The organism is Undibacterium sp. GW821-FHT11B02, assembly GCF_058808955.1.
This window is the reverse complement of the sequence record NZ_JBXASD010000014.1, coordinates 115,344-173,014: the sequence shown is the minus strand read 5'-3', so window position 1 is coordinate 173,014 and position 57,671 is coordinate 115,344. Positions and strand designations below refer to the sequence as shown.

Sequence of the window (57,671 nt, the reverse complement as noted above, 5' to 3'; positions counted from 1 at the left end):
CAGCTTTTGCTATGCCGGGACTCAAAGCGTTAGCACGCCACATGCTGACCTGACACAAAAAGTAGATGCATGCACTCAACATCAGCAAAGCGATGGCTGAGTGCCATGGCAACATAGCATTGTAGTAATGCGGTGCATTAAACATGCTAAAAACCGGATGTTCTGCAATCAACATCGCGTCCTGATTTTGTGTGAGGGAAATGAGCAATGTCATGCCTGCAGCGCCAATAGGCAATCCCCATTAAGGGTAATTGACAGCGCCCGATAGGGAGTCACGGTATCTGGCCGATCGGTTTCCTGGGTCAGGCAATACCACTTTTGACAAACGATGTTATATTGCAGTTTTTTACAATTACCGTGAGAACAAGGATTTCCCGCTAGTGGAACACCCTGTCCCCAGGTCCATTTTGCAAACACGAATCATGGAACATTGCGAATCGACCGCAGCAGCTATCAGCATCTTGTCTGTGGATGATCATCCGCTATTTCGCCAGGGTATAGCCAGCGTCATAGAAAGTCAGCCAGATATGCGGCTGGTGGGTGAAGCGACTAACGGTAGCGAGGCTCTGGCTAATTACCGCGCGTTGCGCCCCGATGTCACTCTCATGGATATTCAGATGCCGGACATGAATGGCATTGATGCGACCATTGCGATACGACAAGAATTTCCAAAAGCCAGAATTATCGTGCTGACCACCTATGAAGGTGATGTACGTGCATTGCGTGCCGTCAAAGCGGGGGCATCCGGTTACTTACTCAAGAGCATGTTGCGCAAGGACTTGCTGGACTCTATACGTCAGGTTCACAGTGGCCGCCGATGCATCCCGCCGGATATCGCCATGGAATTAATATCGCCAGCAGCGGGTGATGCCTTAAGCAAACGCGAAATTGAAGTTTTGAAGCTTCTTTCTGATGGAAAAACAAATAAGCGCATCGCCCTTTGTCTGGCAATTTCTGAGGATACGGTCAAAGCGCATGTCAAGAACATACTCGCAAAACTAATGGCTAATGACCGCACCCACGCTGCTGTTTTAGCTCTGCAACGTGGCATTATTGATTTAAACAGTCCAACTTCGGTTTAAATTGTTGTAGCTCAATCGGGACATACAGAATAGCCGTTTCAAGTAAGCTGTCAACGGCAGCAGTACGATTGGAAAACCTTGACGGCGCAGTAACTTACCGGGGGAAATTCAAGTAAAAAACGGTAGATTCACCTTGCAGTAAATCTGCCGCTGAAAAAATCCCCGAGGGAACGGGAAATCAATTCTTTCTTACTCAGGCTTTACGGCCATCCAGACTCCAGCCACCGCTGCCATGTATCAAGACATACAATAGTCCACCGGCCATGGAGATATTTTTCATGAAATGGATCATCTGGTTTTGCGCTGCATCAGCTGGTACACCCCAGAAATTATGGAAGATAAAGGCCGCAGCCAGCGTGAACAGGATCATTGCCGCCGCTGCCCAACGTGCACGCCAACCCAGGATGACCATGACGCCGCCGCCTAGCTCTACAACGATAGCAGCTATCGCACCCAAGGCAGGCAAAGGCAAACCCTTGCTGGCGATATAGCCTACGGTTTGCTCAAAACCGGATATCTTGCCGGCACCGGATGCCACGAAGATCAGGGCGATCAATACACGGGCGATGAACGAGCCGAAGACGGGGCCTATGGTTTCTGTTTGTTTCATTTTGTTTTCCTTAAATGTAGATTTTGATTTTTTTCGTTGTTAATTGAAAACTTGCTTTGTAGGTTGGGCTACGGTTTACCAGCCCAACACTCGGCCTCGAAGTAACGTATAGGTTTATAAAACGCCCAGTTTCGTAGGTTGGGCTACGGGGTATCAGCCCAACACTCGCCCTCAAAATAACGTATACGTTTATAAAACGCCCAGTGTTGGGCTGGTAAACCGTAGCCCAACCTACAACGACAAGTTCCTTCGTCCGTGAAAATGATGCTTAACTCTAATATCAAGCAACATCCGCCAACTTACCCTCACGAAAATCGCTTATCGCTTTAAATATCTCAGCCTGACTATTCATCACAAACGGTCCATACTGAACGATGGGTTCACCGAGCGGCTGGCCAGCAATCAGCAACAAGCGGCTATCCACTTTGGCATCAATCACCACGCCATCTGCATCCGGCGATTTTTTCAATATTGCCATGCGTTGCATCGGCACATCGCGCTCAGCTATCTGCACTTCACCTTCATACACATACACAAAGGCATTAAAACTGGCAGGCAAGCCATGTGTAAAACTGCTACCAGCTGGCATATGTATATCCAGATACAGCGGCTGGGTTACTTCACGCTGCACGGCACCTGCTACTCCGTGACTACTACCTGCGATGACGCGCACGTTCACACCCGCTGCTGTCAGCAATTCAGGAATGGCTTCACTCTGGATATCGCGATACCAGGGAGCGATCATCTTGTCCTTGGCAGGCAGATTCAGCCATAACTGGAAACCTGTCATGTGGCCTTCTTCCTGTTCCGGCATTTCTGAATGAATCACGCCACGCCCGGCTGTCATCCATTGCACGCCACCGTTTTGCAGCAAGCCTTCATTACCGGCACTGTCGCGATGGCGCATACGACCAGCCAGCATATAGGTGACGGTTTCAAAACCACGGTGCGGATGGCTGGGGAAACCGGCGATGTAGTCACCTGCCTCGTCACTGCCGAATGCATCCAGCATGAGGAAGGGATCGAGCCGGTATTGCAGTGGCTGCGTCAATACCCGTGTCAGCTTGACACCGGCACCGTCCGAAGTAGGCTGCCCTGCGACCAACTGTTCCACCACGCGTGAATTCGTTACGTTTTCCACTTGTTGAACTGTTGTATTGCTTGCGACTACATCTGTCGTTTCCATGATCCATCGTCCTTATAGTTTGCCCGTCAATTTATCAGGCAGGCAGTAATTCATTAATTTGTTGGTGTGCTGACGCCAGCGATGCTTTTTCTGCATCCGGGCCCATGGCCAGACCTTCTGCATAGACAAACTCTACATCGGTCATGCCCAGAAAGCCAAAGAAGGTTTTCAGATAAGGCATTTGGGTATCGTTTGGTGTATTGCGATACAGGCCGCCACGTGTCAGTACGACATATACTTTCTTGCCAGTCAGCAAACCTTCGGGGCCGTTGGCGGTATAGCGGAAAGTGACCTGGGCGCGGGACACGGCATCGATCCAGTTTTTCAATTGGGCAGAAATACCAAAGTTATACATGGGTGCGCCAAGCACGACCACATCTGCGGCCTGGATTTCTGCAATCAAGGCATCATCCAGGGCAACGCGGGCTTGTTGTTCTGCCGAACGCTGGTCTGCCGGAGTGAACAGGGCTTGCAATGCTGTTTCATCAAGTATGGGGTGAGGATTGCGGCCAAGGTCACGCACATTCACAGTGGCACCGGAAGATGTTTCCAATAAAGCCTCAACCAGGCTATTCGCCAATTGAGTGGAATGAGAAGCCTGGGCACGGGCGCTGGAGTTGATTTGCAGGATGTTCATTTTGTGTTCCTTTCAAAAAAAGAGTTGATGGACGCACTTTAATCGTTCCAAAAACATTCCGGAAGGCGTTAAAATGGATATCATTGTTCCAAAAATAGGAAAATAGTATGGGAGTGCGATCATGACTCTGGAAGCCAATGACCTTCTGCTATTTGCCCGCGTGGTCGAAGAAGGTAGTTTTAGCAGAGCAGCGGAAAGGCTGGGGGTGCCCAAATCAACGCTGTCACGCCGTATTTCTGCGTTGGAAGCCCAGCTAGGCGAACGCCTGATCTTGCGCACCACGCGCAAGCTGACGGTGACTGACCTGGGGCAGAATGTTTTGCTGCATGCACAACATGTACAAGAGGAAGTCAATGCCACGCTGGCGCTGACCCAGCACAGGCAGGCGGAACCGAATGGTAGATTGAAGATATCAATGCCAGGCGATTTTGCCATTCATCAAATGGGTGAACTGTTGTCAGATTTCATCAGCAAATACCCTTCCGTCAATCTGGAACTGGATCTATCGCCACGTAGAGTGGATTTGATAGGCGAAAATTTTGATGTTGCCATTCGTGTTGGTGATTTGCCCGATGATGCGTCGCTGGCAGCACGTGGACTGGCACGCTTCAGCATAGGCCTGTATGCCTCACCAGCCTATTTGAAATTACATGGTACGCCTGCCGAACCTGAAGCCCTGATGGAACATGATTGCCTGCGTTTGACAGCCCGTAATGGCGAACCATCACTATGGCGCATGGAAAAAGATGGTGCAGTCTGGGAAGGTATACCGCCGGGTCGGGCCAGCGCCAATTCTCCCGAATTGCTGACGCGTCTGGCAGTGCGTGGCCAAGGTATCACCATGCTGGCTGACCATTTTGCTGGCCAGCATGTACACAACGGTCAGTTAGTACCCTTGCTGGAAGACTGGAAACTACCTGACGTCAATGTCTGGGCAGTTTTCCCCGGTCGTCGCCTGATGCCCGCACGCACCCGCGTTTTCCTTGATGCCCTTCAGGCTGAATTCTCAGGCCCACGCTGTTTGAAGATAATTGATGAAGTGAATGCCTGTAAAACAGAACGCAAAAGACTGAAGACGCTTTGACTGCAGCGTCTTCATGACGCATCAAGTCTCGGTACTGACTTTGTCCCAGTCATTTTCTTCTTCATACTGACACAGCCAATTCGCTGCCTGATGCCATTCCCGCACGGCATGCGCATTCAGGTTACCCGGCGCATCGCGCCCGGTAATATGTGCATGGCGAACCGCCCAGTGCAGGCGATACAGCAAATCTGACCAATCCAGAATCTGCCCTTTGCGGCGCGGCTTCAAGGCTGCCAGCAGGCGATCCGGTGCTTCCATCGCATGTGGGAAGATTTTTAAGACTTGCTTCAGATTTGCGGCTTGCGTGGGTACAGCCAGCTTGTCAGTCAAACCTGCTGCCCAGGCCAGGAAATACAAGGCTTCCTGCCTTTGCACAAATTGCGCACGCAATTCTTCAGGCTGTTCAGTTGCAAACAACAATGCCTGCTCCTGATCTGACAAACAAGCCTTCAGACCATGAATTTCCAGATATGTGCGGTAGTGTGCAGCATCGCCCCCAGTAGCTACCGCAGTCACCACCCACAAGGCCAGCATACGCTGCATCAGTGCTTCAGGCGTGCGCAATTCCACTTCTTCATCAGATTCAATCACATGCAATTGCACATTGATGCGGATACCACGTTTATGCAATTCCAGTTCGGAAGCTTCTTTGCGTTGCTCTGGGCTCATTATTTCTTCAATCTCGTTAATCAAATCACTCGCAATCAAGGAGCAGGCGAATTATCCCAGATTTTTCTTGACTAAAGCATGCAAGAACATTGCAACCCTATGCTCAAAGGGCTATTAAAATGTCCACCTATCACCTGCATTCACAAAGCGCACATGCCTGAAACCACACACTTCCCGGTGTTGCACACGCCAAACTATCTACTTCGCCGCATTGTTGCTGCCGATATGCCTGCAGTTTTCCAGGGTTTATCCGATCCGCGTGTCAGTGATTATTATGGTGTCAGCTACGATACCCTGGCATCAACCCAGGCACAGCTGGACTGGTATGAAGAAGTCTGGCAAGCTGGTACCGGAATCTGGTGGGGCATTTGCAGTCAAAGTAAGCCGGAATTATTGATAGGCACTTGCGGCCTGCATGAATGGGAACAGGAACACCATTGCGCAGAAACCGGCTTCTGGCTCTCACCAGACCATTGGGGCAAGGCCGTCATACCTGAATGCCTGAACGTGATGATCGCCCACTGCTTTCAGCATCTGGGCCTGCACCGCCTGCAAGCCATGGTAGAGCCAGAAAATATCGCCAGTTGGCGTTTAATAGAAAAACTGGGTTTTCAACTGGAGGGTGTATTGCGGGAATGTGAATACAAACATGGACGCTATGTTGATCTCAAATGCTACTCCATGCTGGATAGCGAATTTCGTTCAAGGCAGGAGTGACACAAGATGCAAGAACGGCAGGCCAGTCTTTGTATAGGGAGTACGCAGACGGCCTGCCGGTTGCAAAAACTGTGGAATAAAATCACGTAAAGCGGAGGTGTTGCTGTTGCTGTTGATTTTGACTTTAATCCGCTTGGGACGACGTAATTTGTGCTTCACAGAAAATGGATCAAGAAGAGCCGATGTCTGAGCGAAGCGAGTTTCGGATCTTCCCATTTTTTATGATGCACAAATTATGCTGAAGCGCAGCGCAAGCACCCGAAGGGCAAGTCTGCGGTCGCCTTTCTTTGATTCCTTTCTTTGGCGAAGCAAAGAAAGGAATTCGGCCGCCGGGCCGAGACCCGGCCTGGTTGTATGAAGGGCAATCGCTTAAATAAAACTCCAGTATGCAACAAACGCCGCTGGATTCCTGCCTGCGCAGGAACGACGAATTTATCTGCACGGTATTTCAACATGCTGTACTACCAATCAGTCCTTCTTCCCACTACCCCTCAATTTCCCCACTATCCCCACCGGAAAAAAATAAATCGACACCACAAACAATACCCCCAACCACAACATCCACCGATCCGGATGCAAAGCACTCGCCAGCAACGGCACATCTGCCAAAGACGACGATGCCATCCCCATCAGGCTCTTAAGATAATTCTGCGCCAGTATGAACAGCGTGGCACCAACGACTGCTCCATACATCGTCCCCATGCCACCTATCACCACGATCAGCAAAATATCCGTCATGACTTCAAAACTCAACATGGTCTTGGGACCAACATAACGCAACCACAAGGCCATCAATGCACCCGCCATGGCCGCAACCAGCGCCGCTATGCAATTCGCCAGAATGCGGTAGTACACGGTACGATACCCCAGTGCCTCGGCACGAAAATCATTTTCACGTATAGCCTGTAAGACCCGGCCAAAGGGCGAATTCACGACCCGCAGCAAAAACAGGAATAACAAGACGCTGCCAATAAACACGATGTAATAAGTAATCACCTTGCCATCCACAACACGACCAAACAACTCCATTTCGAAAAGACGATATGCAGGCGACAACAGGGAAGGAACACTGAAGGTTTTGCCATCTTCACCACCAGTAAAATCCGACAATTGCGATGCCAGCACGGCAAAGGAAGACGCCACCGCCAGCGTGATCATGGCGTAGAAAATTGCCCGCACACGCAATGCAAACAAGCCAACGATCAGAGCCAGTACCAGCGTCACCAGCAAGGCTGCCAGCAAACCCACAGCAGCCAGTCCCCAGGATGGTGTGCCACTTGCCAGCGCCAAGCCTATACCATATGCACCTATACCAAAAAACATGGTGTGAGCGAAAGAGACGATACCGGTATAACCGAGCAGCAAGTCATACGAAGCAACCAGCACAATGTACACACAGATGGTGGCAGCAGTATTTAAAGGCCGTGCGCCACTGGTGATGAAGGGAGCACAGGCCAGCCCCAAAAATATCGCCACCAGAATCAACGCCAGCCAGCGGTTACGCGGAAAATCATCCGACAGGATTTGTTTCATCACATTCATGTCTTAACGCCTTACCACAGTGTACAAGCCAGTCGGACGCCAGAGCAGCACGGCGATCATCAGTAAAATATTGGAAACCAGTGCCAGCTTGGGTACCAGGAAACCGGCGTAATTGGCCACCAGCGCCATCAGCAAAGCACCGATAAAACAGCCGCCAACCGAACCCAGCCCACCGATGATGATGACAATGAATACCATGACCATGATGTCACCGCCCATGGCTGCAGTCAGACTCTCCTTATACAAGCCCCACATGACACCACCCAGGCCAGCCAGTGCCGAACCGGCAGCAAACACCAGCACAAACAGGCGACGTATGCGGTAACCAAGCGCTTCTACCATCTCGCCATTTTCTACACCAGCACGTATCAGCAAACCCAGTTTGCTGCGATTCAGCACCAGAAACATGGTGATAAATACCAGCAAACCAACTACCACGGCAATCAGGCGATATTTTTCTATGGCAGCATCACCCAGCAATATGCTACCGCGCAGGCTGGTCGGCAACGGTAACGGAATTTGCTCTGCACCCCAGATGACATTGATCATCTGTTCGGCGACTATCATGCCGCCCATGGTGATGAGAATTTGCTTCAGATGTTGTCCATAGACCGGCATGATAATGATACGCTCAAAAGCCCAACCCAGCAGACCGGTAGCCAGCATCGCCAGCAGGATAGCCAGCCCCAGTGCAGTCAGGTTCATGAGCAGCGAATCGGCTTCCATCCAGCCATGCATGGGCAACAAAACTAGCGTGGCGACAAAAGCACCGACGGACACAAAAGCACCGTGACCAAAATTCAATACATCCATCAAACCAAAAATCAGGGTCAGGCCGCTGGCCATGATGAAGATCATCATACCCATGGCCAAACCTGCAACGGTCAGGGTGATCCAGGTCGGGAAGCTACCAACCAGCGGCAGCATCAGCAAGGCCAGGGTCGGTACCAGTACCAGCGGCCAGATATCGCGTGGTGCTGTTGGCAGGCTGGCGACTTCTGGCTTGGCGGTCTTGTCCAGAACAGTATCTGTCATTATTCTTCCTCTTGCTTTATTGATGCGCAGCCAGTGACAAGCCCAGCAAATGCTGTTGCAAGTCATTGTCATCTGCCAGTGCCTGCATGCCGCCGGTATGCACGACACGGCCATCATCCATGACGGCTACGGTATCTCCCAGCTTGCGCACGAAATTGAAATTCTGCTCCACCAGCAAAATCGTCGTGTCACTGGCTTTCAACTCATTGAAGGCGGCCATCAGGCTAAGGATGATGGCAGGTGCGAGACCCTTGGTCGGCTCATCCACCAAAATCAGTTTGCGCGGTTCGACGATGGCGCGGGCAATGGCGACCATTTGCTTTTGACCACCAGATAAATTGCCTGCCGGGTAATTCCAGAATTTTTTCAGTGCCGGGAAAAAGCCACATATCCATTCGACCCGGTTGCTATCCAGCGGGCCATTGCGTGCTGCCAGTACCAGGTTTTCTTTTACCGTCAGGTCAGAAAATATCGCCATGCTTTCTGGCACGTAGGCAATACCTAGCTGGGCAATATCCGGTGTTGCCATGGCGGTGATGTCGCGACCATCGAAATGGATCTTGCCCTGGCTGGCTTTCCACAAACCCATGATGGTACGCAGGGTAGTGGTCTTGCCTGCACCATTGCGGCCCAGTAAGACAGAGAGGCCGCCGCGTGGTACCTGCATGTCTACGCCTTGCAGGATATGGTATTCACCGATATGGGTATGCACACCGGCCAGTGTCAGTAGGGTTTCAGACATGCTGCTCTTCCTTGGCTTCAGGGGTGATACCCAGATAGGCTTCCTGCACGATGGCAGACGCCATGACGCTGGCTGGTTCGCCATCTGCTACCAGCGTACCGTTATGCAGGACGATGATGCGGTCAGCCAGTGAGCGCACCACGTCCATTTTGTGTTCCACCAGCAAGATGGTTTTCTTGCGTTCAGCCTTGACCTGATGGATCAGGTCAAGCACTACTGGCACTTCATCAACACTCATGCCTGCAGTGGGTTCGTCAAACATCATGATGTCTGGCTCCAGTGCCAGCAAGATGGCGACTTCGAGTTTGCGTTTGTCGCCGTGCGACAGCGCAGAGACTTTATCCGACTTGCGGTCTGCCAGTGCAATCTTGTGCAGATAATGTTCTGCCCGCTTCAACAGGTCCGTATGCGCGGACCACAATGAAAAGATATTCAAACCCAGACCAGCTCTGCTTTGTACTGCAAGACGCACATTTTCCATGACTGACAAATTAGGGAAGAGATTGGTGAGTTGAAAAGCCCGGCCTATTCCCTTGCGCGTGCGTTCTGCCGCACCCTTGCTAGTGATGTCCACACCAAATAAATGTACGCTACCCGCACTGGCAGACAGCTGTCCAGACATCAGGTTGAAGTAAGTGGTCTTACCTGCCCCGTTAGGGCCGACAATAACGGTCAGGGTACCGGGATAAAAATCTGCCGTTACCTGATTGACGGCCACATGGCCACCAAACCGTATGCTCAGATCACGTGTTGATAGCGAGGGTGCACCGCTCATCTGTACTCCTGCCATCATCAACGCTTGTTCTTGATCGGGACTGGTAATTCACTGGCTGGTATTTCCCTGACCAGTTCCAGCAAATCCCATTCATTCTTCTGGTCCTTCTTGATGCGGAACTGATACATGGATTGCATGGCCTGGTGATCTTCCTTGCGGAAATTCATCTTGCCTTTAGGTGTGTCAAATTCCATGCCTTCCATGGCAGTGATGAGTTTTTCAGTATCCGTAGACTTGGCCTTGCTGATGGCCGTGTACACAGCACTGGCTGCAGAAAAACCACCGGCAGTAAAGAAATCAGGCGGGGCCTTGAAACGCTTGGTATGCTCAGTCACCAGCCAGTCATTCATCTTGTTTTTGGGGAAGTCGTAGTAATAGTAAATTGTGCCCTGGGTGCCTACATAGGTCTTCCAGTTTTTCATGACAGGCAGGATATTGCCGCCGGGGGCCAGGGTAATACCAAAACGCTCCGGCTTCATGTCAGCCAGCTTATTCATGGGATTGGGTCCAGCCCAGATGATTTGCAACACGCGCGGCTCTGGCTTATCTTTCAGCACATCAAAAATACGCTGGGCAGCTGCGGTAAAGTCCGTTGTATTTTGTGCCGCGTATTCTTCGTGAACGATCTTGGCCTTGGCACCAACTGCTGTCAATGCTTCCTTCGCTGCCTTTACACCGTCACGACCGAAAGCGTAATCCTGCGCCAGGAAGGCAATACTGCCGCCGGACTTGATGGTGCTGGCAGCGGCCAGGCCATCCTGCATGGAATTACGACTGGTGCGGAAGATGTAGCGATTCCATTTTTCGCCGGTAATTGCGTCAGCGACCGCTGGTTCAACGATGAGCACCTTCTTGTATTCTTCTGCCACTGGCAGCATGGCAATGGCAGAGCCGGAAGAGCTGGTACCAACTGCGATGTCGGCCTTGTCGTCACCAAATGCTTCAGCCAGTGCCGTGCGACCGAGGTCAGGCTTGCTTTGGTCATCCTTGACGATGACCTTGATCTTGCGGCCATTGATTTCCATCTTGCCGCCGGTCAGGTATTCCAGCCCCATCATGAAGCCGGTTTCGGTTTCCTTGGCATAGGCTTCCAGTGCACCGGTCTTGCCTGTAATGAGGGCGATTTTCAGGTCCTGTGCCAGACTGCTGGCTGAGATGAAGACACTGCTCAGGGCCAGGCTCATACAGACGAGTTTAAAGCGTTGATTCATATTCATGTTGTCTCCTGCGTATATATTTAGGAATTACGCAAAAACCGCCCCAACTGTGTTGCAGCTCCTCGCCGTACTATTCGTACTGTCTTCGTCGCTGCGCCTTGTTGGGACAATTTTGCGTAAGTCCTAATATTGAAAGTGGCATGCTTTTGTCAGCGGCATTTTCTGCTCTTTTTGACAATGCATATAAGCATACTGCAATTCGTCTAATCTACTGTGTCTAAAAATTCCTTTATCGCTTTTTTTGCCGGCGCTTCCATCAGCATGGGGGCATGACCGACACCATTCACTTCGGCATACTGCATGGCAGGGGCCATGCTTTGCATATAAGCGAGTTGTTCAGGCTCCAGCAAATCCGATAAACCGCCACGTATCAACAGCGTGGGGTGATTTTTAGTGAGACGGCGAAAAGCAAAATTGGCGACCCAGGACCTGGCCTTTAACTGGCCATTTTGCAGTGGCCTTGCGATATTCGGATCATATTGCAAGACCAGTCTGCCCTCGACATTTTCGGCAAAAGCCCGCCTGGCCCACCTGCCCCACTCTTCCATACTGTTGTCGGGAAAAGCGGACAGGTTGACCTGGCGTATGTATTGCGTTGCTTCTTCCCAGTTTTGTACCTGCACACCTTTGCCGGCAAACCCGGCGATCCGCCCCAATCCTTTGGGAGACAATGCCGGGCCAACGTCATTGAGGATAGCGGCTGCGATCAGTTTCAGTTTGCGCAAGGCCAGGGTCATGGTGATGATGCCCCCCATGGAGGTCCCTATGAATACAGCCCTGGCAATGCCCAGGTCGCTGGCAAGCTTGATCACATCATTTGCATACGTGGCAGAGTTGTAGTGTGCAGGATCAGCATCATGCTGAGAACGTCCACGCCCCCTGACATCGACCGCAATCACGCGCCTGCCCTGCGCCGCTATCCATGGTGCCAGGTCTTCAAAATCGCCAGAGTTGCGGGTCAGCCCATGTATGCAGATGACCGCACATTTGGCCTGCCCTCCACGCGACGCATAATCCCGCGCATACAGTTGCAGGCCATCAGTACTGGTAAAGCTGATGTCAGTGAAAGTAGTCACTTAAGAATATCCTCTCGCTGTCGCCAGACTAGAAACGGTATTCAACCGTCGCTGAGACAGTTCTTGGATTGCCATAAAAAGCTGTGGTTGTACCTTCCAGACCCAGTGTAGGGAACAGGTAACCGGCAACCTTGTAATGCGTATTGCTGAGGTTCTTGCCATGCAGACCAGCACGCAAGCGCTTGTCGGTGCTAGTCCAGACCAGACTGGCATCCCACAGTGAATAAGCATCCTGATCCAGCAAGGCATTTGGTGTTTCAAACTGATTGGTGGCAGCGCGATACGAATAGCTGGAGATCAAAGTCAAGGTTCCATTTCTGCCAACCATGTTCATCGGCCAGTCATAGCTGGCAGTCAGGTTTGCTGATTGCTTTGGTGTATTCTGAAATACCTTCTGGCTGGCGACATCTACACCAGCGACGATAAATTGCGTGTACTTGGCGTCGATATAACTGAACATGCCAGACAGGCGAAAGGCATCCGTGATACGGGCCGTGGCTTCCAGCTCGAAGCCCTTGATGCGGGCCTTGCCAGCGTTGGTAGTGACGCCAGCGAAATTGTCATCCTTGCCGTCACCGTCGGTATCCACTGCGACCGAGCCAGGTATTTGCACATTCTTGTAATTACTGAAGAACAATGCGGCATTGGTCATGATGCGACCCTTGTCGAATTGAGACTTCAAGCCCAGTTCCACTGTTTCGATTTCTTCCGGCTCATAGCCTGCTTTTGCCTTGCTCAAACTAATCTTGGTACCGACCACATTCAGGCGCGGATCAAAGCCACCACCTTTAAAACCCTGCGACCAGGATGCATACACATTATTGTCAGCATTAGCTTTCCAGTTCAATGACAGACGCGGTGTGAACTTGGTATCAGTACGGTCCAGATCAGTCTTGCTGAGATTAGTGTCGGTACGGAACAAGACTGCACCAGGGGTTCCCATTTCCGGGGAGCCCTTGGTACCCAGATACAATTGCCGCAAGATCGCTGCCTGGCGCGTGTCCGAAGTATACCTGCCACCGACAGAAACACTGATAGTGTCAGACAAGCTCATGCTGCCATCGGCAAACACGGCCCAGGCCTTGGTATCAACATCGCCCATGGTATAGACAGACAGAGGTAAAGCACCATTCAATAAGGTATCGAACTTGTTGTAGGCATTGGCATCAATATAGTAGACACCGGCCACACCCTGTATGGTCTTGCCGCTATAGCTGAGTTGCAATTCCTGGCTGAACTGGCGGTTTTTGTAAACAGCGGGTGCTTCCAGATCAACCACCGGCAAAGAATCAAAGTCGATCGGTGCATACGATGTATCACGACGGCTGGCAGTAATTGATTTCAGCGTCAATTCATTATTGATCTGCCATTCAACCAAAGCAGACCCACCTGATTGTTTGACTTGTTGTAAGTGACCAAGGGCTGTGGTCAGGTTGGCGCGGGTATCAAATACATTGTCCAGTATCGGTGCTTTACTGGCATTACCTACTGTCAGGCGATAACCGTTTTTGGGACTGGAGTCATCCTGGGTAGTGTCGGCAGAAACACGTATGAACAAATTGGAGTTCGGCGTGAACTCTGCAGTCAGGCGGGCAGCAGCCACGTCTTTGTCGTAATTCTCAGCACCGGTCAGCAAGTTTGTGCCATAACCATTGCGTTTAAATTTTGCCAGAGTGGCACCGACCCTGAGAGTATCAGATACAGGGGTACTGGCAGTCAGTACAGCATCGGTCTGGCCGTAAGTGCCGACCGTAGCTTTCAGACGCACATCGGTTTCGGGTTGCAGTTTGCGTGTCACATATTTGACGGCACCACCTATGGTGTTACGTCCATACAAAGTGCCCTGAGGGCCGCGCAAGACTTCTATGCGTTCAACATCATAGATGTCTGCCACCGCACCTTGCGGGCGAGCGATATACACATCGTCCAGATATATGCCGACACCGGCTTCAAAACCGGCCAGCGGGTCTTGCTGCCCAACGCCACGAATGAAGGCGGTCAGCGTAGAATTGGTGGCGCGTGAAGCTTTCATGGTGGTGTTGGGCAAGACCTGAACCAGACCAACGATGTCGGGTACTGCCGTTTTCGAGAGCTGATCGGCAGAGAAAGCTGTCACTGATACCGGCACATCCTGTAAGGATTCTTCGCGGCGACGAGCCGTTACCACTACTGTGGTTGGCTCGGCTGATGTTGCTGCCTCGTTGCCTGCTGTAGTCGTCTGCGCCTGAGCCAGGCCACTGCCCGACAAGGCAATCAATGCTGCGGCGGACCGGCGTAACAATTTCTGCTTTCTCTTGCTCTGGTTCATCTCTGTCTCCTGTATTTTTTTATGTGCGCTCTATACTTGTTGTATGTCGCATGGCAGGCAGTGTGCACGGAAAGAAAAAACCTAGAAAGCGCATGCGTGCCCACCCTTTGTGCATTAATGCACATCAGAGTGAAGATAGAGCGAATAATACTGCCCAGTTGTTGTGCAAAATCCCTAATTATTTCATTATTGCAAAGAAGAAATGCATTATGGCTTGCTGTCGAATGTGCTTTGTCGCACAATTGGTCGCATGAATAGCATGCCTGAATGGACCGACCTGCGTTATTTTCTGGAGCTTGCCCGTGCTGGCACGCTATCTGGCGCATCGCGTCGTTTGGGTGTCGAACACACCACAGTCGCACGACGTATAGACCGGCTGGAAACCCAGCTGGGCTCCACCTTGTTTGACCGCAGCCGCGAAGGTTATGAGCTGACTGAAATGGGGCATGCCCTGCTACCCCATGCGGAAGCAATGGAAAGCGCCGCCCTGACCGCTACTGATCAACTCGGTGCCGCCAGCGTGTCTGCCCATGGCGTGGTAAGGCTGGGTGTGCCGGAAATGTTTGGCACTCTTGTAATAGCGCCCTTGCTGGCGGGTTTGTTGAAAGATCATCCCGATCTCAGCATCGATTTGCTGGTACAGCCACGCTTTGCCAACCTGGCCAACCGCGAAGCCGACCTCGGCGTGACGCTGGACCCACCGAATACTGGTCGCTATATCTTCACCCGTCTGGCCACTTTTCGCCTGAATCTATATGCGTCGCCCGACTATCTGGCACGCCATGCGCCGATACGCAATGAAGCCGATCTGGCCCAGCATGATTTTGTCGATTATGTACAGGACAGACTGGCCAGTACCGAATTGAATTTTCTCGACAAACTGGGTTTTACACCCAGGCGACGTCTTTGCTGTACCGGCATGATGGCCCAATGTGAGGCTGCCGCTGCTGGTCTGGGCCTGATCATGGCACCGCCTTACGCCATCCCTGCCAGCGGCACACTGGTACCTGTTTTGCAAGACAGTTTCTTTACTGAACGTTCTTACTGGCTGGCAGCGCCGAGTGATTTGTATCGCCTGCAAAGGGTGCGTGTGGTCTGGAATCTGTTACGGGAATTTGCAGAACAGCATCCTTCTCTGTTTGTGCATGCAGAAAGCAACAAGTCTTGATATCGTATTCTGTGTATAAATTGGAAATCGACTAGAATCACGCCAGTTGTGCCCATGTCTGCTTAAAGCACCTCATTAAAACTTATATAACCGACAGCCAAGATTGGATAAGCAATTGCCCACTGCCGCTCTGGATACCAGCCAGTTACAGAATTGGCTAGCCGGCGTCGCCCGTAAAGACGCGCAGGCATTTAAATCTCTGTATGACGCCACTTCAGCGAAACTGTTTGGCTTCGCGCTACGTATATTAGTTAAGCGTGAGTTGGCAGAAGAGGTTTTACAAGAGAGTTTTGTCAACATCTGGAATAACGCAGGCAGTTATCAGGCCGGTCTGGCAGCACCCATGACCTGGATGACAACTATCGTACGCAATCGCGCTTTCGATCTCTTGCGTCGTGTTGACCATGACGTGGAAATTGATGCTGACAATTTTGATATGGGAATCATGCAAGCCATGGAAAGCAATGAACCGACGCCAGCACAGACGCTGGAATTGACACAGGATGCCAAAGCGCTGGCATCCTGCATGTCACGTCTGGAGGGATTGCACAGGCAAGCAATGGCGATGGCATTTTTCCACGACCTGTCACATAGTGAAGTGGCAGAACATATGAAACTGCCCATAGGGACAGTGAAAACCTGGATCAGACGCGGACTCGACAAGTTGCGCACCTGCCTCACTCGTCTGGAGGCATAATGAATTTGCACCAAGTCAAAAATAATCCAGCCCTGCAGGAAAAACTGGCTTCTGAATATGTACTGGGAACCCTGCGCGGCGGTGCCCGTCGCCGCTTTGAAGCATGGATCAAACAGGATGCCGCCCTGCGTCAGGTAGTTGGCCGATGGGAAGCACATCTGCTGCCCATGGCTGAATTTACACAGCCAGTGGCTGCACCGGCCAGTGTCTGGCCCGCATTGGAAAAACGCCTGAATCTGCCGAAAACCGAAGACCGCTGGGCGTACTGGCGCAATCTGCGTGAAGACCTGGCATTCTGGCGTGGACTAGGCATGTTCTCAACCACGGTTGCAGTGGTCTTGATTTCTGTCATGCTCAACAAACAGGTAGACCAACCAGTCGCACCACAAAATAATTATGTAGCAACGCTGTCAGATGAAAAATCACAGGCCATTGCCGTCATTACTGGCGACAGCAAACGTGGTCAGTTGCAGATACGCATGGTGACAGCGCAAAACATCGCTGCTGACAAGAGTTTAGAGTTGTGGGCAGTCGGCAAGGATGGCAAGGTCAAATCCCTGGGTCTGGTCGCCGACAAGGGCATCATCACCCTGCCCATGCCTGCCAACATGACAGCCGACAGCGTACCTTTGCTGGCAGTCACGCTGGAACCGAAAGGTGGTTCAGGTAATCCTGAGAAGCCATCTGGACCGATTATATTCAAGGGTAACTGGGTGCAGATTTAAAAGCGCGGTTTAGCGATATATTTCTATCAGGGATAGTGAAGATTATTTTTTGTCTTTATCTTTGTTATCTTTGAACAGAAAGAGTGAATTATTGAACCCCGAAAAAAGAAAATACCGGTCGGGATGACGTTGCTCTTGACTTTTGCAGTTCCGATGTGTCGACACCGTTTGTGCGATACAGAAAATGGAAATAGAAGAGCCGATGTCTGAGCGAAGCGAGTTTCGGATCTTCCCATTTTTTGTATCGCATAAACGGGAACCCCGCAGGGGTGGCGACGCCTCGGTCGCCTTTTTGGCCCACCTTTTTGGCGAAGCAAAAAGGTGGGTAGCCGCCGGTCTACCACCGGCCAGCAATCTTCAATCAACGAATATTGACTGAAAAAAACAGCTACCAAACCCTTGCTGGCAACAAAGTCCCCACCACTTCACCAAACCCGATACGCGCACATCCCTCTTTCTGCGCCCAGCCACGCATAATGATGCTATCGCCATCTTCCATGAAAATGCGCTGCTCACCATTACTCAAGGTCAGCGCCTTCTTGCCTCCTTCAGTCAACTCCAGCAGAGAGCCAGCTTCTTCTGCCAAAGGACCAGATTGCGTACCCGACCCCAGTAAATCACCAGGATTGAGATTGCAACCGTTGACCGTATGATGCGTGATCAGTTGAGAAATCGTCCAGTACGAATGACGGAAATTTGACAACGACAAACGCTCGGCAGGTGCCGCTGCTGCACGCATTTTTTCTGTCTGCAACAAGACTTCCAGTTGTATATCGAAGGCACCGCTGTCACGTAAATCTGGCGCGTCCAGATAAGCCATGGGTTGCGGATCTTCAGCATCGCGTGTCCATGCATGGCGGTAAGGTGCCAGCGCTTCCAGCGTGACTACCCAGGGTGAGATAGTGGAAGCAAAATTCTTGGCAAGGAAAGGGCCAAGCGGCTGGTATTCCCATGCCTGTACATCGCGGGCCGACCAGTCATTCAACAGGCACAGGCCAAATATATGGGATTCTGCCTGCTCCATATTGATGACATCACCCAACGCATTGCCCGGGCCGACGAAAATGCCGATTTCCATTTCATAATCCATGCGCTTGGCTGGACCAAACACTGGCGTCTCGGATGTTGGTGGTTTGGTCTGGCCTATGGGACGACGGAATTGCTGACCAGATACGCCTATGGAAGAAGCACGTCCGTGATAACCGATAGGCACCCACTTATAGTTGGGTAGCAAAGGATTATCCGGGCGGAATAATTTACCAACTGCCGTCGCATGATGAACGGATGTATAAAAATCGGTGTAATCACCAATCTGCGCCGGCAAGGCAAATTCTGCCGCACTTTGCGCCAGCAGGCAGGCTTGCAATGCCCCTTGCAGACTTGCACCTTCGCGCAAGACACGTGACAGAGCCAGGCGCAATGCCGACCACACTGGTGCACCAAGCGCCATCAGGGCATTCAAGTTATTGGCATTGACGGCATTGGTGAAATGCCCGCCCTGCAAATCTGTATAGCCGGCAAAGGCATGCGCCGCATGGGCGGCAGCCAGATCAAGTATCTGGTCACCAATGGCAATACCGATGCGGTAAGACTGATTGCTGCCTTGACGACGGAACACGCCATATGGCAAATTTTGCAGAGGGAAATCCGTCTCCGCCTGATTGGCTGACGCTACCCAGCTGCGCAAGCTCACATCATGGGTTTCATTGAGTTGTACCGTCATTTATTTTTGCTCCGGATTAAAATTTTTCTTGATGCCTTGCCAGCATTGGTAATAGTCAGCCTGCAATTGTGCGGATTCCATGGCCGCACGCGCAGGTTTGATGATAGTACGCGTTTCTATCATAAAGGCCATGGTGTCATCGACTTTATGTGGCGTACTGGTATCAATGGTTGATGCCTTGTCAAATGTCGGCGCATCTGGGCCATGGCCGCTCATGCAGTTATGCAAGCTGGCACCACCCGGGCGGAAGCCGGTCGATTTCGCATCATACTGACCATGGATCAGTCCCATGAATTCACTGGCAATATTGCGGTGGAACCAGGGTGGGCGGAAAGTGTTTTCTGCCGCCAGCCAGCGTGGAGGGAAGATCACGAAGTCTATGGTATCCACACCCGGCGTATCGCTAACAGCCTGCAAGACCAGGAAGATGGAAGGATCAGGATGATCGTAGCTGATAGAGCCTATTGTATTGAAATGGCGCAAGTCATATTTGTAAGGCGCAAAATTGCCATGCCAGGCCACGACATCCAGCGGTGAGTGAGCTATCTTTGCTGACCACAAATTGCCACTGAACTTGGCCAGCAATTCAAAATCACCTTCTTTATCTTCATACCAGGCAACAGGCGTTTGAAAATCACGCGGATTGGCCAGGCCATTGGAACCGATCACACCCAGATCGGGCAATTTCAACATGGATCCAAAGTTTTCACAGACATAGCCACGTGCTTCACCATCCGGCAAATGCACCTGGAAGCGTATGCCACGTGGTATGACGGCGATTTCTTGCGGCTCTATATCCAGCAAGCCCATTTCGGTACGGATATGCAGGCGGCCTTGCTGGGGGATGATGAGCAATTCAGCATCGGCGTTGTAATAAAACCGCGTGCTCATGTCACGATTGGCGGTGTAGATGTGGATAGCACAACCTGCCTGAGCGTCAGCGGAGCCATTACCGGCCATGGTCATCCAGCCATCGATGAAATCTGTTGCCTCAGCTGGCATGGGCATCGGGTCCCAGCGCAATTGATTTGGGGTGCTTGGCATTGCGCCAAAGTCATTGGTCATACGACCATTGCTGACTTGCTTAAACGGCTGGTGCATGGCGGCAGGCCGTATGCGGTAAAACCAGGAGCGGCGGTTTGCATGGCGTGGCGCGGTGAAGGCTGTACCGGAAATTTGCTCGGCGTACAGACCATAAGCACATTTCTGCGGGGAATTCTGGCTTTTAGGCAAGGCGTCCGGTAATGCCTCAGTCGCAAATTCATTTACAAAACCAGTCTGGTAGTGAAGTTGAGCCTCTCTTGCATCATGCTTGTTCATGTCGATTCCTGCCATATAGATGTACACAGAAACAAACTTTAATGCAAAGCTCGCCGTTTTACGATATAAATACAAAAATGTACCACATTCACCAAATCAATAATACTGGACAACAATACTGAAATATTATGCTGGAACCCAAAGACATAGATCTGAACTTGCTGGTAGTGTTTCAAGAGGTTTATCAGGACCGCCAGATATCTTCCGTCGCGCGCAAGCTGAACCTGTCGCAACCAGCGGTCAGCAATGCTTTGGCCAGACTAAGGCGCTGTTTTGATGATGAACTGTTTGTACGTACGGCAACAGGCATGCAGCCAACAGCGCTGGCCGAGCAACTGGCCGAACCCGTTGCCCTGGCACTTACCCATATCACCCAGGCCCTGAACCGTCAGGAAAATTTCGACCCTGCCAGCAGCAAGCGTCACTTCACCATCGCCATGACCGATGTCGGGGAAGTGTATTTCATGCCCATCCTGGCAGAACATCTGCATACGCTGGCACCGCAAGTTCAACTATCTACGGTACGTGCCAGTGATATCGATTTGAAAACAGAAATGGAATCAGGCCGGGTTGATCTGGCCATAGGTGCCTTTGATCACTTGTCGGATGCCTGGTATCAGCGGCGTCTGTTCCGGCAAAATTATGTCTGTCTGTTCCGGCAAAGCCATCCGCTGGCGGCGGACAAGCTGGATATGAAGGATTTTCTGGCAGCACGTCATTTGATTGTTGCGTCCAAGGAAAACCCTTATGCAAAGGTCAATCAAAGTCTGGAAAAAGCCGGCATCAGCGCGGCCAGTCATTTGCGCGTCCCGCACTTTGTTGCCGTACCGTATATTGTCAGTTGCAATGATTTGCTGGTCACGGTGCCACAAAAACTGGCCGAACGGGCTGCCGCCCCCTTTGGTTTGCGCTATGTCAAATCCCCGTTGCGTTTACCTGCCCTGCAAACCAATATGTTCTGGCACCGCCGCTACAATCAGGATGCAGGCAATCAATGGATGCGTAGTCTGATATCCGATCAATTTCTTGAGTAAATAACCAGTTTTAGGACTTGTGATGAAGAATGATGCTGAAATTCCTTCATCATAAGTCTGAAAGCTTTTCCGCCATGGCTAGTTACTTATCATCTACACTTGCCCTACCCAATATTTTAGCCGGAGTAACCCCATGCCTGTCATTACCTGTGTAGAAGACCTGCGCCTGCTCGCCAAAAAGCGCGTACCCAAAGCATTTTATGATTATGCCGACAGCGGCTCTTACACGGAATCGACATACAAGGCCAATACCAGCGATCTGGCTGCCATTAAATTAAGACAGCGCGTCGCCATCAATGTTGAACACCGTTCCACCCGCACCACCATGATAGGCCAGGACGTCAGTATGCCGGTGGCAATCGCACCAACAGGTTTGACGGGCATGCAATGGGCTAACGGTGAGATGCTGGGTGCCATCGCAGCAGAAAAATTTGGCATCCCATTCACACTGTCAACCATGAGCATATGTTCGATAGAAGATGTCGCCAGCGTCACCACTAAACCTTTCTGGTTTCAGTTGTATGTGATGCGTGACCGTGGCTTTGTGAAAGAGATGATACAGCGCGCCAAAGACGCCAAATGTTCAGCCCTGGTATTGACGCTGGATTTACAGATTCTGGGGCAACGCCATAAAGATCTGAAGAATGGCATGTCGGTACCACCAAGGCTGACATTGGCGAATATTCTGGATCTGGCGACCAAACCAGCCTGGGCCTTGCGTGCCCTGGCTGGTCGAAAAACCTTTGGCAATCTGGTCGGTCATGTTAAAGGCGGTGACGGCATCCTGACACTCAGTCAATGGACTGCCAGCCAGTTTGATCCTACCCTGAGCTGGGACGATGTTGCCTGGATCAAAAAAGAATGGGGTGGCAAGCTGATTTTGAAAGGCATACTCGATGTTGAAGATGCCAAACTGGCCGTAGCCGCAGGTGCCGATGCCATCGTTGTCAGCAACCATGGGGGCCGTCAGCTTGATGGTGCCATGTCATCGATACAGGCCCTGCCAGCGATTGTTGATGCGGTCGGTCATCAGACTGAAGTCTGGTTTGACGGCGGAATACGTACCGGGCAAGACATACTGAAGGCAACTGCCTTGGGGGCTAAAGGCAGTATGGTGGGGCGCGCCTTTTTGTATGGCCTGGGTGCCATGGGTGAAGCTGGGGTCACCAAGATGCTGGAAATCTTGCAGAAGGAACTGGATGTCAGTATGGCATTGACCGGTACCAAGGATATACGTGAAGTGAATACGTCGAACATTATCCGAACTTAGGCCAGGGTCTGAAGCAATAGTGACAGGTATAAAAGCTGAAGCAAGCTTCAGCTTTTATACCGGGGAAATATCACCTCGAACAGTGTTCCTTGCCCCTGGCTACCGGTCAACACCTTGATCTCGGCCTTATGATCTTTTGCAATATCCCTGACTATAGCCAGCCCCAGGCCGCTGCCATTTGACTGGTCACTGACGCGATAAAAACGGTTGAATATCAATTCCTGATCTGACTGCGCAATGCCAGGACCGGAATCGTCCACTTTCAACAGCACTTTATCTTCCAGATTCACGCAACTGACGGTAATGGTTCCCTGAGCGGGCGTATAACGAATTGCATTGTCAATCAGATTATCAATCAGGTCGCGTAACAAAAAGCGATTCCCCTTGATTTCACAGGGCGATAAATCGAAACCCAGATCTATATTTTTCTTGTCTGCTTCTTCAATAAAGTGCTGTATCGCCTCTTCAACCAGCTTGTCCAGCGCCACTTTTTCAAGATAGGCTTCTACAAATTGACTGGGTTCAGCCCTTGCCAATGACAGAAACTGATTAGTCTGGCGTATCAGTCGCTCGCTCGAAGACAGCATCAATTCTATTGAACGACTGGTTTCTTCATCGGCGACGTAGCGTTGCTGCAACCATTCAATCTGCATTTTCAAGCCAGCCAGTGGCGTCCTGAGCTGATGTGCGACATTCGCTACAAAATCACGCTGCGCAGCGGCCCCCACCTGTACTTTGGCAAGCAAATCATTCAGCGCAAGTACCAGGGGTTGCAACTCAAGCGCGTTATGATTAACGTCTATCAGGGACAAGTCATCATAACTGCGGGAATCCAGGTCGGAACGCATTTTCTTCAGCGGCAACAGCCCTTTTGAAACGGCAAACCAGACGATGAGGATGGACATGACTGCCAGCAAACCTTCCATCAACAACAAAGTCGTAAAAATTTCGGAGCGTATATTATTTCTACGTCTCAAGGTTTCAGCTACCCCTATGAATACGGGCTTGCCATCCACCATGGCCTTGAGTGAAATGACACGTATCCCGGCACCACGCATCATGCCGTCATAAGCCAGAGGGTCATTTAAATGTTCGGACGTGCGCAAGGAAGGAAAGTCAGCATCACCGGCAATGGCTTTTCCGGCAGCATTTCTGACGATGAAATAGATGGGGTCAAAATGACCCACGCGCAATACCTGTTCAGCCTGCGGTGGCAAATCAATGGCGACATCGGCACTTGCCAGTTTTAATCTGGGTACCAGAGCCCAGGCAGTATCTGTCAGACCTTCATCAAATGCAGCATTGGCAGGTTCCCAGGCTAAACGATAAATCAGGATCGCTCCAAGAACGTTGGTAATCAACAAAGGGGCGATAAGCCATTTCAACAGCCGGAAGCGTATGCTGGCGTTGATCAACTTGCTTTCTCCAGCATATAACCAAAACCCCTGATTGTTCTGATGGTGACGCCGGCGTCCAGGATTTTGCTGCGTATCCGCGAGACATAGACTTCAACGGCATTGAGCGTGATGTCTTCCCCCCAGGGCAGGATGGCATCAATGATCTGCTGCTTGGAAACTACACGGGCTACCTGCAGCATCAGGTATTCCAGCACGGCCCATTCACGTACTGACAATTCAATGGTCTGACCATTTACACGTGCGCGTTTGGCAGTCTGGTCCAGGGTCAATCCACCTAATTGCAAGGCCACGGATTCTGGGGCACTGCGTCTGACCAGGGCCCTGATACGCGCTACCAGTTCTGGTGTCGCAAAGGGTTTGACCAGATAATCGTCTGCCCCCAGTTCCAGCCCGTGTACACGGTCCTGGATGGAATCTCTTGCTGTCAGCAGCAATACAGGCAAGTTAGCATTGTGACTACGCAAGCGCCTGATCACTTCAAAACCATCAATACCGGGAATACCAATATCAAGCACCATCACGGAAATCTCGGAACGCTGCAATGCTGACAACGCGTCAAGACCATTGTGAACGACGTCAATCACCATACCGTGTGCTTTGAGATTTTTGGAGATGCCATCGGCAATCACAGTGTCATCTTCGACTAACAAGACATGCATAGAGTATCCAGATAAGCATATAAACAACATAGCTATTCTACTCCAGGACTTACGCATAATTGTCCCAGCAAGGCGTCAGGGACGAAGACAGTACTTTAGTACGGCAAGGAGCTGCAACGCAGCTGGGGCACTTTTGCGTAAGTCCTATACTCTTTTGCCTCTATTCAGAGCCCAACTCCTGCTATTTTTCCTTGTCAGCTTATTGTCAGCCTCCTGTCATGTTGACGACAGAATGCCTTGTTATTCTTCCCGGTGATTTGTAATTGACTATTTGCTGAGGCAAACACCCGCCAGTTTTTTCCAGCCGGGTGAATTCTTGAGGTTGAAATGAATAAGAACAATACCCGTCTGAGTATGCTTAGCATGCTGATTACCCCCATCTGCCTGAGCATGTTGCTGTCTGGCTGCAACAGAACAGAGGCGCAGGGCTCCAAAAAAGAGGGTGCAGATGAAGCCAAATTGCCTCTCGTGAGGGAAGCGACTGAAATACGCCTGCCTGAAGCATCGCCGTTACGGAAATCCATCGCGGTGGCCGCCGTATCTGAACAGCCGGTAGAACGTGCCATCATCATTCCTGGCACGATAGAGCTGGATGCAGCAACGTCTGTCAAAGTAGTCCCCCCGGTTGCCGGGCGCATACTGCAGTTGAATAAACGCCTGGGTGACAAAGTAAGCATGGGTGACGTGCTGTTTTCGATTGATTCTGCGGATATCGCAACGGCATACAGTGATGCCAGCAAGGCACAGAGCGCACTTTTACTGGCAAAACGCAACTTGCAACGCCAGAAAGACCTGGTGGATGCAGAGATAGCAGCACGCAAAGATTACGAGCAGGCAGAAGCTGACTATTCTCAGGCCAACACGGAAGTTAGCCGGACCAAAGCCCGGCTGACACAACTCGGCGTCAGCCAGGACAATGGTGGTAGCCATCAGTACCAGTTACGCTCTCCTATAGCCGGGCGTGTCATTGAATTAAGTGCGGCACAAGGTGGCTTCTGGAACGACACGAACGCGCCTTTAATGACCGTCGCTGACTTGTCAACTGTATGGATGACGGCCAATGTCGCAGAAAAAGACTTGTCGCTGGTGTTTGCCGGACAAGCTGCAAAAATCACCCTGAATGCGTACGAGAATGAAGTATTCGAAGGCAAGATACGCTATGTCGGTGATGTCATTGACGCCGATACCCGCAGCGTGAAGGTCAGAATTGCCATTGACAACAAGTCTGGTCGTTTCAAGCCTGGCATGTATGCAAAGGTCAATCTGAGCGGGCAGGCACATCAGGCACCTGTTATTCCTGCTGCGGCACTGGTTCAGAATGGCTTCAATTCCCGTGTGTTTGTCGAAAAGAAACCATGGGTGTTTGAACCCCGCATTGTCAAAACTGGCGCGCAAGTAGGCGACAAACTGGAAATCCTTTCCGGCTTGAAAGCGGGTGAACGTATTGTGGTCAAAGAGGGAGTGCTCCTCAATGATTGAAAATATCGTTAAAGTCAGCTTTGCCCGACGCGGCATAGTCTGGCTGGTCTTCGTTCTGGTGGCCATGTATGGCATTTATTGCTGGAACCAATTGCCACTCGAAGCGTATCCAGATATTGCCGACACCACTTCGCAAGTAGTAACACAAGTCAATGGTCTGGCAGCAGAAGAAGTTGAAAAGCAGATCACGATACCGCTGGAACGCGAGATCATGGGTACGCCTGGCATGCATGTGATGCGTTCCAAGAGTACGTTTGGGTTGTCCCTGATCACGGTTGTGTTCCAGGACGGCACGGAAGATTATTGGTCCCGCCAGCGTTTGCAGGAGCGCATCAGCGCCGTCACGCTGCCCTATGGTGCCCAACCTGGCCTTGACCCCCTGACCTCACCCATAGGTGAAATATATCGCTATACACTGGAATCCAAAACCCGTGATCTGCGTGAATTATCCGAACTCCAGTTCTGGAAGGTTATCCCACGCCTTAAACAGGTAGCGGGGGTTGCCGATGTCACCAATTTTGGCGGTATCACTACACAGTTCCTGCTGGAATTTGACCCTGAAAAACTGAGCAAATATAACCTGAGTCTGTCGCAAATCACGCAAGCTATCAACGCCAATAACGCCAGCGCCGGTGGTAGCATCCTGACGCGCGGGCAACAAGGTTTTGTCGTGCGAGGTATTGGTCTTATCAGTGGGCTGGATGATCTGGGCAACATCATGATCACCCAAAAAAATGGTGTACCTGTCTTGCTGAAAGACCTCGGTGAAGTGAAGCTGGGTAACCAGGAACGTAGCGGCATACTCGGGAAAAATGAAAACCCGGACGCGGTAGAAGGCATTACTTTACTGCTCAAGGGCCAGAATCCATCCAAGGTATTAGAAGGTGTACATGCGGCAGTGCAAGATTTGAATGACAACGTCCTGCCCAAAGATGTCAAGGTGGTGCCTTACCTGGACCGCACCATGCTGGTGGAAGCGACTCTGCATACGGTCGGAAAAACCCTGCTGGAAGGCATGTTCCTGGTGACGTTGGTGCTGCTGCTTTTCCTGGGTAGTCCGCGTGCAGCGCTGATCGTTGCAGTGACGATTCCCATGTCTTTGCTAACCGCTTTCATTTTCATGCACCACTTCAAGATCCCGGCCAATTTGCTGTCGCTGGGATCAATAGATTTCGGTATCGTGGTGGATGGTGCGATTGTTGTCATGGAACAGATACTGCGCAAGTTTGAAGATGACGGCGGTAAACCCCTGACTGCAAAAGACGTCATGACGGCGGCACTGCAAGTCAGCAAACCCATCTTTTTTGGGATGATCGTCATCATCACCGCTTATCTGCCGCTGTTCATGTTTCAGCGCATTGAGTACAAATTATTTTCACCCATGGCATTTGCGATTGGCTTTGCGCTGTTTGGTGCATTGGTTGTCTCGCTGGTCCTGATACCAGGGCTGGCTTATCAGGCCTATAAAAAACCGCGCAAGGTGTTTCATAACCCCGTTCTGGAAAAATTCGCCTCCATCTATAAACCTGTACTGGCAAAAATAGTCAACTCACCCCGATTAACGATCAGTGCCTTTGTGTTTGCATTTGCTGCAGTCGTGAGTCTGGGAGGCAGTATAGGCCGCGATTTTTTACCGACTCTCGATGAGGGTTCGATCTGGCTACAGGTCACCTTGCCGCCCGGTGTTTCGCTGGAAAAGGCCAGCAGTATGTCCGACGAGCTCAGGAAGGCGACCATGGAGTTCAAGGAAGTGTCGGCCATCGTGACACAACTGGGGCGTAACGACGAAGGCACAGATCCGTGGACACCATCCCACATCGAGGTCAGCGTCACCCTGCATCCGTATGACACCTGGAAATCAGGCTGGAGCAAACAGGAACTCATAGAAAAAATGGCCCAGCGGTTTGAACAGCTACCAGGCATCCACGTCGGCTTCACCCAACCCATGATAGATGGTGTGCTGGACAAGCTTGCGGGTGCCCATAGTGACCTGGTAGCCAAAGTCTATGGCAATGATTTCAAGGAATCACGCCGTATTGCCAAGGAAGTGGAAAACACGCTTAAAGCTGTACCTGGCGCAGAAAATGTCATTATCGAACAGGAACCTCCCTTGCCTCAAATCCGTATCGAGGTGGACCGTGCAGCTTCCGCCAGGTACGGTATTAATGTCGCTGACATTGCAGATTTGATAGGGACAGGAATAGGCGGAAAACCAGTAGCCCAGTTGTATATTGATGAACGCCACTATGACATAGGGGTGCGTTTCAATAAAGAATCCCGCAACACGCCGGACGCACTGGCAAGCCTGATGCTGACATCATCAAATGGTGCCAAGATCCCACTGGCGCAAGTGGCCAGCATCCGTCTGGATGATGGTGAAAGCACCATCACACGGGAAATGGGCAAGCGTCATCTGACAGTCGGACTCGGCTTGAAAGGTCGGGACCTTGCTTCTTTCCTGGATGATGCCAAGGAACAGGTGGAATCCAAAGTCAACTACGATCATTCCAAATTCCAGATCACCTGGGGTGGCCAGTTTGAAAACCAGCAGCGTGCCCAGGCCAGACTGGCGGTGATTTTACCCGTCGTCGTGGCATTGATGTTTGTTTTGCTGTTCGGGCAATTCAGGAACCTGCGCCAACCGGCATTGATATTGATGGCCGTACCATTGGGAGCGATAGGTGGCTTATGTGCCCTGCACTTGCGCGGCATGACTTTGAATGTATCCAGTGCAGTCGGCTTTATCGCCCTGTTCGGCGTTGCAGTGATGGATGGAATTTTGATGGTATCAAATCTCAACCGTTTGCGTGCTGAAGGAAAATTATCGCTGCAGGATGTCGTTCTTCAAGGGGCGCGTGAACGTTTCCGCCCCGTACTGATGACAGCAACGGTTGCTGCTCTTGGCTTGCTGCCAGCGGCAATTGCACATGGTCTTGGCAGTGATGTGCAGCGTCCACTGGCTACCGTAGTGGTGGGAGGGTTAATTACTTCAACCGGACTGACTTTGCTATGGTTACCAGGTTTGTACTACCTGATAGAAAAATATATGGAAAACAAAAACAATAAAGCCGCAACTCAAACTGATGCAAGTGCGGCAAATGCAGTTTAAGGAATGATCATGCAAAGATTTCAGATTCAGTTACATCATGTTATGCCACGTGTGTTGCCGCTTATGTCCTGCCTGCTGCTATTGCAGTCACCTGCGTATGCACAAACAAATACCGTCAGCCTGCAGCAATATCTGGCCGCAGTAGAAAACAACAGCCTGGATTTACAAACGCAGAAAGAATCCATATCCAGCGCAAAAGCAGGTATTTCCATAGCAGGTGTAAGGCCAGACCCGCAACTGACAGCAGGTATTGACTCAAAAGAATTGTATGGGCCAAACAAACCCAATACCGCCACAACCTCGATTGCAGGCATAGCCCTTACCCTGGAAACGGCAAACAAAAGAGGCGCACGGATTCAGGCAGCCGAAAGCAATGTACGTATGACAGAAGCAACGGTCGCGGCATACAGGCGGCAGCTACTGAGTGATGCCTCCAATGGGTTCATTGAAGCTTGCCGTTCTTCGATGTCATTGACTCGCAGGGAAGCCAGCCTGAACGCCATGCGCGATATCGTGAAGATGAATGAAACACGCTTTAAAACCGGTGACATAGGCAAACTGGAATTGGTGCAATCAAAAGTTGAGGCCGATCGCTTTGCCATGGATGTCATTAGCGCCCGCGCAGATACGATCAACGCTGAAGCAGTCTTATCGAATTTTCTGGGAAGGAATTTTCATGAACTTTTTACAGACATGAAAATGGATTGCAGCGGGAACCAGGATGATATGACGACAGACCTGGCCACCTTGACCCGACAAGCTTTGGAAAAGCGGGAAGACATACAACTGGCAAGGTCCGCCAGCGACAATGCCAAAGACAATATAGAACTGGCGAGAGCGAACCGCTGGATTGATCCTGTGGTCAATCTTGGTATTAAAAATACGCCCAAGGTGAATGCCATACAAAATGCGAGTGGCACCGTAACCAATTCGCCGGCAGAACGTTCTAACTCACTCAGCCTGACGGTCACGATCCCCATCCCTTTTTCACGCACGCAAAGTGGGGAATTGAGCCAGGCTCAGTCAGCGTTGACGCAGGCACAACTACAATTGCGTTCAAGCCTGATGAAGGCAGAAACCGAGGTAAGGGGAAATTATCTGCAATATCAGGCAGCTTTGCAAAATATTAAAAATTATAAGGACCACGTACTGGATGATTCAGAACGCTTGCTGCAAGGCGTACGCACCAGCTACCGTAAAGGTGCCGCCTCCATGCTGGAACTATTGAATGCCCAACGCAATGCCGACGAGCTTTATCAAGCTTATCTGCAAGCAGAAGCCAACCTGGCAATTGCAAAAATCAAGCTGCAGCAAAGCACAGCTTACCAGGCGAAATAATCCACACGCTTTGCACTACCAGGCAAGGCATGTTGATAAGATCAAACAAGACCGACTCGTACAGAACTCGCACAAGAACTGAAAAATAAAAAAGCATGGGCTTGTCCATGCTTTTTTACTTCATTTTTGGAAACCTGGCCCATGTAACCTCATGGGCCATTTTTTTATTTGTTACTTAAGCGACCTGACGCTGTAACGGATTTTGTGCGCCTACCAGTTGCAGATTATCGCCATCAATCAGGATGCGGCGTGGCTTGTGTGCTTCTGGAATTTCACGCACCAGTTCGATGTTCAGTAAGCCATTGTCCAGGCGGGCACTGACGACTTTGACGTGATCAGCAAGGCGGAAACGGTGTTCGAAATCACGTGATGCAATGCCACGGTGCAGGAAGTTGCGTGTACCTTCGGCTTTTTGACGACGACCTACGATTTTCAGAGTGTCGCGTTCGGACTCGATATCAATTTCGCTGCGGTCAAAGCCTGCGACTGCCATGGTGATTGCATATTTATCTTCTGCAATCAGTTCGATATTGTAGGGGGGATAGCTGGGTGCGGTTTCAGCACGTTGAGCATCATCAAATAACTGGGCGAGGCGGTCAAAACCAATAGCGGAACGGTACAGAGGAGCGAAGTCAAAATTGCGCATGATAATATCCTTTTAAATTGAAGCGATATAAATTAAATGTTTGGAAACTCTTTTTTTGAAACTGTTACTTTCGGACTGCTTTAGCAAACCTCACGTTCGAGCATCTGCTGAGTAGAAAATGGCGCTGAGCCAAAGAGTTTCAAGACCCTGAAATAAAATTTTTATCAAATTTTTTTGCTTCAATAAAATCAACAACAACCCGACTGTTCTTACCAGCAACACTTGCAACAGTTTTAAGGAACCGACAGGAAACATGTATGGCCAAGCTCTACTTCAGATATTCAGCAATGAACGCAGGAAAATCGACTGCCCTTTTGCAGGTGGCCCACAACTATGAAGAACAGGGGCAAAAAGTCCGCCTGTACACTGCAGCCATTGATAATCGCTATGGCCCGGGGAAAGTCACTTCACGTCTGGGGCCGCAAAGACAGGCTGAAGTCTTCGATGCACATTTTGATTTTTTGGCAGAAGCACCCAAGGTCAGTTGCGTGCTGGTGGATGAAGCACAATTTCTGTCTGCGGATCAGGTCAGGCAATTACATCAATTGGCGCAAGTGCGTGGTGTACCAGTGATCTGTTATGGCTTGCGCAGTGATTTTCTGGGCGAACCATTTACCGGTTCCACTTATCTGCTGGCGTTGGCCGATGACATAGAAGAACTGAAAAATATCTGTGGCTGCGGGAAAAAAGCCACGATGAATATTCGCGTCGATGCAAATGGCAAGCGCATGAAAACTGGCGAGCAAATTGATATTGGTGGCAATGAGCGCTATCAACACGTGTGTGGACGCTGCTTCTACGCCGGTTAATTTGGGGCTTGCACAAAACCATACCGGCTGCATTGCAGCTCCTGGCCTGAAGACAAAAGAGCAGACTCAAGGTCTGCTCTTTTTACATCTGACAAACTGTCTCAGAGTACCTTCAAAAACTCGGTCAGATCGACAATCTCCTGCGGCGTCAAACCTATATTGAAACGCTTGTCATAGAACTTCACAACATCGGTCAACTCGACCATGCTACCGTTGTGAAAGTAAGGTGAGCGGGCTTCGATAGCACGCAGGCTGGGTACTTTAAAGCGACCAATGTCCTGCCATTTACCTGTATTCATGGCCTTGCCTGGATCTGTGGTTTCCATGATTTCACCGGTCAGCTTATTCTTCAACGTATACAAGGGCATGTCTGGTGTACGCAGGCTCGCGTCCGATACGCCGGTATTAAACAACCGAGGCACTGAATGTGAACCGACATTACCTACACTATGGCAACTGGTACAGGTCGCCCTTTGCAAAGCCACACGCAACTCGCCATTGAAACCAGCGACACCTGTGACATTAAAGGGTTTGTTATTGAAAATCTGCTCTCCCCTTGCGATAGAGGCCCTGGCAATATTGATGGCCGTAGGTGCCTGAGGTGCCTGAGGTGACTGAGGTGGCTGCGGTGCACGCCCCTGAACTGGTGGATTTGGCGAAACCGGTCTGTCAAGACCGCGCCAGGCTGTAAACATGTTCATGACATTGCGGTCAAATGGCGCGCCAGTAATATAGTCACCCGCATCAATGTCATTGATACCGAAATAGAAATTATTTTTTGCCAGTTCCAGCGGACCGCCTTTGGCACCAGCATCGGTCAAGCTGCCCGCAGTCAGACTACTGACCTGCGCCGTGATTAAAGTCTTTTCAAAATCAACGATGCTGCGCTGTTCAGCCGCAGTCAGCCCCTGCGCTGCCTGCGCATGGCCAGTGACAGCACTGTTTGACTGATGAAGCAAATCAAAATCCGTAGTGGCGAAGCATTGTAAAGGACGACTATTACGTATGCATACATTGGATAGTGCGTCGGTGAAGGTTTCGCGAGCGTCCCACATCACTGTGCTGAGGAATTTCAGATTTGTTGTGGGCAGAGGACGACGGAACAGAGACAGCTCTTTGGCACTGGCATATGCATATGGATCATCGACTTTGACCAGAGTGAATTCTGCATCGGCAGGAATAGCCAATCCTACTCTGATGAGCCCCTTGGTCAACAGCATGCTATACGCCAGGCGCTTTTGATCTATGGTCAGAACCAGAGCATTGGGGGAATTTGCTCCATCATTTGCACTGAAAACCGGATCACCGCCATTAGTTTGTGTGAATCTTTCCTGCAAAATATCCGGGCGCATACTCCAGCCCTGACTTTCCTGATGACAGCTGGCGCAACTGCGGCCATTACCAAAAGCTTTGAAGAAGGCATTATTTTTATCTATGGTGCCAACCGTGGATACTGTCAATGCAGATCCTTCACTATTGGCGATAGGTACAAGCGAAGGCTGCTCAGATGGTGCCGTTGGTGCTGGCGCAGCAGGCACTGATGCTGTGCTGACAGAGGGTGCGGCCTGAGGATTTGTGTCCGATGCTGTACTGGCTGTACCGGCATCACCACCGCATGCGCCCAGACTCAATAGCATCAGTACGGCAATGGATATTTGCGCCCTGCGATGAAAGCCATGCGAAATTAATTTTGTATGTGATCTCATTTGTAGTCCTCCGTCGAGTTTAATTTTTTTACTCAAGAAGCTTGGCATTCGCTGCACGAAGTTCCGAGACTGGAGACAGGATGAAGATCGAATATGGAGAAAAAATGAAGACAATGAGATTTTTTTGAATGTAGCAAAACAAAAATATTTATTTGCAGAACTTCGTGTTTACTCCATGATTGCTCCATAATTGGCTGGCAATATGGCAAATTGATACCATTCTCAGCAAGGTTCTTACAGCATGCGTCTCACCATAGCCCGCAAATTGGCAGTAGCGATTACCGCCATTGTGATTATCAGCATAGGCACCCTGGCCTGGGTAACCAGTCAAAACCTGAAGAGCGGTTTTATTGCCTATCTGAGTGATCTGGAACGGCAAGACCTGGTCAGACTTAGCAAATTGCTGGCAGAAGACTATCGTCAATATGGCAATTTTGATCGTTTTCAGGCAAATCGCCGTCCCATGCGCGATATGCTCGATCAGATACGCAACAAACCTCACCCGGAAAACGAAGATGCTCCGCCGCCCCCGCCGCGAAGGCGTCAACAAGCTGGGGAAGAAGAAGATCAGCGCCCCCCTCCGCCCCCGCGCTCACAGGACAGGCCACCACGTGATGTGCCGCCAGAACAGAGACCCCCCATAGATCCCATGGGTTTTGGACAAAGATTGTCCCTGCTAGACAAGGATGGCAATGCACTCATAGGCCCGGGTGATGCGCCAGGCGGCAGCGTACAGGCCATTATGCTGGGTGATCAAAGGGTAGGTAGTATCCGGCTGGCTCCTCTACGACAAATCTCGAACGCCAGTGCCATGGATTTTGTCACTGTGCAAATACGACAAACCTTATGGCTGGCATTGGCACTTATCCTGGTATCACTGGTGTTTTCCCTTTGGTTGGCCAGACATTTATTACGCCCCCTGAAATCTTTGCATCATGTCACGGCCAGAATTTCCAAAGGCAAGCTTGATGCCAGGGCAGAAATCATCAGTCAGGATGAACTGGCTGACCTGGCCAGTGATATCAATATCATGGCGCAAAACCTGGAAAGAAATGAAGCGCAAAGAAACAAGATGCTGGCCGATATCTCGCATGAATTACGAACCCCGCTGACTGTCATCCAGGGTGAGGTAGAGGCCCTGCTTGATGGCGTTCGCACGATATCGCCGGCAGCGCTGGAATCCCTGCATGCAGAAGTACGCCACTTGAACAAACTGGTTGACGACATACGGCAATTGACCCTGGCCGATACCGGTGACCTGTATTATCATTTTCAAGCCATGGAGCTACGTCCCTTGTTGCAGGACATGTTGCAACGCTTTGAATTGCGTACGCAACAGGCAGGCTTGCGCCTTGAAAGTCACCTTGGCGATATGCCAACCTGGATCAATGCCGATAGCAGCAGGCTGACCCAGGTGATCGGCAATTTGCTGGAAAACAGCATCCGTTATACGGACAGTGGCGGCGTTATCTTGTGTACGCTGACACGCAATGGACCATTGCTGGAACTGAGTCTGGAAGACAGTGCTCCTGGCGTTCCTGATGCCAGCCACGCTTTGCTTTTTGATCGTCTGTACCGTGCAGACAATGCGCGTAGCCGTGCCAGCGGCGGCAGCGGCCTGGGCCTGGCTATCTGCAAAGTGATTGTTGAAGCTCATGGAGGGCGCATCAGCGCCACCCCTTCACAACTGGGCGGCGTCAAAATGCTCGTACAATTGCCGCATATCAGAACGCCATAGGAAACCAGCATGGATACCGGTGCCCACATATTCGTGGTTGAAGATGACCAAAAAATCGCCGCCCTGCTCAAGGATTATTTGCTGGCTGCTGGTTATAGGGTCAGTCATGAGGTAAATGGCAGGCTGGCGCTGGCACAGATCAGGCAATCGCTGCCTGATCTGATCTTGCTGGATCTGATGCTGCCTGAACTTGATGGCATCAGTATCTGCCGGGAAGTACGCCAGTTCAGCCAGGTCCCCATCATCATGCTGACCGCCAGGGTAGAAGAAGTTGACCGCCTGCTCGGCCTTGATACAGGAGCCGACGATTACGTCTGCAAACCCTTCAGTCCGCGTGAGGTGGTGGCGCGTACAAAAGTCCATTTGCGCCGCAGCAAAGGTAACCCGCCCTCAGCGGGATCGTCCCGGTTTTTGATTGATAAGCAGCAATTACGCGTACTGGTCGATAGCCAGCCTTTGAATCTGACACCGGTAGAATTCCGTCTGCTGAGCGAATTCATCAGTCATCCTGAACGGGTATTTTCGCGTCAGCAATTGCTGGACTTTGCGCATGAAGACCAGCGCGATATCAATGACAGGACCGTAGATACGCATATCAAGAATATACGCAAAAAGATACAGGGCAAATTGCCTGGCAATGAATGTCTGCATTCCGTCTATGGCGTAGGTTATCGCTTTGAATTGCCATAGCCGCGCCAAAGTGGCATTTTTTGACCAATACATTGCTTTCCCGGGCAATGAAAAAGGGAGAATAGTGGTTTGACTATCTCCCCTTCTTCAAGCATGAGCTTGCACACTGCCACTGCATAGAAGTGCTTCCATATCGCCCCGGCAATAACAACTGAACGACAGCTATTTTTTTCAGTTAATGCAATATGGCATCAAAGCCACCCAGCCATATTGCAATCAATTTACCTTAAAGAAATAGTAAGTCGCTTTATAAGGTGTGCGTGTTTCTGCTCCCAACTGAAAATCCGAGCAGCCAGTCAACGGTGCTTTGCCACCTACGGTTACCACGCGCTGTACGCTGGTGATATTGGCAAATGTCCCTGTGTTTGAGCTTGATTTGGCTTTCAACAATAACCAGGGAATGGCATTGCTATCCAGACTTTCACTTTTGGCGACGACTTCTGCAACAACTTTACTGCCGTCATTCGCTTCCCAGGTTGGGCCTTCATAATGCTTACCCAGCTTCACACTGGTACTGTCGTGATTGGCATACAGTTCAGCCAAAGGGGCGCGGAATACCCATTCAAATTTTTTGGGGCCAGCTTTATTAGCCTTGCAGTCATAAATCTGCACGCCCGTTGCTGCCATTTGAAATGCCAACACTTCGCCGGCTGGCGCTTTCAAATTGGCAGGTACGCTGACTACCTGTGCAGGAGGTGCAACGGGTGCCGCTGTATGCTTGACGGGTGCGGTAGAGCAGGCTGACAAGACGGCAACGGCAGACAGGCTACCGACGATAGCGATTTTCTTCATTTCTTATACCTTTCAATAAGATGTTCAAGGCGCTCAATCACCACGACCAACAGGTTATAACTGATATATCCAGAGATTTGGAGTCGCATCAGGCGTTTGTACGAGCATACGCTGCAATGGAACCTGCGGGGTTTAAGTTTGGGTGGGCAGATTTTAGCAATAGTGTTTCAAAATAAATAAAACACTTACGGAATTTTACAACCTCACCACAGGCAAACAAATCTATCTGCTCTGTATGGCACGCAATAATTGCTTCATATAAATGATGCCCGATTTGTAGCAAACGGCTGTTCGCCCTTCATGGGACAATGCAGGTCCGGCATCCTGCCTGAATACAGTCAGGCATTGCAAATTTGTGGACCAGGCTTTATGAACAACAAGAACAGCAAGAAAAAAAGAAATCCGACTGCCGTGCAATTACTGCATCCACGCAATCGCCATCATGGCCGCTATGACTTCCCTGCCCTGACAAAGGCAGAACCGGCACTGGCGCAGTTGCAAATAAAAAATCCTCTGGGTGAAACCACCATCAATTTTGCGGACCCGTTGGCAGTCAAGTTGCTCAACAAGGCCTTGCTGCAAAGCAGCTATGGTGTGCGTGACTGGGATATTCCACCGGAAAATCTTTGTCCACCCGTACCTGGCAGGGCTGATTATCTGCATTACCTGGCTGACTTGCTGGCGGAAAGCAATCAGGGACGTATCCCCAAGGGCAGGCAGGTGCTTGCCTTGGATATAGGCACCGGCGCCAGCTGCATTTACCCTTTGCTGGGGTGGAGTGAATATGGCTGGTCATTTTGTGCCAGCGATATCAATGCAGCTTCGTTGGCGAATGCCCAGCACATACTCGACCACAATCCTGACTTGCGCTCGCAAATACAACTGCGTCATCAGGCGAATGCGCAAGCCTTGTTCAAGGGCATCATCGCTGACGATGAATGGTTTGACGTCAGTCTGAGCAATCCCCCATTTCATGCTTCCGCAGAAGAGGCACAAGCAGGCAGCGTACGTAAATGGGAAAACCTGAAGAAAACCGGCAACTCGGACCAGACTATACCAATATTGAACTTCAGCGGCCACGATGCAGAACTCTGGTGTGAAGGCGGCGAACTAGCGTTTATCAAGAAAATGATCACAGAAAGTGCCACTATACCCACAAAAATTTTGTGGTTTTCCACCCTGGTTTCAAAGTCAGCCAATTTACTTGCAATCCATGCGGCCTTGAAGCAGGTCAAGGTCTGCAATCAAAAAACCATTATCATGAGCCAAGGTAACAAAGAGAGTCGTCTGGTCGCCTGGACCTTCCTGAATGCCAGTCAACATGCCGCCTGGGCTAAATTACGTTGGCAAAATAATAAATAGGCCATACACCAAGGAAATTAAGCGCTGTACAGAATATAATTTCACCTGTACGGGCTAGGGCTGGCTTACAATCTCGTTCGTCTTCTGGATTGCAGCCCAGAGTAAGCATAAATATGTAACAAACAAGCAATATGGTTTGGCAGTAGGTGCGTCGAGTGATTTACTTTTGAGCAAAATGTGTCAAGGATAACAATGAAACGTGTAGATGATTTCCGCCTGAAACTGGGCAAAGATGAGCTGGTTCCTATTATGATCGGTGGTATGGGCGTCGATATTTCCACTGCTGAACTGGCTCTGGTTGCTGCACGTCTCGGTGGAGTCGGCCATATTTCTGATGCCATGGTCCAGGATGTGTCTGACCGTCGTTTTGACACCAGTTTTGTCAAGGAAAAGACCAAATTTTACAAATACAATATCGATAACTCCGACAAGACAGACATCAAGTTCAATCTGGATCAACTGGCAGAAGCAACCCGCCTGCACGTCGGCAAGACCATGGAAGCCAAACAGGGCAAGGGCATGATCTTTGTCAATTGCATGGAAAAGCTGACCATGAATGCCCCGCGCGAAACCTTGAAGGTTCGCCTGGAATCTTCACTGGATGCAGGCATTGACGGCATCACCATGAGTGCGGGTCTGCATCTGGGTTCCTTTGGTCTGATCGCTGATCACCCACGCTTCCGTGACGCGAAACTGGGCATCATCGTATCTTCGCTACGCGCGCTGCAATTATTCCTGCGCAAAAATTCCCGCCTGAACCGCCTGCCTGACTACGTAATCGTCGAAGGTCCTCTGGCTGGCGGCCATCTGGGTTTTGGTATGGATTGGGCTGAGTACGATTTGCAGACCATCATTGCTGAAATCGTCCAGTACCTGAAGGCAGAAAACCTGGATATCCCCCTGGTTGCCGCCGGGGGCATTTTCACAGGCAGTGACGCCGTGTCCTTCCTGGAAAACGGAGCATCTGCTGTGCAAGTGGCGACACGCTTCACGGTCACCAATGAATGCGGTTTGCCTGCCAAGGTCAAACAGGAATATTTCAAAGCCAGCGAAGACGATATCGAAGTCAATAATATCTCGCCCACCGGCTATCCTATGCGTATGTTAAAGAACACACCAGCAATAGGCGATGGCATACGACCAGGTTGCGAATCCTATGGTTATCTGCTGGATGGTAATGGCAACTGCGCTTACATCACTTCGTATAACCGTGAAGTGGCAGCCCACCCCGACGCCAAAAAAGTGTCGGTCATGGACAAGACTTGTCTGTGTACCCATATGCGCAATTTCAATTGCTGGACTTGTGGGCAAATGACTTATCGCCTGAAAGACACGACCCGCAAATTGCCGGATGGTAGCTATCAAATGCTGAGTGCGGAGCATGTGTTCCGGGATTATCAATTCAGTGTCGACCACCAGATTGCCTTGCCAGTATAAGTTGCCGGCATAAGTTGCTGATCTGAATACAAAAAGCCGTCTTGCCTTTTGAGCAAAGCGGCTTTTTTCATAGGTAAACGCCCTGCTGCACGATGCAACCTGGAACGGGTGGCTACTGTCAGTGGAATACGCCTATACTGGCAAGCTACAATTATTGATGGGGATGAATGTGGTGACCCAGGCGCAGGAAAAAAACAGCCTCTTTGAAAGCGGCCTGACACCGCCCCAGCCGCGTGATGCTTGCCTGGATGCGCTGGCCCGTGTACTTGCCAGCCAGACTTTTGCCAAAAGCGCGCGGCTGTCGTCGTTCCTGCGCTATGTCTGCGTCACGACCGTGGAGGGGCAAGCGGTGGTGCTGTGCGAACAGCATATCGGCGTGGCCGTGTTCGGCCGACCTGAACACTACAATCCCGCCGACGACACCATCGTACGCACTACGGCGCGATTGCTGCGCCAGCGTCTGGCCCAATACTATGCCGAAGAAGGGAGCGCGGATGCGCTGCGCATCGCGATCCCACGCGGCACCTACGTTCCCGTGTTCGTCCTGGCCACTGCGGTGCCGCCGCAGGCCGAAGAAGAGGTGGCCCTGTCGCCGGAACATCCCACCACAGCGTCGCCCCCTGAACCAACTCCACCCAGACATGACCGCAGGTTGACGCTGGGCATCGCTGCGTTGCTGGCGTTGGCAGTGCTGGCGGGTGCAACGGCCTGGTTAGGCCAGCGTGGCCAGTCTGACATTGCCACATTCTGGACCGCACTGCTGCCAGCTGACCGCGATGCCCTGCTGGTAGTGTCTGACGCGGGACTGGTACTGTACCAGTTGGAAACCCGCAGCCAGGTAAGCCTTGAGGCTTATGCGGCCAAGCGGGTGGGCGAGCCCTTGGTTTCTCCTGATTCAGGCCATGCAGAACATTTCCGTGCCCGCCGCTATACCGGCATGTCCTCGGTCCAACTGGCTGCGGAACTGGGCAAGCGTGCCGTCGCAGCCCCCCAACGCTTGCATCTGCGCTTCGCGCGCGATCTCCAGCTTGGCGACCTGAAACGAGCCAATGTAATCCTACTCGGGGTGGCGCAGGCCAATCCGTGGTGGGCGCTGTACCGCAGCCAGCTGGATTTCCATATCGACTGGAATCCTCAGTTGCCAGACCAGTTCCTGATCCTGAACGACCACCCCCAAAGTGGGGAAGCACCGGGGTACGCCTTCAAGACCGACGATCCACAACGACGCGGTTTTGCCACCATTGCTTACACCCGAGGGCTGGGCGGTGACGGGCATGCACTGCTGATCGGCGGCACCACCTCGGCGGGGACGGAGGCTGCCATTGAATTTCTGGTTGATCCGGCCCGGCTGACACCCTTGCTGAAGCGGGCCACGCTGACGGATGGTTCCGTCGGCAGCTTCGAAATCCTGCTCCAGTGCGTGCTGCAGGCAAACGGCAGCACCGACGTACACATCCTTGGTTTTCACGTGCACCAGGGCTGATTTCTCCTCGGTTTCACCGGGAAACTTCACCGTGAAACGCCTCACGGCACCAAGTGCGCCCCCTATACTCCGCTGCAATCCGGTCTAGTCCGGTAATCACAACAACCAGCCCAGTCGAGGAAATCCGTGGTGAAGAATAAACAAAGAGACCGTAGCGCAATATCCATGCTCCTGCTCGGAGCAATCAGTATCAATGTCCAGGCGGCCGATGCGCCGGCGCCAGATCAACCGGTGTCGCAAGACAGGCCCGAAGCCGCTCAGCAGCAAGTCGTCGTGACCGGCACGTCCGGTCGCAAGAAGAAGTTCGAGACGCCGTACGCCATCTCCACCATCGGCGAGGCGGAAATCCAGCGCAAGGATCCCAAGAGTACGGTCGACTTGCTAAAATCTGTCCCCGGCATCAAGGTAGAGAACTCTGGCGGCCAGGGCGGCGGCGAGAACGTGGTGATCCGGGGTCTGCCGTTTTCTGGCTTCCGTCTGATGGACATGCTGGAAGATGGCCTGCCCCTGTTCGAATCGAACTTCGAGCGTCAATTGCAGATCGACGAACTGTACCGGGTTGACCTGGGTACTGCCGGGGCCGAGATCGTGCGGGGTGGCACGGCACCGGTGTATAGCAATAATGCAGCTGGGGGCGTGGTCAACTTCTTGTCCAACTTCGGTACAACCGAGCCGGACCACTCTGCCAAGTTGACGGTGGGCCAGCGGCATCAGGTGCGTGCCGACCTGGCAATGTCCGGCCCGGTCAACGACCGCCTGCTGTATAGCGTCAGCGGTTTCCTCCGCCAGGGAGATGGCTTGCGCGACCCGGGTTTCAGCAACGCCGACCGCGGCGGCCAGATCAAGCTTGGTGCGACCTATCTGCTGGGTGGCGGCGACAAGTTGTTCGTCAGCCTGAAGCATCTGGACGACCGTGCCATTTTCTACACCAGCATCCCACTAACTGATACCCGCAACGGCAATTCACTGGCCAACCTGATCGACCCGCATACCGGCACCCTGGATTCGGCCAGCTTCCGCCAGATTCATTACCGCGTGTTGGACGGACAGGGTGGTAACGGCTTTGCGGACCGTGACCTTGCCGACGGCATTCATCCCAAAGTCACTACGTTAACGGCAGGCGGCGATTTCACGCTGCCGGGCGGTTGGAAGCTAAGTGACAAGGCCCGTTACACCAGTGGTGAGGTAGGCTTCAACGCACTCCTGAACGGCGCACCATCCGACGCCGCAGCGCTGCTCCAGGCCAACCTGAACGCGGCCCAAAAAGCTTTCGCTGGCACCACATCTCTACGCTACCTGTATGCAGGTAGCGGCCAAGTGTTCGATCCGGCTGTCACCGCTGGACTGACCATGACCAACACCTGGTCCAGTACCGTATCCACGATCCGTAACGCAGTCAACGACCTGCGCGCCAGCAAGTCCTTCGCCCTTGCCGACCTTGGGACGCACGATGTGGCGCTGGGTCTGAGCCTTAGCCGTTTCAGCCTGGAGCAGCGGCAGATCGGTAACACCATCCTCACCAACGTCAAGAACAATGCCGACCTGCTGGACATCCAGGCATTGAACGCCGCCGGTCAACCGACCGGCATGGTGACGGAAAATGGCTTCACCTCTTACGGCAGCGGCGACCTGATTGGCCGCGTGCACGGCCTGGCTTCGGCCGTTTATGCGTCCGAAAACTGGCACGTCTCCAAGGATTGGCAAATCGACATTGGCGTTCGCCATGAAGTACGCCAGGAAGACGGCGAGCGCGGCGTCATCGGCAAGCAAACCCTTTCCAGCACCGGCCCGTTGGCCGCGCAAAGCGTGACCGGCCTGACTGGCTATGTCCCCTATAGCGTGACCCAGCATGGCACAGCCTGGACCGCGGGTTCACTGCTCCAGATCAGCGAGCCGCTCAACGCGTTTGTACGCTACTCCAGCGCCTACAGCTTGCCGCGCCTGAGCGATTACTGGGCCAACATCAACAACGGCGTGGCTGGCACCTTGCCCAACGGCCAGCCAGTGCCGGTGACACCAGTGCGCCAGGCCGAAGTGGGTTTGAAGCTGTCGCAGCCGCAACTACAGTTGGTGTTGATAGGCTTCTACAGCAATTTCAAGAACCTGAATTCGTCGACCTACTTCGCCGACGCGAACGGCGTGCTCACCAACCAGCCACTCCTGATCAATACCACGACCAAGGGACTGGAACTGGAAGGGGCATGGCGGCCCTCCAGCTCGTTCGAACTGAACGGTTCAGCGACCTGGCAACAGCCGGACGTAGATGGCGGCGTTACCTTCACTACTTTGTCCGCCAGCAGCCTGACTGGCAAGCAGATCCCGCGCGTGCCGCGTACCATGGCCACGCTCAGCCCAGCCTGGATGTTCAAGTTTGATGGCCGGAGCGGACGCGTGTATGCCACCTTTAGCGCAGTGGGAAAAAGTTATCAGGACTTTGTAAATACCAGTATTTTGCCGGCCTACCGGACCGTGGACCTGGGAATCCAATATCGCCTGACGCCAGGAGTCAGCCTGCAATTAACGGTTTCTAACCTGACCAATTCCGCCGGACTTACCGAAGGTAACGCCCGTGCGCCATCCGGCAACGCCTTCAGCGTGGCAGAGGCAAGTACGGGCCGCCCAATCTTCGGTCGCAGTATCGCCGCGTCAATCACAGCGCAGTGGTGAGTACGATGAACGCTCAAGCAAACGGTCAGCTAACCTGGTCCCGGCGGCGCGCCTTGGCACTATTGCTGCAGGGCGGTATGGCACTCGGTGCCGGCGTGGTGAACGCCACGCCACGGGCGGCCGTAGTAGCACCGAAATTCAATCCCGACGGCAGCGAAGCGCACTGGCCCGGCAACTCTATCATCTGCCATGTGGACAAGCGCAGCGAAACCTTCATGGCCTTGCTGGACATCCATCGTGATCTGATGCGCAGCGGCATGTTGCACAGGATTGCCATGCTGCCGCCAGCCAGCTACCACATGACGGTCTTCAACGGCATCTCGTATCCGGCGCGGCATCTGGACTTTCCTACGGATATCCCACCCGATGCCGATGAAGCCTTCTGCAACGCCTGGTGGCTGGCCAAGCTGAAGGCTTTCGATCTCGGGTGCGAGTTGCCGTTCCGTCTGCGTGCGCTGCCGGTAGAGCAACAGATCAATTTGTACAACATCCAGTTCGAGCCGGTGGACGCAGCGGAAAACCGCAAGATCCGCAAGCTGCGTGACCGGCTGGCACAGGCACTGAATTACCGCCTGGCCGACCACGACAGCTTCCGCTTCCATATCACGCTGAATTACTTCTACTCGGCGATGACTGGCGAGGAGGAGCGCCGCTTCTTCAAGCTGCACCAGGCGCTGGCCGGGGAATTGATACGGCGTGCACCAGTGGTTGAACTGCAGAATCCGGAATACGTGTATTTCGATGGGATGTATGAGTTCCGGACGCAGTTGCTGCTGCAGAACAAGCGTCCGGCATAGCGACAAAAAAGCAAAGTGTATATGGTCGAATTCAAGACCAGGCTTTGGCTTGAGGCAGAATATGGGCTGAAAACCAGAGCCGAAGACCAGAGCAATATCACGCGGACTTGGTACAACCTCAAACTGCATATCTGAAAAAAAACGCCGCTTTGCTTAGAAGGCAAAGCGGCGTTTTTCATGGGTACAAGCAATCAGAGTTCAGATGGTTTCTTGTTGGCGATGGTTTTCCAGTTATTTTTTGCAAGATCGATATTGCCAGGAATGTCCTTGGACCAGATCGCACGGATCTTTGTATCGAGGTTGAAGTAGAGCTTGTTGTCAATGATGTCATAGACATCGGGGTCAGCAACAAATTTCTTGCCTATGGATGCGCCGTAAGCACAATAACCACCAAAAGCGGGCAAGTATTTTTCTGGATTCGCCAGGAAAGTCTTTTTGTTTTCTTCGCTAGCGAACAGGTAATCGACGCCATCCACTGTTGCCACATGATGACCAGTGCCATGGGTGGGCTTTTCGCTGGTAAAGAAAGTAGTAAGGTCATAGCCACGGGCACCGATAACGCTGTTGGCAACGGTATCCGCTGCGCTGATACCGGGTACTGCAGCCAGTGACAAGAAAGCCACAGCCGACAAGAGAATGATTTTGAGTCTGCTGACTAAGTTACCAAATAAGTTACCGAAGCTGCTGGATGTGCGTGTCATATTGTGTTCCTTTTCATGGTTTACGTCGGACTTTGATTTCGCTTTGCATGTGCATCGCGAATGACAGGCACTGTAATTCAGTTCATCCATGTAAAGAATAGTCAAATTATTGAATTCATTATTCCTCAAAAAGAAATAATAAGAATGACTATGCACATGAAAAGAGGTTTAGCACCTGGTACGTGCAAAGTCATGCCGCACGGTAATATTTGCTTACATTTTGGTGCATGCATGCGCCACCACTGGTATCACCAACAACACAATTCCCTGAAATAGCCATCAACTCACTCATATCCACCGGCATCAGCCTTGGCATGAAAAATGCTGCATCGCAAATAATACCTGTGTGTCATTGACGATGTTTTTTGAAAAGGCTAGTTTGATGAAAATACGCGTACTTTCCAGCTTAATACTTTCGTTCTCTTTCAGCCTGTACCTGTTCAGCGGCACCTGTAATGCACAGGCAGAGCCCCCTGCGGTGGCTTCTGTCACTGCAACGACTACATCAACCCCGGCTTCTACGACCGCTTCTACACTAGTTACCACGCCCGTTACTCCTGTTGCAGCCCTACCAGTAATGACCAAGCCAGGCATGATCGCAGCAGACAAGATCAGTGCTGGTGACACGGCCTGGATGCTGACCTCGACGGCACTGGTATTGTTGATGACCATCCCCGGTCTGGCCCTGTTTTATACCGGTATGGTGCGTAAGAAAAATGCCCTGGGTACGATGGCACATAGTCTGGCAACCACCTGCATCGTCACTGTCTTGTGGGTGGTATTGGGTTACAGCCTGGTATTTACTGCGGGGTCGCCGTATCTGGGCAGCATGGACAGATTCATGTTGCATGGCGTGAGCTTTTTGAAGGAAGCCGGTCAACTCAGCGTGCATCAACTGGCACCGACAATACCGGAAAGTGTGTTCCTGATGTTCCAGATGACGTTTGCCATTATCACCCCTGCCCTGATCACCGGTGCCTTTGCCGAACGCATGAAGTTTTCTGCCTTATTGCTGTTCATCACACTATGGTCATTGCTGGTGTATGTGCCGGTTGCGCATTGGGTATGGGAACCGGCGGGCTGGCTGGCGGCACGTGGCGTGCTGGACTTTGCGGGTGGCACAGTGGTGCATATCAACGCAGGCGTGTCTGGCCTGGTGGCCGCCCTGATTATCGGACCACGCCTTGGTTTCGGCAAAGAGCCCATGCCACCGCACAATCTTTTATTGACTGGCATCGGCGCTTCGCTGTTGTGGGTGGGCTGGTTTGGTTTTAATGCCGGGTCCGCCGGTGCCGCAGATGGCCGGGCAGGCCTGGCCATGCTGGTGACACAAGTGGCGACAGCGACTTCGGCACTGGCCTGGATGTTTGTCGAATGGCTGCGACGTGGCAAACCTTCGGTACTTGGCATCGTTTCAGGTGCCGTCGCTGGACTGGTGGCGATTACGCCAGCCTCCGGCTTTGTCGACTTGACGGGTGCTCTGGTCATTGGTGCCGTTGCCGGCGTGGCCTGTTACTGGGGTGCAACCTCACTCAAATCCATGGGCGGCTACGATGATTCACTGGATGTATTTGGCGTGCATGCGATCGGTGGCGTGGTCGGGGCCTTGCTGACCGGCGTATTTGCGCTGAAGAGCATAGGCGGGGCCGACGGCAGCCTGGCAACTCAGGCATTTGGTGTCGTCGTCACTGTGATTTATTCAGGTGCTGTGACTGCTGTCATTTTATGGCTGGTCAAAGTTACCGTTGGTTTGCGCGTCACTAAAGAGCAGGAAAGAGAAGGGCTTGATCTTGAACTTCACGGGGAGCATATTTTATGAGCACCAGCACCATAGTCCAAAACGCCATGTCAGACAATCTGGCGTTTTCCCTCATGGCACGTCTGCACGTGATTTTGCGGCGGCAAAATGGCCGTGTGACTGACATTGAATATATGCGTGTCAACCCGGCATATTGTCGTGCGATTCTGGATCTTTCACTGGGTTTGCCAAATGCAGATTTGCACGAAATTTGCCTGAAACTGGAAGAAATTTACTTTGGTGAAGACGGCCTGTTTGTTGCGCCACCGCCAGCAGGCCCTTTGCTGGCAAGACTGTCCTCTACCCAGAAATTGCGCCCCAAAGCTCCCGCGCTGGAGGACGACAGCATCATGCAGGTACCCATGCCCCTGCCTGACCACAACACCATGGTCGATCAGACTTACATAGGCAGGCTACGCTAAACTGCGCAGGCATTAAAGAACTGAGAGGCTTGCACTCAAGCCTCTGTCAGGCTGATTTCAGAACGCCCTCCGACCTCACATCTTATGGGGCAGCCTCACTATTACCTGGCGCTACCCAGCCTGACCAGGGCGTGTTGACATCCGCAATACGTCTGAACAACCTATGACAGCACCGTCCGTACCAAATGAAAAGTCTTGCTTATATTGCGTATTGCCCCTACCCACAGTATCAAGGCCATACCTGCACAAGCATAGGGGTCAGCCGGACCTCCTGCCAACACAAAAGGAAAGACAAGTGCAAACGCGCAAATAACCATACCCATGAGTTTATGTCCTGGATTTTCAAAGACCGTCGCCAGCGGAAAGAAATGCAAACCAATAATCAGCATGGCGGCCGGCGTCACCCATGCAGACAAGCCAATATTGATCAGCACATTGATGATGACCAGAAGAGCTATCCACTGCACGGCATTGATCACATAATATCGACGCATTCTGTTTTGTTTTTGTGCCGTATTATCTTCTTCTGACATATGCCTGAAACCGCGAAACCTGTTCAGCGCCAGCAAGAAAATGACCGCTCCGGTGGAGAGAATAATGGCATTAATCAAGCCGCTACCCTGGAAGACACGTTGATTCCATAAAAGCAGCCAGCAACTGCCAAAGACAGCGTACACCATGGCACCTTTGAGGCGATTAGCAAAAACTGTTGGGACAGAATTAGAATTAACAGACATGATATTTCCCAATCAAAGTAAGGGGCGCTGTCAGATTTTCCGGCAGCAGCCAGGTCAATATAGTGCGATGCGATCTGCACGTCTGAACAACAGTATGACCAAACCTTAGGTCTCATATCAGAGCAAACTGTCAGCAATTACAGATGACAAATGTCATCTCTTGCCAGCGGCAATCCGTTCAGCGCGTCCGGTTACCAGACCCGCCCCTTGAATCTCGTGATTGCTTTGTCATTTTTTTCATGGCAGCATAGGTCTGTTGCCTCATACTGTCAGTGTCGTGCTCAGGGCCAGAGCCAAACCAAGTCAATAAAATCAAGCAGGAGATATCAGGTGCACATTCTTATCATTATTGTGTTGTTACTGGCTTTGGCCTATACCATCAATCTGCTGATGCAACAGAAAAACGCTACAGGTCGTCAGGAAACCGGGGTTCTCAATCCACAAAATCAGGCGCAGCAAGCGCACCTGGACCGGCATGCTGCGGGCATGGCAGTTGCCTTTATTTCCGAGGGCAAGCTGTTTTATCGCGCCGCCCATGGCGAGGTGAAGCAGTTGCACAGTCCCTACGTACAGGAAATGATAGACAAGATGGAAAAGCACAAGGAAAGACATGCATGGAAGCAAGGCACCAGCTTTGGCGTCTCAGCTTCTGGTGGCATGCGTCGCTTTAATGACGATACTGCGCAGATAATTGCCACCTCAATGCAATTTGATCAGGAACAGAACATGCTGTATTTCCTCAAGGATGAGGGTATGGGTGGCCTGTTTTCCTTCAACCCGGAAACCGGCGTTGAAATACGCATACTGCACAAACAAAACCTGAACCTGACTGATCTGAATCTTGATACCAGCAGTAGCAAGATACTAGCGTCATCGATGAGTAAGTCTGGCATTGCCAACCTTGTCATGCTCAATAGCGACGGTGAACAATATCGCGAATTGACAGCAGGCGACACACTGGATACGGCTCCGGCCTGGATACCGGGCGCAGACAAGCAAATCCTGTATCAATCCGCTGGCATAGCACGCGATAAAAGCGGCCGGATGCTGGCCGAAGGCAATGCCAGCATACAAATGCTGGACATGAAGAACGGGGCCATCAGCCCCATCCTTGACGACCCGCAATTTGATTACCTGCATCCGCGTGTTTGCCCGCAAGGAAATCTGCATTTTATCCGCCGCCCATATGAACCACCACGCTATGCCACCGGTACAGCTTTGCAGGACTTGCTGTTGTTTCCCTTCCGCCTGTTACGTGCTGTGTTCCATTACCTCAATTTCTTTTCGCTGATGTATAGCCGCAAGCCTCTGACCAGCGCATCCGGGCCAGCCATGCAGGCAGATCTGAAAGAAATCATACTCAAGGGCAAACGCATCGACGCAGAAAAAGCCTTGCGCAAGGAAAACCGGATCAACGGTATCCCTTCGCTGGTACCGTCGTCCTGGCAACTGGTCAGCCGCAACCGTCAGGGGCAAGAGACGATACTTGCCCGTAATGTGGTGTCGTATGATATGCGCCCCGATGGCAGCATCGTCTATTCCAATGGGCGAGGGGTATTTTTGCTAGGGCAGGGAGAATTGTCGAGCCTGATACTGAAAAGTGATTTGGTGGCAGATGTGGTCGCGCAGTGACACTCCATAGTAACTTCGTCTGGAAATCACACGAATAATCCGAAATTGGTGCAATTTAAATAAGTGATACGTCATCATACAACATTATGATGACGACTTGATGTAAAATCAGTGCATCTTCGTAAGGTCAAGCTTGACACAATGGAAACTCAGCAAATAGCCAATCCCCCCCCTAACGTAAGGCGTCACAAGAGCCTGTCTCAAGGGCTGGTTGAGAACATTACGAACAATATCAAAAACGCTGTATTCAAACCTGGGGAAAAACTCCCTACCGAATCTGCCATCATGCAATTGTATGGCGTCAGCCGGACTGTGGTGCGCGAAGCGATCTCGCATTTGCAGGCGGCCGGGCTGGTACAGACGCGGCATGGCATCGGCACCTTTATCCTTGAACCGGTCAGCAGCACACTGGGCATTTCGCGCGAAGCCATTATCACAGTCAGGGATGTGCTCGACATACTGGAACTGAGGATCAGTCTGGAAACCGAAGCCGCCTGGCTGGCAGCATCACGCCGTACAGAAGAGCAACTGGCAGAACTGACAGCAGCCTTGAACGATATCCTCACCAAAAAAACCAGGGATATCGAGTCGGTCAATGCCGATGTACGCTTTCACCTGCTGATTGCCCAGGCCACCGGCAACCGCTATTTCGTCGACATCCTCAGTGACCTGGGTACCACCATCATTCCTCGGGCAAGACTCAATTCTGCAGCACTGAATCTGGGCACCACCAGCAGCTATATAGATAGAGTCAATCACGAACACGAAGACATTTACAACGCCATCCTGCGCAAGGATCCAGAAGCCGCACGCGCCGCCATGCGCACCCACCTCAGCAATAGCATGGAAAGACAGCGCCAGGCACAACTGCGCATGGAAGAAGCATCTTCTCGCAGCCATGTTGAAAATCACACCACCTGATATCCTCGTTATTTATTAGAACTTACACAAAATTGTCCCAGCAAGGCTATCGCTTCCAGGAAACCTCCCTTGCAGGGGAGGTTCGTTACGTCGGCAGACAATATATTGTCTGAAACCCCGACTACACCTATCGCTTTTAGGAAACCTCCCTTGCAGGGGAGGTTCGTTACGTTGGCAGACAACATGTTGTCTGAAACCCCAACTACACCTATCGCTTCCAGGAAACCTCCCTTGCACGGGAGCTTCGTTTCGTCGGCAAACAATGTATTGCCTGAAACCCCGACTACACCGTCAGCGACGAAGACAGTACTTTATTAGTACGACCAGGAGCTGCAACGCTGCTGGGGCGGTTTTGCGGAAGTCCTATTTATATCTGCGCCATACCGAATCGCCAATATTCAGTGTCTGAAGCAAGCTTATAACTACTGTATCTATAGTGTTTGCAGCAGGCCTGACAAAAATTTTCCCATACACCCCGGTGTACCAAGACAGTACTCAGGAACGCAAATAAAATAAATCACAATAAATAAAAACGATGCTTGCAGTCTTTGATTTTAAGTTGTACGATGACGTACATCTTGACTACTATCTTCAATATCAAAGGCGGAAGCACCAACCCGCACTGAGCAATCAAATGAAGATATGTCAACTCTGGCTACACCGGCAGGCATCATTTAAAGATTAAGCAAGACGAATACCTTACAAACCGACTTCATCCTTATTTCGCACTTATTTCAACTCATTTCACCTTACTCTCAGGAGACATCATGAACCCACAAGATCTGAAACAGATACTTTCCTCTGGCCTGCTTTCTTTTCCATTGACCGACTTTGATGCGGCAGGAGATTTCAATGCAAAAACCTATGCAGAGCGCCTCGAATGGCTGGCTCCATATGGTGCCAGCGCCCTGTTTGCTGCAGGTGGTACGGGCGAATTCTTTTCTCTGACAGCCAACGAATACTCAGACGTGATCCGTACTGCTGTTGATACCTGCCGCGGCAAAGTACCTATCCTGGCAGGTGCTGGTGGCCCTACCCGTCAAGCCATCGCTTACGCGCAAGAGGCACAACGCCTTGGCGCACACGGTATCTTGTTGTTGCCACATTATCTGACTGAAGCAAGCCAGGATGGCCTGATCCGTCACGTGGAAGAAGTCTGTGCTGGTGTTGATTTTGGCGTGGTTGTGTATAACCGAGGTATCTGCCGCCTGACTGCCGACTCTCTGGAAAAACTGGCAGCACGTTGCCCTAACCTGATCGGTTTCAAGGACGGTATCGGTGATATTGAACTGATGGTTTCCATCTGGCGTCGTATGGGTGACCGCTTCAGCTACCTGGGTGGACTGCCTACTGCTGAAGTCTATGCCGCAGCTTACAAAGCGCTGGGTGTTCCTGTATATTCCTCTGCGGTATTCAATTTCATGCCAAAACTGGCGATGGACTTCTATCACGCAGTTGCAGCCGATGATCACGCCACGACAAATCGCCTGATTGACGACTTCTTCCTGCCTTACCTGGAAATTCGCAATCGCAAAGCTGGCTATGCAGTGAGTATTGTCAAAGCTGGCGCCCGTCTGGTTGGTCATAGCGCTGGACCAGTACGTGCACCATTGACAGACCTGACAGCAGAAGAAGATGAAATGCTGCTCAAACTGATTCTGAAACAAGGTCCACAATAAGCTGTATAAAGACGAAGCTGCGCAGCCATGGCTGCCGCAGCTTCGTCTTTGCGTTTTGCAAGACTCGTCATTAACACCATGCTGATATCCCTGCATCTGATGCAGGAAAGAAGGAGAATATAATGCAAATTACCGGCAAAATGCTTATCGGTAAAAATTCGGTGTTTGGCCTGGCAGGTAACATCAATGCCATTGATCCATCCACCAACCAGCAAATCGAACCTGTATTTGGCTTCGCCACCGCTGAAGATGTGCAGCAAGCCTGCACTCTGGCAGAGCAGGCATTTGATACCTATCGCGAAACCAGTCTGGAGCAACGCGCCAGGTTCCTGGAAACCATCGCTACAGGCATCATGGATCTGGGTCCTGTCCTGATCGAACGCGCCGCACAAGAAACCGGCCTGCCGGTGGCACGTCTGGAAGGGGAGCGCGGCCGTACAGTGAATCAGTTGCGTCTGTTTGCAAAAGTCGTACGTGATGGCTACTTCCTGGATGCAACCATTGATTCTGCCCTGCCAGAACGCGCACCACCAAGGCCAGACCTGCGCCTGCGCAAAATTGCGCTGGGTCCGGTTGCTGTATTTGGTGCCAGCAATTTCCCGCTGGCTTTTTCCGTTGCAGGTGGCGATACCGCATCTGCACTGGCTGCCGGTTGCCCGGTTGTCGTCAAGGCGCACAATGCCCATCTGGGTACAGCCGAACTGGTTGGCCGCGTGATTCAAAAAGCAGTCGCTGATTGCGGCCTGCCAGAAGGCGTATTCTCCATGCTGGTCGGTGCCGGTAGCCAGGTTGGTCAGCAACTGGTCGGTCATCCAGCCATCAAGGCAGTCGGCTTCACCGGTTCACGTTCAGGTGGTTTGGCGCTGGTACGCACAGCCAACCAACGGAAAGAACCTATTCCTGTCTACGCAGAGATGAGCAGTATCAATCCTGTCTTCTTGCTGGAAGATGCATTGAAAACACAAACTGCTCAGCTGGCGCAAAACTTTGTCGATTCATTGACACTCGGCGCTGGTCAGTTCTGTACCAATCCAGGTCTGGTGATTGCCATTGATAGTGCGGCTGCCCGCAGTTTCCTGGAACTGGCAGGCCAGGCACTGGAGAAAAAGCAGGCATCTACCATGTTGACACCTGGCATACACCAGGCTTATGTCAAAGGCAGCAGCCACCTGGCAGAAATCGCCGAACTGACAGTAGTCGGCAAGGGTCAGCCAGCAGAATCGCCATGTGCAGCGCAAGCCGTGTTGTCGGTCTGCAGTGGCAGCACTTTCCTGACTACAGCAGCATTGCAAGAAGAAGTCTTTGGCCCATCATCGATCGCCATCCTGTGCAAAGACTTCAATGAAGTTCTGCAAGTGTCGGAATCGCTGGAAGGCCAATTAACCGCTACCGTACATGCAACATCAGCAGACCATGCACTGGCGAAGAAGCTGTTGCCAGGACTGGAAAGAAAAGCCGGACGTATTTTGTTCAACGGTTTCCCTACCGGTGTAGAGGTTGCTCATGCCATGGTACACGGCGGACCTTTCCCTGCCACGTCCGACAGCCGTAGTACCTCAGTCGGCGCAACGGCCATAGACCGCTTCTTGCGTCCTGTTTGTTATCAGGCTATTCCTGCCGACTTGTTGCCAGCAGCATTGCAAGATAACAATCCGCTGCAACTGACTCGCATGATAGATGGGAAACTGACTTTGGCATGATGTCGAAACGGGCTGGCCGCATGCGTTTGCATTGCAGGTCAGCCCGTTCAGTTAGCAACAAGTAAGCAATAAGCAAGCATAAACGAGCACACGAACAAGATGTGCCCATCATGAACAACTACAAGGAGACGCTCTGATGAGCCAGCAATCCATAGGCAAATACCGGTGGACCATATGTGCCCTGCTATTTTTTGCCACTACCGTGAATTATCTTGATCGTCAGGTACTCAGCCTGTTGGCACCTGACCTGTCTAAAGAGTTTGGCTGGACAAATACTGACTATGCCAACATTACTGCTGCATTCCAGTTCATTTATGCAATTTCCATGCTATTTGCGGGTCGCCTGATCGACAAAATTGGTACCAAGAAAGCCTATCTGATAGCGATTGCAGTCTGGTCACTGGGTGCGATCATGCATGCCTATTCCATTTCGGTAGGTCAAGGTGTGAGTAATGTCTTTGCAGCACTGGGGCTGGCTGCTGTTCCGGTGTCTGTAGCCGGTTTCATGGTTTCACGCGCAGTACTGGCCTTTGGTGAAGCGGGCAACTTCCCGGCAGCCATCAAGGCCACTGCGGAATATTTTCCTAAACAGGAACGTTCGTTTGCCACTGGCATTTTCAATTCCGGCGCGAATATCGGCGCCATCCTGGCACCACTGACCGTACCGTGGATCGCAGCGACCTGGGGTTGGGAAACCGCCTTCATTTTGATCGGCGCAATCGGCTTTATCTGGATGATTTTCTGGAGTATTTTCTATGAGAAGCCAGAAAAACAGAAGTACCTGTCCGCTGCTGAATTGGCATATATCAATAGCGGCGTAACACAAGATCCTGAGCCAAACATTGCTGAAGAAACACCGGGCAAAAAAATCTCCTGGATGAAACTGTTGTCGTATAAACAGACTTGGGCTTTTGTCATTGGCAAGTTCATGACGGATGGTATCTGGTGGTTTTTCCTGTTCTGGTTGCCCAAATACCTGCAAGCCCAGTACAAAATGCAGAGCACTGACATCGTCATACCTTTGGCGGTGCTGTATAGCATGACGATGGTAGGCAGTATTGGTGGTGGCTGGTTCCCCAGCTATTTCATGAAGCGTGGTTATAACGCCTATGACGGTCGCATGCGGGCGATGCTGGTGATTGCCTTGTTCCCGCTGGTAGTATTGCTGGCACAACCACTGGGTTACCTGGGTCCATGGATACCAGTGTTATTGATTGGTGTAGGTACATCTGCGCACCAGGCATGGTCAGCGAACATATTCACCACCGTATCGGACATGTTCCCGAAAAAATCCGTCGCTTCCATCGTTGGTATAGGTGGTATGGCTGGTGGTATAGGTGGCGTACTGGTATCAAAAATTGGTGGCTGGCTATTTGATTATTACGGTAGTCTAGGACATATACAGACAGGTTACACCATCATGTTTACCTTCTGTGCAGTGTCTTATCTGCTCGCATGGTGCCTGATGAAGTTCCTGGTACCTACCCATAAAGAAATCACTGATTTATAAATCGACTTTCATTATGACCCAGCATTCTATCCGACTCTCATCTCCATTCCCGGATCTGGAAGCCATACCGGCAATCAACTGCACCGTAGGTGAAAGCCCGATGTGGCATGCAAAGCAGGCTGCCTGGTACTGGGTAGATATCCCTGCGAAAACGATCTGGAAACTGGATGCGGGTTCCGGAGCATTGCGGTCATGGCAGACAACCGAGATGGTTGCCTGCATTGCATTGAAAGACGACGGTGATTTTATCGCCGGCATGGAAAGTGGCATCTTCAACCTGCACCTGGGTGCAGGGTCGCGTGCACTGCAAACCCGCCTGGCGGCACCTGACACGCTGACCACGGGCATGCGTTTCAATGATGGTCGCTGTGATCGCCAGGGCCGGTTCTGGAGTGGCACCATGTTCATGGACATGGTCGCTGCCAAAGCGGTCGGTCAGCTATTTCGTTATTCACAGAAAAAGGGCTTGTCCAAACCCTTCGTCAGTAATTTGTTGACGCAAAACGGTTTGGCCTGGTCACCGGATGGAAAGACCATGTATCTGTCGGATTCGCATCCAGCCAGCCAGACGATCTGGGTTTTTGATTACGACACGGATGCAGGTGTGCCACATGGCCAGCGCGTGTTTATGGACATGAAGCCACTGGCCGGGCGCCCGGACGGCGCAGCCATGGATGTCGATGGCTGTTATTGGATATGTGGCAATGACGGTGCTTGCCTGCTGCGCTTTACACCTGCAGGCAAGCTGGACCGGACTATCCCGTTACCTGTGACAAAACCTTCAATGTGTACTTTTGGCGGTGCCAATATGGATACGCTGCTGGTGACATCCATCGCTGCCGGCAAAGCAGAACATGACCAATGGGCCGGCAGTTTGTTGTTGGTCCAGCCTGGCGTTTGCGGAATGCCAGAAACGCCTTTTTCTACTTAACTCAGTGCTCGAATTTGAATCGAAAAATCAGATATAACCATAAAAATATAAGCTGATTTCGCAATTACCCCTTAGCCTTTGAATGCCGCCGGACAAGCCTTTACCAGCCCGGCGGCATTTTTTTAGGTAGACAGAATGCTGTTGTGCAGCTTGTCACCTATCTTCACATTCTTCAATTCCAGACCCTTGACGTTATACAGATACAAGGGGTTGGCAGCATTCACCGGTGTACCAAACTGGCAATCGCGAATAGTCACATTTGTCACTGGAAATACCGTGGGGTTCTTCTCTTCACCATTGTAGTCAGATGCCACTGGGCCCAGGATCACTACTGCCTGATAACAGGAAAACTTGCCAGCCTTGGTCGTCACGTCACCTACTGTGACATTTGAAATATGCACATTGTCCACCACTGGTGGCCGGGTTCTGACATTGTCATTCACTGGTGCATAATCACAGTCAAAGGTAATCACTGCACCAGCTGCCGTGGCAACGGTTTTTGAATGTATGGGTGAATTTGGCAGGGATGTATAGAAGGATGGGCTGGTCTGCACACCATTCGGGATAGAGATATTGCGAACAAAGAAATTTTTCAGGTAGCCGCCCCGATTCATATTGGTCTTCAGGCGAATTGCGGTATTAAGTGGATTGCTGGCCCAGTGTACGTTTTCAAACAGCAGGTTTTGCGCATACACATTCTGTATGCCACCCGCCATTTCACTACCCAGCGTGACGGCACCATGACCACTTTGCATGGTGCAATTTTGAATCACGATGTTTTGTGATGGCCCGTATTGGGTATCCAGGTTTTTACCTGCCTTGATAGCGATGCAATCATCACCAGAATCAAAAGTGCAGGATTCAACCAACACATGGTCACAGGCCTCAGGATC

General features: G+C 51.5%; 49 protein-coding genes (2 of these 49 cut by a window edge). 27 read left to right on the top strand and 22 right to left on the bottom strand.

Features of this window, described 5'->3' with window-relative positions:
* Positions 1-214, bottom strand: the 5' end (the start) of a protein-coding gene (locus AC1RVX_RS25475) for a sensor histidine kinase (protein ID WP_493219379.1). The gene continues 662 nt to the left of window position 1, outside the view; the window shows 214 of its 876 coding nt (coding positions 1-214); its start codon is at positions 212-214; its stop codon lies off the left edge, out of view.
* Positions 215-422: 208 nt separating this feature from the next.
* On the opposite strand from AC1RVX_RS25475, the gene AC1RVX_RS25470 reads away from it, so the two are divergent.
* Positions 423-1,082: a response regulator gene (locus AC1RVX_RS25470; RefSeq protein ID WP_493219378.1), complete on the top strand. Its 660-nt coding sequence runs from the start codon at positions 423-425 to the stop codon at positions 1,080-1,082.
* A gap of 193 nt (positions 1,083-1,275) precedes the next feature.
* On the opposite strand, the gene AC1RVX_RS25465 is transcribed toward AC1RVX_RS25470, so the two are convergent.
* The 3 genes from AC1RVX_RS25465 to AC1RVX_RS25455 form a co-directional block, all read right to left on the bottom strand.
* Positions 1,276-1,692 (bottom strand): DoxX family protein, encoded by a 417-nt coding sequence (locus AC1RVX_RS25465; RefSeq protein WP_493219377.1) that lies wholly within the window; start codon positions 1,690-1,692, stop codon positions 1,276-1,278.
* A 280-nt stretch (positions 1,693-1,972) separates the two neighbouring features.
* Positions 1,973-2,878, bottom strand: a complete 906-nt coding sequence (locus AC1RVX_RS25460; RefSeq protein ID WP_493219376.1) for a pirin family protein — start codon at positions 2,876-2,878, stop codon at positions 1,973-1,975.
* A 34-nt stretch (positions 2,879-2,912) separates the two neighbouring features.
* Positions 2,913-3,515, bottom strand: a complete 603-nt coding sequence (locus tag AC1RVX_RS25455) for an FMN-dependent NADH-azoreductase (RefSeq protein ID WP_493219375.1) — start codon at positions 3,513-3,515, stop codon at positions 2,913-2,915.
* Between the two features lie 121 nt (positions 3,516-3,636).
* On the opposite strand from AC1RVX_RS25455, the gene AC1RVX_RS25450 reads away from it, so the two are divergent.
* On the top strand, positions 3,637-4,599 hold the full coding sequence (locus tag AC1RVX_RS25450) for a LysR family transcriptional regulator (protein WP_493219374.1): 963 nt from the start codon (positions 3,637-3,639) through the stop codon (positions 4,597-4,599).
* A gap of 21 nt (positions 4,600-4,620) precedes the next feature.
* On the opposite strand, the gene AC1RVX_RS25445 is transcribed toward AC1RVX_RS25450, so the two are convergent.
* Positions 4,621-5,268, bottom strand: a complete 648-nt coding sequence (locus tag AC1RVX_RS25445; RefSeq protein ID WP_493219373.1) for a DUF4272 domain-containing protein — start codon at positions 5,266-5,268, stop codon at positions 4,621-4,623.
* 153 nt (positions 5,269-5,421) lie between these two features.
* Here AC1RVX_RS25445 and AC1RVX_RS25440 point away from each other — a divergent pair, with 153 nt between their 5' ends.
* The gene (locus tag AC1RVX_RS25440; RefSeq protein ID WP_493219372.1) at positions 5,422-5,985 is read left to right on the top strand and encodes a GNAT family N-acetyltransferase; all 564 of its coding nucleotides are present in this window, start codon (positions 5,422-5,424) and stop codon (positions 5,983-5,985) included.
* A 468-nt stretch (positions 5,986-6,453) separates the two neighbouring features.
* Here AC1RVX_RS25440 and AC1RVX_RS25435 read toward each other — a convergent pair whose 3' ends face one another.
* From AC1RVX_RS25435 to AC1RVX_RS25405, 7 genes are all read right to left on the bottom strand, one after another.
* Positions 6,454-7,518, bottom strand: coding sequence for a branched-chain amino acid ABC transporter permease (locus AC1RVX_RS25435; protein ID WP_493219393.1), 1,065 nt, complete (start codon positions 7,516-7,518; stop codon positions 6,454-6,456).
* Between the two features lie 12 nt (positions 7,519-7,530).
* Complete coding sequence (locus AC1RVX_RS25430) at positions 7,531-8,562, bottom strand: branched-chain amino acid ABC transporter permease (protein ID WP_493219371.1); 1,032 nt, start codon at positions 8,560-8,562, stop codon at positions 7,531-7,533.
* 16 nt (positions 8,563-8,578) lie between these two features.
* Positions 8,579-9,304: an ABC transporter ATP-binding protein gene (locus tag AC1RVX_RS25425; RefSeq protein WP_493219370.1), complete on the bottom strand. Its 726-nt coding sequence runs from the start codon at positions 9,302-9,304 to the stop codon at positions 8,579-8,581.
* On the bottom strand, positions 9,297-10,079 hold the full coding sequence (locus tag AC1RVX_RS25420) for an ABC transporter ATP-binding protein (RefSeq protein WP_493219369.1): 783 nt from the start codon (positions 10,077-10,079) through the stop codon (positions 9,297-9,299). Before AC1RVX_RS25420 ends, AC1RVX_RS25425 begins: the two co-directional genes overlap by 8 nt.
* A 17-nt stretch (positions 10,080-10,096) precedes the next feature.
* Positions 10,097-11,296 (bottom strand): substrate-binding domain-containing protein, encoded by a 1,200-nt coding sequence (locus AC1RVX_RS25415; RefSeq protein WP_493219368.1) that lies wholly within the window; start codon positions 11,294-11,296, stop codon positions 10,097-10,099.
* A 203-nt stretch (positions 11,297-11,499) separates the two neighbouring features.
* Positions 11,500-12,372: an alpha/beta fold hydrolase gene (locus AC1RVX_RS25410; protein ID WP_493219367.1), complete on the bottom strand. Its 873-nt coding sequence runs from the start codon at positions 12,370-12,372 to the stop codon at positions 11,500-11,502.
* A gap of 28 nt (positions 12,373-12,400) precedes the next feature.
* On the bottom strand, positions 12,401-14,680 hold the full coding sequence (locus AC1RVX_RS25405; protein ID WP_493219366.1) for a TonB-dependent receptor: 2,280 nt from the start codon (positions 14,678-14,680) through the stop codon (positions 12,401-12,403).
* 250 nt (positions 14,681-14,930) lie between these two features.
* Here AC1RVX_RS25405 and AC1RVX_RS25400 point away from each other — a divergent pair, with 250 nt between their 5' ends.
* From AC1RVX_RS25400 to AC1RVX_RS25390, 3 genes are all read left to right on the top strand, one after another.
* Positions 14,931-15,848, top strand: coding sequence for a LysR family transcriptional regulator (locus AC1RVX_RS25400; protein ID WP_493219365.1), 918 nt, complete (start codon positions 14,931-14,933; stop codon positions 15,846-15,848).
* 115 nt (positions 15,849-15,963) lie between these two features.
* Positions 15,964-16,545 carry a sigma-70 family RNA polymerase sigma factor gene (locus AC1RVX_RS25395; protein WP_493219364.1) on the top strand — a complete coding sequence of 194 codons (582 nt, stop codon included), beginning with the start codon at positions 15,964-15,966 and terminating at the stop codon, positions 16,543-16,545.
* A complete protein-coding gene (locus tag AC1RVX_RS25390; RefSeq protein ID WP_493219363.1) occupies positions 16,545-17,270 on the top strand; it encodes an anti-sigma factor in 726 nt (241 codons plus the stop codon). Before AC1RVX_RS25395 ends, AC1RVX_RS25390 begins: the two co-directional genes overlap by 1 nt.
* A gap of 388 nt (positions 17,271-17,658) precedes the next feature.
* Here the strand turns inward: AC1RVX_RS25390 and fahA are convergent, their stop codons facing one another.
* Together fahA and hmgA are read right to left on the bottom strand one after the other, a co-directional pair.
* On the bottom strand, positions 17,659-18,993 hold the full coding sequence (gene fahA, locus AC1RVX_RS25385) for a fumarylacetoacetase (protein WP_493219362.1): 1,335 nt from the start codon (positions 18,991-18,993) through the stop codon (positions 17,659-17,661).
* Entirely contained in the window at positions 18,994-20,313 is a 1,320-nt protein-coding gene (hmgA, locus tag AC1RVX_RS25380) for a homogentisate 1,2-dioxygenase (RefSeq protein WP_493219361.1), read from the bottom strand. It abuts the gene before it with no gap.
* Between the two features lie 128 nt (positions 20,314-20,441).
* Between hmgA and AC1RVX_RS25375 the strand changes: the two genes are divergently transcribed.
* Positions 20,442-21,347 (top strand): LysR family transcriptional regulator, encoded by a 906-nt coding sequence (locus AC1RVX_RS25375; RefSeq protein WP_493219360.1) that lies wholly within the window; start codon positions 20,442-20,444, stop codon positions 21,345-21,347.
* A gap of 133 nt (positions 21,348-21,480) precedes the next feature.
* Positions 21,481-22,617, top strand: a complete 1,137-nt coding sequence (locus AC1RVX_RS25370; protein ID WP_493219359.1) for an alpha-hydroxy acid oxidase — start codon at positions 21,481-21,483, stop codon at positions 22,615-22,617.
* 47 nt (positions 22,618-22,664) lie between these two features.
* Here AC1RVX_RS25370 and AC1RVX_RS25365 read toward each other — a convergent pair whose 3' ends face one another.
* Positions 22,665-24,032, bottom strand: coding sequence for a sensor histidine kinase N-terminal domain-containing protein (locus AC1RVX_RS25365; protein ID WP_493219358.1), 1,368 nt, complete (start codon positions 24,030-24,032; stop codon positions 22,665-22,667).
* On the bottom strand, positions 24,029-24,694 hold the full coding sequence (locus AC1RVX_RS25360; protein ID WP_493219357.1) for a response regulator transcription factor: 666 nt from the start codon (positions 24,692-24,694) through the stop codon (positions 24,029-24,031). Before AC1RVX_RS25360 ends, AC1RVX_RS25365 begins: the two co-directional genes overlap by 4 nt.
* Before the next feature lie 327 nt (positions 24,695-25,021).
* Between AC1RVX_RS25360 and AC1RVX_RS25355 the strand changes: the two genes are divergently transcribed.
* From AC1RVX_RS25355 to AC1RVX_RS25345, 3 genes are read left to right on the top strand one after another with little or no spacing between them, the layout of a single operon-like run.
* Positions 25,022-26,173, top strand: coding sequence for an efflux RND transporter periplasmic adaptor subunit (locus AC1RVX_RS25355; protein WP_493219356.1), 1,152 nt, complete (start codon positions 25,022-25,024; stop codon positions 26,171-26,173).
* Entirely contained in the window at positions 26,166-29,282 is a 3,117-nt protein-coding gene (locus tag AC1RVX_RS25350) for an efflux RND transporter permease subunit (RefSeq protein ID WP_493219355.1), read from the top strand. The genes AC1RVX_RS25355 and AC1RVX_RS25350 overlap by 8 nt, the downstream gene beginning before the upstream one ends.
* Positions 29,283-29,291: 9 nt before the next feature.
* On the top strand, positions 29,292-30,620 hold the full coding sequence (locus AC1RVX_RS25345) for a TolC family protein (RefSeq protein WP_493219354.1): 1,329 nt from the start codon (positions 29,292-29,294) through the stop codon (positions 30,618-30,620).
* A gap of 175 nt (positions 30,621-30,795) precedes the next feature.
* Here the strand turns inward: AC1RVX_RS25345 and AC1RVX_RS25340 are convergent, their stop codons facing one another.
* A complete protein-coding gene (locus AC1RVX_RS25340) occupies positions 30,796-31,266 on the bottom strand; it encodes an Hsp20 family protein (protein WP_493219353.1) in 471 nt (156 codons plus the stop codon).
* Between the two features lie 257 nt (positions 31,267-31,523).
* On the opposite strand from AC1RVX_RS25340, the gene AC1RVX_RS25335 reads away from it, so the two are divergent.
* Positions 31,524-32,075, top strand: a complete 552-nt coding sequence (locus tag AC1RVX_RS25335; RefSeq protein ID WP_493219352.1) for a thymidine kinase — start codon at positions 31,524-31,526, stop codon at positions 32,073-32,075.
* Between the two features lie 101 nt (positions 32,076-32,176).
* Here AC1RVX_RS25335 and AC1RVX_RS25330 read toward each other — a convergent pair whose 3' ends face one another.
* Positions 32,177-33,781, bottom strand: coding sequence for a cytochrome C (locus AC1RVX_RS25330; RefSeq protein ID WP_493219351.1), 1,605 nt, complete (start codon positions 33,779-33,781; stop codon positions 32,177-32,179).
* 241 nt (positions 33,782-34,022) lie between these two features.
* On the opposite strand from AC1RVX_RS25330, the gene AC1RVX_RS25325 reads away from it, so the two are divergent.
* Positions 34,023-35,519: an ATP-binding protein gene (locus AC1RVX_RS25325; protein WP_493219350.1), complete on the top strand. Its 1,497-nt coding sequence runs from the start codon at positions 34,023-34,025 to the stop codon at positions 35,517-35,519.
* Positions 35,520-35,528: 9 nt separating this feature from the next.
* Entirely contained in the window at positions 35,529-36,209 is a 681-nt protein-coding gene (locus tag AC1RVX_RS25320) for a response regulator (RefSeq protein WP_493219349.1), read from the top strand.
* Positions 36,210-36,425: 216 nt separating this feature from the next.
* On the opposite strand, the gene AC1RVX_RS25315 is transcribed toward AC1RVX_RS25320, so the two are convergent.
* Positions 36,426-37,001: a DUF3455 domain-containing protein gene (locus AC1RVX_RS25315; protein ID WP_493219348.1), complete on the bottom strand. Its 576-nt coding sequence runs from the start codon at positions 36,999-37,001 to the stop codon at positions 36,426-36,428.
* Between the two features lie 369 nt (positions 37,002-37,370).
* On the opposite strand from AC1RVX_RS25315, the gene rlmF reads away from it, so the two are divergent.
* From rlmF to AC1RVX_RS25290, 5 genes are all read left to right on the top strand, one after another.
* Complete coding sequence (gene rlmF, locus AC1RVX_RS25310) at positions 37,371-38,363, top strand: 23S rRNA (adenine(1618)-N(6))-methyltransferase RlmF (RefSeq protein ID WP_493219347.1); 993 nt, start codon at positions 37,371-37,373, stop codon at positions 38,361-38,363.
* Positions 38,364-38,555: 192 nt separating this feature from the next.
* Positions 38,556-39,800 (top strand): nitronate monooxygenase, encoded by a 1,245-nt coding sequence (locus tag AC1RVX_RS25305; RefSeq protein ID WP_493219346.1) that lies wholly within the window; start codon positions 38,556-38,558, stop codon positions 39,798-39,800.
* A gap of 121 nt (positions 39,801-39,921) precedes the next feature.
* Entirely contained in the window at positions 39,922-41,283 is a 1,362-nt protein-coding gene (locus AC1RVX_RS25300; protein ID WP_493219345.1) for a hypothetical protein, read from the top strand.
* A 129-nt stretch (positions 41,284-41,412) separates the two neighbouring features.
* On the top strand, positions 41,413-43,950 hold the full coding sequence (locus tag AC1RVX_RS25295; RefSeq protein ID WP_493219344.1) for a TonB-dependent receptor: 2,538 nt from the start codon (positions 41,413-41,415) through the stop codon (positions 43,948-43,950).
* Between the two features lie 5 nt (positions 43,951-43,955).
* Positions 43,956-44,747: a DUF1868 domain-containing protein gene (locus tag AC1RVX_RS25290; protein ID WP_493219343.1), complete on the top strand. Its 792-nt coding sequence runs from the start codon at positions 43,956-43,958 to the stop codon at positions 44,745-44,747.
* 191 nt (positions 44,748-44,938) lie between these two features.
* On the opposite strand, the gene AC1RVX_RS25285 is transcribed toward AC1RVX_RS25290, so the two are convergent.
* Positions 44,939-45,448, bottom strand: coding sequence for a YHS domain-containing (seleno)protein (locus tag AC1RVX_RS25285; protein ID WP_493219342.1), 510 nt, complete (start codon positions 45,446-45,448; stop codon positions 44,939-44,941).
* A 382-nt stretch (positions 45,449-45,830) separates the two neighbouring features.
* Here AC1RVX_RS25285 and AC1RVX_RS25280 point away from each other — a divergent pair, with 382 nt between their 5' ends.
* The gene (locus tag AC1RVX_RS25280; RefSeq protein WP_493219341.1) at positions 45,831-47,267 is read left to right on the top strand and encodes an ammonium transporter; all 1,437 of its coding nucleotides are present in this window, start codon (positions 45,831-45,833) and stop codon (positions 47,265-47,267) included.
* The gene (locus tag AC1RVX_RS25275) at positions 47,264-47,668 is read left to right on the top strand and encodes a hypothetical protein (RefSeq protein ID WP_493219340.1); all 405 of its coding nucleotides are present in this window, start codon (positions 47,264-47,266) and stop codon (positions 47,666-47,668) included. The genes AC1RVX_RS25280 and AC1RVX_RS25275 overlap by 4 nt, the downstream gene beginning before the upstream one ends.
* A gap of 161 nt (positions 47,669-47,829) precedes the next feature.
* Here the strand turns inward: AC1RVX_RS25275 and AC1RVX_RS25270 are convergent, their stop codons facing one another.
* Positions 47,830-48,405 carry a hypothetical protein gene (locus tag AC1RVX_RS25270; protein ID WP_493219339.1) on the bottom strand — a complete coding sequence of 192 codons (576 nt, stop codon included), beginning with the start codon at positions 48,403-48,405 and terminating at the stop codon, positions 47,830-47,832.
* A gap of 330 nt (positions 48,406-48,735) precedes the next feature.
* Here AC1RVX_RS25270 and AC1RVX_RS25265 point away from each other — a divergent pair, with 330 nt between their 5' ends.
* The 6 genes from AC1RVX_RS25265 to AC1RVX_RS25240 all read left to right on the top strand — a co-directional run bounded on the left by AC1RVX_RS25265 (position 48,736) and on the right by AC1RVX_RS25240 (position 56,778).
* Positions 48,736-50,037 carry a TolB-like translocation protein gene (locus AC1RVX_RS25265; RefSeq protein ID WP_493219338.1) on the top strand — a complete coding sequence of 434 codons (1,302 nt, stop codon included), beginning with the start codon at positions 48,736-48,738 and terminating at the stop codon, positions 50,035-50,037.
* 141 nt (positions 50,038-50,178) lie between these two features.
* Complete coding sequence (locus AC1RVX_RS25260) at positions 50,179-50,958, top strand: FadR/GntR family transcriptional regulator (RefSeq protein ID WP_493219337.1); 780 nt, start codon at positions 50,179-50,181, stop codon at positions 50,956-50,958.
* A 767-nt stretch (positions 50,959-51,725) separates the two neighbouring features.
* Complete coding sequence (gene kdgD / locus AC1RVX_RS25255; protein ID WP_493219336.1) at positions 51,726-52,637, top strand: 5-dehydro-4-deoxyglucarate dehydratase; 912 nt, start codon at positions 51,726-51,728, stop codon at positions 52,635-52,637.
* Between the two features lie 122 nt (positions 52,638-52,759).
* Positions 52,760-54,337 (top strand): aldehyde dehydrogenase (NADP(+)), encoded by a 1,578-nt coding sequence (locus AC1RVX_RS25250; protein ID WP_493219335.1) that lies wholly within the window; start codon positions 52,760-52,762, stop codon positions 54,335-54,337.
* 136 nt (positions 54,338-54,473) lie between these two features.
* Positions 54,474-55,847: an MFS transporter gene (locus AC1RVX_RS25245; RefSeq protein WP_493219334.1), complete on the top strand. Its 1,374-nt coding sequence runs from the start codon at positions 54,474-54,476 to the stop codon at positions 55,845-55,847.
* A gap of 13 nt (positions 55,848-55,860) precedes the next feature.
* Positions 55,861-56,778, top strand: a complete 918-nt coding sequence (locus tag AC1RVX_RS25240; RefSeq protein ID WP_493219333.1) for an SMP-30/gluconolactonase/LRE family protein — start codon at positions 55,861-55,863, stop codon at positions 56,776-56,778.
* A 122-nt stretch (positions 56,779-56,900) separates the two neighbouring features.
* Here AC1RVX_RS25240 and AC1RVX_RS25235 read toward each other — a convergent pair whose 3' ends face one another.
* Positions 56,901-57,671 carry the end of a glycoside hydrolase family 28 protein gene (locus AC1RVX_RS25235; RefSeq protein WP_493219332.1) on the bottom strand. Its footprint extends 1,116 nt past the window's final position, so the window shows 771 of its 1,887 coding nt (coding positions 1,117-1,887); the start codon falls outside the window, past its right edge — the gene reads right to left on this strand; the stop codon is at positions 56,901-56,903.

Excerpts from the sequence above, each read along its gene's own strand:
- AC1RVX_RS25355 (WP_493219356.1), top strand. The coding sequence starts at position 25,022 with ATGAATAAGAACAATACCCGTCTGAGTATGCTTAGCATGCTGATTACC.
- AC1RVX_RS25250 (WP_493219335.1), top strand. The coding sequence starts at position 52,760 with ATGCAAATTACCGGCAAAATGCTTATCGGTAAAAATTCGGTGTTTGGC.
- AC1RVX_RS25445 (WP_493219373.1), bottom strand. The coding sequence starts at position 5,268 with ATGAGCCCAGAGCAACGCAAAGAAGCTTCCGAACTGGAATTGCATAAA.
- AC1RVX_RS25260 (WP_493219337.1), top strand. The coding sequence starts at position 50,179 with ATGGAAACTCAGCAAATAGCCAATCCCCCCCCTAACGTAAGGCGTCAC.
- kdgD (WP_493219336.1), top strand. The coding sequence starts at position 51,726 with ATGAACCCACAAGATCTGAAACAGATACTTTCCTCTGGCCTGCTTTCT.
- hmgA (WP_493219361.1), bottom strand. The coding sequence starts at position 20,313 with ATGAACAAGCATGATGCAAGAGAGGCTCAACTTCACTACCAGACTGGT.
- AC1RVX_RS25450 (WP_493219374.1), top strand. The coding sequence starts at position 3,637 with ATGACTCTGGAAGCCAATGACCTTCTGCTATTTGCCCGCGTGGTCGAA.
- AC1RVX_RS25335 (WP_493219352.1), top strand. The coding sequence starts at position 31,524 with ATGGCCAAGCTCTACTTCAGATATTCAGCAATGAACGCAGGAAAATCG.
- AC1RVX_RS25470 (WP_493219378.1), top strand. The coding sequence starts at position 423 with ATGGAACATTGCGAATCGACCGCAGCAGCTATCAGCATCTTGTCTGTG.
- AC1RVX_RS25400 (WP_493219365.1), top strand. The coding sequence starts at position 14,931 with ATGAATAGCATGCCTGAATGGACCGACCTGCGTTATTTTCTGGAGCTT.
- AC1RVX_RS25280 (WP_493219341.1), top strand. The coding sequence starts at position 45,831 with ATGAAAATACGCGTACTTTCCAGCTTAATACTTTCGTTCTCTTTCAGC.
- AC1RVX_RS25290 (WP_493219343.1), top strand. The coding sequence starts at position 43,956 with ATGAACGCTCAAGCAAACGGTCAGCTAACCTGGTCCCGGCGGCGCGCC.
- AC1RVX_RS25415 (WP_493219368.1), bottom strand. The coding sequence starts at position 11,296 with ATGAATATGAATCAACGCTTTAAACTCGTCTGTATGAGCCTGGCCCTG.
- fahA (WP_493219362.1), bottom strand. The coding sequence starts at position 18,993 with ATGACGGTACAACTCAATGAAACCCATGATGTGAGCTTGCGCAGCTGG.
- AC1RVX_RS25240 (WP_493219333.1), top strand. The coding sequence starts at position 55,861 with ATGACCCAGCATTCTATCCGACTCTCATCTCCATTCCCGGATCTGGAA.
- AC1RVX_RS25455 (WP_493219375.1), bottom strand. The coding sequence starts at position 3,515 with ATGAACATCCTGCAAATCAACTCCAGCGCCCGTGCCCAGGCTTCTCAT.
- AC1RVX_RS25315 (WP_493219348.1), bottom strand. The coding sequence starts at position 37,001 with ATGAAGAAAATCGCTATCGTCGGTAGCCTGTCTGCCGTTGCCGTCTTG.
- AC1RVX_RS25345 (WP_493219354.1), top strand. The coding sequence starts at position 29,292 with ATGCAAAGATTTCAGATTCAGTTACATCATGTTATGCCACGTGTGTTG.
- AC1RVX_RS25370 (WP_493219359.1), top strand. The coding sequence starts at position 21,481 with ATGCCTGTCATTACCTGTGTAGAAGACCTGCGCCTGCTCGCCAAAAAG.
- AC1RVX_RS25465 (WP_493219377.1), bottom strand. The coding sequence starts at position 1,692 with ATGAAACAAACAGAAACCATAGGCCCCGTCTTCGGCTCGTTCATCGCC.
- AC1RVX_RS25285 (WP_493219342.1), bottom strand. The coding sequence starts at position 45,448 with ATGACACGCACATCCAGCAGCTTCGGTAACTTATTTGGTAACTTAGTC.
- AC1RVX_RS25270 (WP_493219339.1), bottom strand. The coding sequence starts at position 48,405 with ATGTCTGTTAATTCTAATTCTGTCCCAACAGTTTTTGCTAATCGCCTC.
- AC1RVX_RS25430 (WP_493219371.1), bottom strand. The coding sequence starts at position 8,562 with ATGACAGATACTGTTCTGGACAAGACCGCCAAGCCAGAAGTCGCCAGC.
- AC1RVX_RS25440 (WP_493219372.1), top strand. The coding sequence starts at position 5,422 with ATGCCTGAAACCACACACTTCCCGGTGTTGCACACGCCAAACTATCTA.
- AC1RVX_RS25460 (WP_493219376.1), bottom strand. The coding sequence starts at position 2,878 with ATGGAAACGACAGATGTAGTCGCAAGCAATACAACAGTTCAACAAGTG.
- AC1RVX_RS25350 (WP_493219355.1), top strand. The coding sequence starts at position 26,166 with ATGATTGAAAATATCGTTAAAGTCAGCTTTGCCCGACGCGGCATAGTC.
- rlmF (WP_493219347.1), top strand. The coding sequence starts at position 37,371 with ATGAACAACAAGAACAGCAAGAAAAAAAGAAATCCGACTGCCGTGCAA.
- AC1RVX_RS25320 (WP_493219349.1), top strand. The coding sequence starts at position 35,529 with ATGGATACCGGTGCCCACATATTCGTGGTTGAAGATGACCAAAAAATC.
- AC1RVX_RS25435 (WP_493219393.1), bottom strand. The coding sequence starts at position 7,518 with ATGAAACAAATCCTGTCGGATGATTTTCCGCGTAACCGCTGGCTGGCG.
- AC1RVX_RS25375 (WP_493219360.1), top strand. The coding sequence starts at position 20,442 with ATGCTGGAACCCAAAGACATAGATCTGAACTTGCTGGTAGTGTTTCAA.
- AC1RVX_RS25420 (WP_493219369.1), bottom strand. The coding sequence starts at position 10,079 with ATGAGCGGTGCACCCTCGCTATCAACACGTGATCTGAGCATACGGTTT.
- AC1RVX_RS25275 (WP_493219340.1), top strand. The coding sequence starts at position 47,264 with ATGAGCACCAGCACCATAGTCCAAAACGCCATGTCAGACAATCTGGCG.
- AC1RVX_RS25390 (WP_493219363.1), top strand. The coding sequence starts at position 16,545 with ATGAATTTGCACCAAGTCAAAAATAATCCAGCCCTGCAGGAAAAACTG.
- AC1RVX_RS25325 (WP_493219350.1), top strand. The coding sequence starts at position 34,023 with ATGCGTCTCACCATAGCCCGCAAATTGGCAGTAGCGATTACCGCCATT.
- AC1RVX_RS25330 (WP_493219351.1), bottom strand. The coding sequence starts at position 33,781 with ATGAGATCACATACAAAATTAATTTCGCATGGCTTTCATCGCAGGGCG.
- AC1RVX_RS25340 (WP_493219353.1), bottom strand. The coding sequence starts at position 31,266 with ATGCGCAATTTTGACTTCGCTCCTCTGTACCGTTCCGCTATTGGTTTT.
- AC1RVX_RS25425 (WP_493219370.1), bottom strand. The coding sequence starts at position 9,304 with ATGTCTGAAACCCTACTGACACTGGCCGGTGTGCATACCCATATCGGT.
- AC1RVX_RS25405 (WP_493219366.1), bottom strand. The coding sequence starts at position 14,680 with ATGAACCAGAGCAAGAGAAAGCAGAAATTGTTACGCCGGTCCGCCGCA.
- AC1RVX_RS25245 (WP_493219334.1), top strand. The coding sequence starts at position 54,474 with ATGAGCCAGCAATCCATAGGCAAATACCGGTGGACCATATGTGCCCTG.
- AC1RVX_RS25360 (WP_493219357.1), bottom strand. The coding sequence starts at position 24,694 with ATGCATGTCTTGTTAGTCGAAGATGACACTGTGATTGCCGATGGCATC.
- AC1RVX_RS25305 (WP_493219346.1), top strand. The coding sequence starts at position 38,556 with ATGAAACGTGTAGATGATTTCCGCCTGAAACTGGGCAAAGATGAGCTG.